54 protein-coding genes and 1 tRNA gene (1 of these 55 running past the window's edge) are annotated in these 56108 nt (G+C 62.4%); 38 read left to right on the forward strand and 17 right to left on the reverse strand.

Annotated features, from left to right (window positions below):
• Positions 1-285 precede the first annotated feature (285 nt).
• The 3 genes from HLH29_RS04830 to HLH29_RS04840 all read left to right on the forward strand — a co-directional run bounded on the left by HLH29_RS04830 (position 286) and on the right by HLH29_RS04840 (position 4842).
• The gene (locus HLH29_RS04830; protein WP_182964896.1) at positions 286-1356 is read left to right on the forward strand and encodes a zinc-binding metallopeptidase family protein; all 1071 of its coding nucleotides are present in this window, start codon (positions 286-288) and stop codon (positions 1354-1356) included.
• A gap of 79 nt (positions 1357-1435) precedes the next feature.
• Positions 1436-3928: a circularly permuted type 2 ATP-grasp protein gene (locus HLH29_RS04835; RefSeq protein WP_246373820.1), complete on the forward strand. Its 2493-nt coding sequence runs from the start codon at positions 1436-1438 to the stop codon at positions 3926-3928.
• Positions 3925-4842, forward strand: coding sequence for a transglutaminase family protein (locus tag HLH29_RS04840; protein WP_182964898.1), 918 nt, complete (start codon positions 3925-3927; stop codon positions 4840-4842). The genes HLH29_RS04835 and HLH29_RS04840 overlap by 4 nt, the downstream gene beginning before the upstream one ends.
• A 7-nt stretch (positions 4843-4849) precedes the next feature.
• Here HLH29_RS04840 and HLH29_RS04845 read toward each other — a convergent pair whose 3' ends face one another.
• Entirely contained in the window at positions 4850-5005 is a 156-nt protein-coding gene (locus HLH29_RS04845; protein WP_182964899.1) for a hypothetical protein, read from the reverse strand.
• A 226-nt stretch (positions 5006-5231) separates the two neighbouring features.
• Here HLH29_RS04845 and panC point away from each other — a divergent pair, with 226 nt between their 5' ends.
• Positions 5232-6113 carry a pantoate--beta-alanine ligase gene (gene panC, locus HLH29_RS04850; RefSeq protein WP_246373822.1) on the forward strand — a complete coding sequence of 294 codons (882 nt, stop codon included), beginning with the start codon at positions 5232-5234 and terminating at the stop codon, positions 6111-6113.
• 127 nt (positions 6114-6240) lie between these two features.
• Here panC and HLH29_RS04855 read toward each other — a convergent pair whose 3' ends face one another.
• From HLH29_RS04855 to HLH29_RS04865, 3 genes are all read right to left on the reverse strand, one after another.
• Positions 6241-6432, reverse strand: a complete 192-nt coding sequence (locus HLH29_RS04855; RefSeq protein WP_114729276.1) for a Trm112 family protein — start codon at positions 6430-6432, stop codon at positions 6241-6243.
• Positions 6433-6498: 66 nt separating this feature from the next.
• On the reverse strand, positions 6499-7167 hold the full coding sequence (locus tag HLH29_RS04860) for an LON peptidase substrate-binding domain-containing protein (protein ID WP_182965042.1): 669 nt from the start codon (positions 7165-7167) through the stop codon (positions 6499-6501).
• A gap of 70 nt (positions 7168-7237) precedes the next feature.
• Positions 7238-8236 carry a tetratricopeptide repeat protein gene (locus tag HLH29_RS04865; RefSeq protein WP_182964900.1) on the reverse strand — a complete coding sequence of 333 codons (999 nt, stop codon included), beginning with the start codon at positions 8234-8236 and terminating at the stop codon, positions 7238-7240.
• A 194-nt stretch (positions 8237-8430) separates the two neighbouring features.
• Here HLH29_RS04865 and HLH29_RS04870 point away from each other — a divergent pair.
• Positions 8431-8505, forward strand: a tRNA-Gly gene (locus HLH29_RS04870).
• 474 nt (positions 8506-8979) lie between these two features.
• The gene (locus tag HLH29_RS04875; RefSeq protein ID WP_182964901.1) at positions 8980-11037 is read left to right on the forward strand and encodes a ParB/RepB/Spo0J family partition protein; all 2058 of its coding nucleotides are present in this window, start codon (positions 8980-8982) and stop codon (positions 11035-11037) included.
• Positions 11038-11221: 184 nt separating this feature from the next.
• Here HLH29_RS04875 and HLH29_RS04880 read toward each other — a convergent pair whose 3' ends face one another.
• Complete coding sequence (locus HLH29_RS04880; protein WP_182964902.1) at positions 11222-12205, reverse strand: NAD(P)H-quinone oxidoreductase; 984 nt, start codon at positions 12203-12205, stop codon at positions 11222-11224.
• Positions 12202-12750, reverse strand: a complete 549-nt coding sequence (locus tag HLH29_RS04885) for a hypothetical protein (protein WP_182964903.1) — start codon at positions 12748-12750, stop codon at positions 12202-12204. The genes HLH29_RS04880 and HLH29_RS04885 overlap by 4 nt, the downstream gene beginning before the upstream one ends.
• A 132-nt stretch (positions 12751-12882) precedes the next feature.
• On the opposite strand from HLH29_RS04885, the gene HLH29_RS04890 reads away from it, so the two are divergent.
• Both HLH29_RS04890 and HLH29_RS04895 read left to right on the forward strand, forming a co-directional pair.
• Positions 12883-13824, forward strand: a complete 942-nt coding sequence (locus tag HLH29_RS04890; RefSeq protein WP_182964904.1) for a LysR family transcriptional regulator — start codon at positions 12883-12885, stop codon at positions 13822-13824.
• A 167-nt stretch (positions 13825-13991) separates the two neighbouring features.
• Complete coding sequence (locus HLH29_RS04895) at positions 13992-14939, forward strand: HNH endonuclease signature motif containing protein (protein ID WP_182964905.1); 948 nt, start codon at positions 13992-13994, stop codon at positions 14937-14939.
• A 356-nt stretch (positions 14940-15295) separates the two neighbouring features.
• On the opposite strand, the gene HLH29_RS04900 is transcribed toward HLH29_RS04895, so the two are convergent.
• The gene (locus tag HLH29_RS04900; RefSeq protein WP_182964906.1) at positions 15296-16291 is read right to left on the reverse strand and encodes a TIR domain-containing protein; all 996 of its coding nucleotides are present in this window, start codon (positions 16289-16291) and stop codon (positions 15296-15298) included.
• Between the two features lie 305 nt (positions 16292-16596).
• Between HLH29_RS04900 and HLH29_RS04905 the strand changes: the two genes are divergently transcribed.
• From HLH29_RS04905 to HLH29_RS04920, 4 genes are all read left to right on the forward strand, one after another.
• Positions 16597-17778 (forward strand): DUF932 domain-containing protein, encoded by a 1182-nt coding sequence (locus HLH29_RS04905; RefSeq protein WP_182964907.1) that lies wholly within the window; start codon positions 16597-16599, stop codon positions 17776-17778.
• 83 nt (positions 17779-17861) lie between these two features.
• On the forward strand, positions 17862-18302 hold the full coding sequence (locus HLH29_RS04910) for a hypothetical protein (protein ID WP_182964908.1): 441 nt from the start codon (positions 17862-17864) through the stop codon (positions 18300-18302).
• Positions 18289-19335, forward strand: a complete 1047-nt coding sequence (locus tag HLH29_RS04915; protein WP_182964909.1) for a DUF7146 domain-containing protein — start codon at positions 18289-18291, stop codon at positions 19333-19335. Before HLH29_RS04910 ends, HLH29_RS04915 begins: the two co-directional genes overlap by 14 nt.
• Before the next feature lie 318 nt (positions 19336-19653).
• Complete coding sequence (locus HLH29_RS04920) at positions 19654-20583, forward strand: DUF2493 domain-containing protein (RefSeq protein ID WP_182964910.1); 930 nt, start codon at positions 19654-19656, stop codon at positions 20581-20583.
• A gap of 9 nt (positions 20584-20592) precedes the next feature.
• On the opposite strand, the gene HLH29_RS04925 is transcribed toward HLH29_RS04920, so the two are convergent.
• Positions 20593-20802: a hypothetical protein gene (locus tag HLH29_RS04925; RefSeq protein ID WP_113596951.1), complete on the reverse strand. Its 210-nt coding sequence runs from the start codon at positions 20800-20802 to the stop codon at positions 20593-20595.
• 164 nt (positions 20803-20966) lie between these two features.
• On the opposite strand from HLH29_RS04925, the gene HLH29_RS04930 reads away from it, so the two are divergent.
• From HLH29_RS04930 to HLH29_RS04955, 7 genes are all read left to right on the forward strand, one after another.
• Complete coding sequence (locus HLH29_RS04930) at positions 20967-21407, forward strand: hypothetical protein (RefSeq protein WP_182964911.1); 441 nt, start codon at positions 20967-20969, stop codon at positions 21405-21407.
• 592 nt (positions 21408-21999) lie between these two features.
• Positions 22000-22326, forward strand: coding sequence for a DUF736 domain-containing protein (locus tag HLH29_RS04935; protein WP_012553539.1), 327 nt, complete (start codon positions 22000-22002; stop codon positions 22324-22326).
• Positions 22327-22672: 346 nt separating this feature from the next.
• Positions 22673-22828, forward strand: coding sequence for a hypothetical protein (locus HLH29_RS04940; RefSeq protein WP_182964912.1), 156 nt, complete (start codon positions 22673-22675; stop codon positions 22826-22828).
• Positions 22829-23000: 172 nt separating this feature from the next.
• Positions 23001-23285 (forward strand): helix-turn-helix domain-containing protein, encoded by a 285-nt coding sequence (locus HLH29_RS04945; RefSeq protein ID WP_182964913.1) that lies wholly within the window; start codon positions 23001-23003, stop codon positions 23283-23285.
• An 11-nt stretch (positions 23286-23296) separates the two neighbouring features.
• On the forward strand, positions 23297-23575 hold the full coding sequence (locus tag HLH29_RS04950) for a DNA -binding domain-containing protein (RefSeq protein ID WP_113596948.1): 279 nt from the start codon (positions 23297-23299) through the stop codon (positions 23573-23575).
• A gap of 132 nt (positions 23576-23707) precedes the next feature.
• Positions 23708-24007 (forward strand): transcriptional regulator domain-containing protein, encoded by a 300-nt coding sequence (locus HLH29_RS19410; RefSeq protein WP_246373824.1) that lies wholly within the window; start codon positions 23708-23710, stop codon positions 24005-24007.
• 49 nt (positions 24008-24056) lie between these two features.
• Positions 24057-24473 carry a DUF2285 domain-containing protein gene (locus tag HLH29_RS04955; RefSeq protein WP_182964914.1) on the forward strand — a complete coding sequence of 139 codons (417 nt, stop codon included), beginning with the start codon at positions 24057-24059 and terminating at the stop codon, positions 24471-24473.
• A 117-nt stretch (positions 24474-24590) separates the two neighbouring features.
• On the opposite strand, the gene HLH29_RS04960 is transcribed toward HLH29_RS04955, so the two are convergent.
• Positions 24591-25001 (reverse strand): winged helix-turn-helix transcriptional regulator, encoded by a 411-nt coding sequence (locus HLH29_RS04960; RefSeq protein ID WP_182964915.1) that lies wholly within the window; start codon positions 24999-25001, stop codon positions 24591-24593.
• An 82-nt stretch (positions 25002-25083) separates the two neighbouring features.
• Here HLH29_RS04960 and HLH29_RS04965 point away from each other — a divergent pair, with 82 nt between their 5' ends.
• Positions 25084-25692, forward strand: a complete 609-nt coding sequence (locus tag HLH29_RS04965; protein ID WP_182964916.1) for an NAD(P)H-dependent oxidoreductase — start codon at positions 25084-25086, stop codon at positions 25690-25692.
• A 102-nt stretch (positions 25693-25794) separates the two neighbouring features.
• On the opposite strand, the gene HLH29_RS04970 is transcribed toward HLH29_RS04965, so the two are convergent.
• On the reverse strand, positions 25795-26136 hold the full coding sequence (locus HLH29_RS04970) for an NAD(P)-dependent oxidoreductase (RefSeq protein WP_220791378.1): 342 nt from the start codon (positions 26134-26136) through the stop codon (positions 25795-25797).
• A 225-nt stretch (positions 26137-26361) separates the two neighbouring features.
• Between HLH29_RS04970 and HLH29_RS04975 the strand changes: the two genes are divergently transcribed.
• Entirely contained in the window at positions 26362-28305 is a 1944-nt protein-coding gene (locus HLH29_RS04975) for a tyrosine-type recombinase/integrase (protein ID WP_057380840.1), read from the forward strand.
• Between the two features lie 36 nt (positions 28306-28341).
• On the opposite strand, the gene HLH29_RS04980 is transcribed toward HLH29_RS04975, so the two are convergent.
• On the reverse strand, positions 28342-29310 hold the full coding sequence (locus tag HLH29_RS04980; protein ID WP_057380841.1) for a Dyp-type peroxidase: 969 nt from the start codon (positions 29308-29310) through the stop codon (positions 28342-28344).
• 118 nt (positions 29311-29428) lie between these two features.
• Positions 29429-30244: a substrate-binding domain-containing protein gene (locus HLH29_RS04985; protein WP_456305427.1), complete on the reverse strand. Its 816-nt coding sequence runs from the start codon at positions 30242-30244 to the stop codon at positions 29429-29431.
• Here HLH29_RS04985 and HLH29_RS04990 point away from each other — a divergent pair.
• Positions 30202-30495, forward strand: coding sequence for a helix-turn-helix domain-containing protein (locus HLH29_RS04990; protein WP_009459591.1), 294 nt, complete (start codon positions 30202-30204; stop codon positions 30493-30495). The genes HLH29_RS04985 and HLH29_RS04990 overlap by 43 nt on opposite strands.
• A 22-nt stretch (positions 30496-30517) precedes the next feature.
• Here the strand turns inward: HLH29_RS04990 and HLH29_RS04995 are convergent, their stop codons facing one another.
• The 3 genes from HLH29_RS04995 to HLH29_RS05005 form a co-directional block, all read right to left on the reverse strand.
• Positions 30518-31408, reverse strand: coding sequence for a LysR family transcriptional regulator (locus HLH29_RS04995; protein WP_057380842.1), 891 nt, complete (start codon positions 31406-31408; stop codon positions 30518-30520).
• A 484-nt stretch (positions 31409-31892) separates the two neighbouring features.
• Complete coding sequence (locus tag HLH29_RS05000; protein WP_057380843.1) at positions 31893-33107, reverse strand: glutathione-independent formaldehyde dehydrogenase; 1215 nt, start codon at positions 33105-33107, stop codon at positions 31893-31895.
• Positions 33108-33574: 467 nt separating this feature from the next.
• On the reverse strand, positions 33575-34516 hold the full coding sequence (locus HLH29_RS05005; protein WP_182964917.1) for a LysR family transcriptional regulator: 942 nt from the start codon (positions 34514-34516) through the stop codon (positions 33575-33577).
• A gap of 491 nt (positions 34517-35007) precedes the next feature.
• Here HLH29_RS05005 and HLH29_RS05010 point away from each other — a divergent pair, with 491 nt between their 5' ends.
• Positions 35008-35439: a DUF488 domain-containing protein gene (locus tag HLH29_RS05010; RefSeq protein ID WP_057380481.1), complete on the forward strand. Its 432-nt coding sequence runs from the start codon at positions 35008-35010 to the stop codon at positions 35437-35439.
• Positions 35440-35813: 374 nt separating this feature from the next.
• A complete protein-coding gene (gene uvrB, locus HLH29_RS05015; protein WP_057380482.1) occupies positions 35814-37790 on the forward strand; it encodes an excinuclease ABC subunit UvrB in 1977 nt (658 codons plus the stop codon).
• 146 nt (positions 37791-37936) lie between these two features.
• Here uvrB and HLH29_RS05020 read toward each other — a convergent pair whose 3' ends face one another.
• Positions 37937-38842, reverse strand: a complete 906-nt coding sequence (locus tag HLH29_RS05020; protein ID WP_023657201.1) for a LysR family transcriptional regulator — start codon at positions 38840-38842, stop codon at positions 37937-37939.
• Positions 38843-38996: 154 nt separating this feature from the next.
• Here HLH29_RS05020 and HLH29_RS05025 point away from each other — a divergent pair, with 154 nt between their 5' ends.
• The 12 genes from HLH29_RS05025 to HLH29_RS05080 all read left to right on the forward strand — a co-directional run bounded on the left by HLH29_RS05025 (position 38997) and on the right by HLH29_RS05080 (position 52770).
• On the forward strand, positions 38997-39404 hold the full coding sequence (locus HLH29_RS05025) for a ketosteroid isomerase-related protein (RefSeq protein WP_017514126.1): 408 nt from the start codon (positions 38997-38999) through the stop codon (positions 39402-39404).
• 1 nt (position 39405) lies between these two features.
• A complete protein-coding gene (locus tag HLH29_RS05030; RefSeq protein WP_057380483.1) occupies positions 39406-40014 on the forward strand; it encodes a GNAT family acetyltransferase in 609 nt (202 codons plus the stop codon).
• Entirely contained in the window at positions 40011-40901 is an 891-nt protein-coding gene (locus HLH29_RS05035) for a carbon-nitrogen hydrolase family protein (protein WP_057380484.1), read from the forward strand. The genes HLH29_RS05030 and HLH29_RS05035 overlap by 4 nt, the downstream gene beginning before the upstream one ends.
• A 282-nt stretch (positions 40902-41183) precedes the next feature.
• Positions 41184-41459 (forward strand): formaldehyde-responsive transcriptional repressor FrmR, encoded by a 276-nt coding sequence (gene frmR / locus HLH29_RS05040; protein ID WP_007182548.1) that lies wholly within the window; start codon positions 41184-41186, stop codon positions 41457-41459.
• A 59-nt stretch (positions 41460-41518) separates the two neighbouring features.
• The gene (locus tag HLH29_RS05045) at positions 41519-42628 is read left to right on the forward strand and encodes an S-(hydroxymethyl)glutathione dehydrogenase/class III alcohol dehydrogenase (protein WP_011871467.1); all 1110 of its coding nucleotides are present in this window, start codon (positions 41519-41521) and stop codon (positions 42626-42628) included.
• A gap of 43 nt (positions 42629-42671) precedes the next feature.
• Positions 42672-43070: a VOC family protein gene (locus HLH29_RS05050; protein ID WP_009459624.1), complete on the forward strand. Its 399-nt coding sequence runs from the start codon at positions 42672-42674 to the stop codon at positions 43068-43070.
• A gap of 182 nt (positions 43071-43252) precedes the next feature.
• Entirely contained in the window at positions 43253-44587 is a 1335-nt protein-coding gene (locus HLH29_RS05055) for a DUF3422 family protein (protein ID WP_057380485.1), read from the forward strand.
• A 58-nt stretch (positions 44588-44645) separates the two neighbouring features.
• Positions 44646-45476, forward strand: coding sequence for an S-formylglutathione hydrolase (gene fghA / locus HLH29_RS05060; RefSeq protein WP_023464790.1), 831 nt, complete (start codon positions 44646-44648; stop codon positions 45474-45476).
• An 18-nt stretch (positions 45477-45494) separates the two neighbouring features.
• Entirely contained in the window at positions 45495-46802 is a 1308-nt protein-coding gene (locus HLH29_RS05065; protein WP_182964918.1) for an NAD(P)/FAD-dependent oxidoreductase, read from the forward strand.
• A gap of 51 nt (positions 46803-46853) precedes the next feature.
• Positions 46854-48167, forward strand: coding sequence for a replication-associated recombination protein A (locus HLH29_RS05070; RefSeq protein WP_182964919.1), 1314 nt, complete (start codon positions 46854-46856; stop codon positions 48165-48167).
• A gap of 60 nt (positions 48168-48227) precedes the next feature.
• Positions 48228-50093, forward strand: coding sequence for a Na+/H+ antiporter NhaA (gene nhaA, locus HLH29_RS05075; protein ID WP_182964920.1), 1866 nt, complete (start codon positions 48228-48230; stop codon positions 50091-50093).
• Between the two features lie 25 nt (positions 50094-50118).
• Complete coding sequence (locus HLH29_RS05080; RefSeq protein WP_057380488.1) at positions 50119-52770, forward strand: excinuclease ABC subunit UvrA; 2652 nt, start codon at positions 50119-50121, stop codon at positions 52768-52770.
• 80 nt (positions 52771-52850) lie between these two features.
• Here HLH29_RS05080 and mobH read toward each other — a convergent pair whose 3' ends face one another.
• Positions 52851-54689 (reverse strand): MobH family relaxase, encoded by a 1839-nt coding sequence (gene mobH / locus HLH29_RS05085; RefSeq protein WP_023093421.1) that lies wholly within the window; start codon positions 54687-54689, stop codon positions 52851-52853.
• A gap of 317 nt (positions 54690-55006) precedes the next feature.
• Here mobH and HLH29_RS05090 point away from each other — a divergent pair, with 317 nt between their 5' ends.
• Together HLH29_RS05090 and HLH29_RS05095 are read left to right on the forward strand one after the other, a co-directional pair.
• On the forward strand, positions 55007-55633 hold the full coding sequence (locus tag HLH29_RS05090) for a hypothetical protein (RefSeq protein WP_023093422.1): 627 nt from the start codon (positions 55007-55009) through the stop codon (positions 55631-55633).
• A 12-nt stretch (positions 55634-55645) separates the two neighbouring features.
• Positions 55646-56108 carry the 5' portion of an RES family NAD+ phosphorylase gene (locus HLH29_RS05095; RefSeq protein ID WP_057380489.1) on the forward strand. The gene runs 170 nt beyond the window's last position, so 463 of the gene's 633 nt are visible here — the first part of the coding sequence; it begins with the start codon at positions 55646-55648; its stop codon lies beyond the right edge, outside the window.

Below are 56108 nucleotides of genomic sequence, written 5' to 3' on the forward strand. Positions count from 1 at the left end.
GCTCCTTGTGTTGGACACAAGCCAGAGTGCGGCGGACCATCAGGTCAGCTTCAAATAAAACACCTGTTTCACGCCGTGGTGACAGACAGCCACGCTACACCATTCCCGCGCTGCGGGTTCGTTCTTCCCGCCATAGCGAACATACATGTGGGTCTTAACCCCAACCCCGGGAGGTGCAGGAGGCAAGCCTCCTGCAGGGGTGTCGGGCAGCGTCCCGACAAAACGGAACGACCGTCCCAATCAATGCGTTGTGCCGGCACCTGAAACGGTCCGGGAGCCCGCATCATGAAGCTGTTCGCCTGCCAGTCCTGCAATCAGGTCCTGTTCTTCGAGAACACGGCCTGCGAGCGGTGCGGTCACAGCCTGGGCTACCTGCCCGAGGAAAATGATCTCAGCGCGCTGGAACCGGTGGCGGGTGAGGACGGCACGTGGCACCCGTTATCGAAGGCCGCGACTGGCTCGTCCTACCGGTTCTGCGCCAATGCCGGGCAGAACGCCTGCAACTGGCTGGTGCCGGCCGGCGGTGATGCCTTCTGCCTGGCCTGCCGCCTGAACCGGACGATCCCCGACCTGACGGAGCAGGAGCATCTGGACCAGTGGCGGAAGCTGGAAACGGCAAAACACCGGCTGGTCTATACCCTGCTGCGCCTGAATTTGCCGATCGTGGACCGGCTGAATGACCCCGAAGGCGGGCTGGCCTTCGATTTCCTGGGCGATCCGCCCGATGGCGGAAAAGTGCTGACCGGCCATCAGGACGGGCTGATCACCATTGCGCTGCGCGAGGCCAACGATGCCCAGCGCGAGGCGATGCGGATCGAGATGGGGGAGCTGTATCGCACCCTGCTGGGCCATTTCCGGCACGAGGTCGGTCATTATTATTGGAACGTGCTGGTGCGCGACGGCGGCCATCTGGACGATTTCCGCGCCCTGTTCGGGGATGACCGCGCCGACTACCAGGCCGCGTTGCAGCATCATTACCAGGTCGGGGCGCCTCCGAACTGGCAGGACAATTTCGTCAGTGATTACGCGACCACGCATCCGTGGGAGGATTTCGCCGAGACCTGGGCGCACTACCTGCACATCGTCTCCACCCTGGAAACCGCACGCGCCTATAGCCTGTCGGTCGATATCCATGTGTCCGACGATCAGGCCCTGCAGACCGAGGTCGCGTTCAACCCCTACGCCCCCGGCCCGTTCCAGCGGATCGCCGACGCGTGGCTGCCGCTGACCTATGCGATCAACAGCCTGAACCGCTCGATGGGCCAGATCGATTTCTACCCGTTCGTCCTGGCGCCCCCGGCGCTGGAAAAGCTGGCCTATGTCCATGACCTGATCCACGGCGCCGCGCCGGGCTGAGGGGGCCGTCCGCGGGCGACCCTTCGCAAGACCGTTTACTGTTGGCGCCGCTTCGCCCATACAACCATGCATCATGGACATGGCGCCCATCCCTGTTGACGAGATGGTTGACGGTCATGGCGGCGTCCGGCCTCACTGGCGGCGCCTGCTCGGCGCGATCAGCGATCTCGGCCATCGTGAACTGCTCGAACGCGGCAGGCAGATGGCGCGCGCCCTGCACGACCAGGCGGGCCCCGTCGAAGGCGCCGCCGCAGGGTGCGACCCGGTCCCGCTGCTGCTGACGGCGCAGGAATTTGCCCGCCTGTCGGAAGGGATGGTGCAGCGCGCCCGCGTGCTGGAGTCCACATTGCGCGACCTCTACGGGCCGCGCACCCTGCTGGCGGATGGCGTGCTGCCGCCGGCGCTGGTCTACCCGGCGCCGAACTTCCTGCGCATGGGCGGCCCGGTTTCGGGTGCGTTCCTCGATTTCTATGCCGTGGACCTGATTCGCGGTCCGGATGGCGCGTGGCACGTGGCCGCCGACCGGGTGGCGCGCGCCAACGGCATCGGCCAGGCGCTGGAAAACCGGCGGCAGATGACCCGGATGCTGCCCGAGCTGTTCGCGGGGCGCGAGGTCCAGCCTCTGTCGCCCTTCTTCGACGCGTGGCAGGACAGCCTGCACCGGCTGGCCGGCCTGCCGGACCGCAACCCCGGCCTGGCGCTGCTGACGCCGGGTCCGCGCGGCACGCTGTGGGCCGAGCATGTGATCCTGGCGCGGGAGCTGGGCTGCGTGCTGGCCGAGGCCGGCGACCTGGCGGTGCGCGATGGCGCGCTGTGGCTCAAGACCGTACGCGGCCTCCGCCCGGTTGATGTGCTCCTGCTGCGCCAGGACGGATGGACGGTCGACCCGCTGGAGCTTGAAGGCGGCGGCACGCCCGGCATTGCCGGCCTGCTGGACGCCGCGCGCGGCGGCGCGGTCCATCTGGTGAACCACCCCGCATCCGGCCTTGTCGAGGCCCCGGGCCTGGCCGCCTTCATGCCTGCACTGGCTCGGCGCCTGATCGGCGAAGACCTGAAACTGCCCGACGTGCCGACCCTCTGGCCGGCGCAATATGGGGTCGATGCCCTGCTGTCCGAAGACCGGAGCCGCTGGTGGCTGCGTGACAGCGCCAGCACCCGTGGCGCCTCCTGCCGCCTCGACCGGGCGAAGGACAGCATGCTGGCGGCCCTGCGCCGCACCCCGGACCGGTTCGTGGCGGTCGAGGCACTTGCACCCTCGGTCATGCCGTCGATCGGGTCTGCCGGGATCGAACCCGGCGGCATCGTCCTGCGCCTGTTCGCGCTGTTCGATGGCGGCGCCTGGCAGGTCATGCCCGGCGGCATGGCGCGCCTGCTGCCCGATTCCGACCTGCCGCCCGGCGGCCCGATGGATCGCGCGCGCGGCGGGCACAGCATCACCAAGGATGTCTGGGTCACCGTCGAGGACAGCCGGAACCTGGTCGGCATCGCGGCCCCTCCCATGCCGGTCCTGGCCATCCGTCGCGGGCAGGGGGATCTGCCCAGCCGGGCGGCCGACGATTTCTTCTGGCTGGGCCGCTATCTGGAACAACTGGAAGATGCCGGGCGCGTCCTGCGCGTGCTGACGCGCCGGGTCGGCCGGATCGACGGCTCCCCCCGCGAGCGGGCGGAACTGGAAACCGTGCTGCGCCTGGCGGTCCATATCGGCCTGCTGCAGGACGAAAGCATGGCCGGCGCGGGCTTCGCCACCCAGGTGCGGGCCCTGGCCGCCGTCACGCTCGATGCCGGCATGCCCCAGCGCCTGCTGTCCGAAATCGCGCGGGTGTCGGCAGGCTTGCGCGACCGGATGACGGTCGAGACGTTCGAGACCATCGTCCAGGGCACCGACGCGCTGCGCAGCCAGTTGCGCGAGGCACGGGTGACGGGCGATGCCGGGCGCACGCTGGAACGGGTGGGCCGCGTCACCGACGGCCTGCTGCGCTATGGCGCGACCATTTCCGGCCTGACGGCGGAAAACATGGTGCGCAGCGGCGGCCGCCAATTCCTGGAACTGGGCCGCCGGGTCGAACGGGCCGGCGCGATCCTGACCTCGATGGCGCTGATCCTGCGCCAGAAGGATGTCGCCCAGCGTGGCCGGATGGAAGGGGCATTGCGGCTGATGCTGGAACTCAGCGACTGCGCCATCACCTATCGGTCGCGCTATTTCGCGGTGTTCCAGCCGGCTCCGGTGCTGGACCTGCTGCTGCTGGACGGCGGCAATCCGCGCGGCGTGGCCAGCCAGATGGCGATGGTCGCCGACGCGCTGGCCGATCTGGAACCCGGCGACGGGACGGGCCTGGCCGGCGCGGCGGCCCAGGTCATGGAACGCCTGCGCGGGGTGGTGAATGACGTGCTGTCGGCACCGCAGCAGGATGTCGCGGCGGCGGCGCTGCCGGAGCGATTGCTCGCCATCCATGCCGGGCTGCGCGACCTGGGGCAGCAGATCGCACGGCGTTATTTCGTCGTGCTGACCTCTCCGCGCGCGGTCGGCGGCCTGCGCACCGTCGATCGTGGCGAGGCAACGGACGAATCATGATCTATCGCGTGCGCCACCTGACCCGTTACGTCTATGGCAGCCCGGTCGACCTGGCGGCCCATATCGTGCATGTCACGCCGCGCGCCCTGCCGGGGCAGGCGGTGCACTGGACGCGGCTGGAAGTCACGCCGTCCCCGGTGCGGCGGGTGAATGGCGTCGATTATTTCGGCAACCTGATCGCCTGGCTGTATCACGAAGCCCCCCATGACAGCTTCGACGTGCTGGCGGAATCGGAGGTCGAGGTCGCCTTCGCCCCGCCGCCGTCCGAAGACGCCACCCTGTCATGGGAGGATGTGGCCGCCCTCGCGCGCGCGGGCGGCGCGCCGGCATGGCAGGCGGCGGAATTCCTGTTCGACAGCCCGATGTGCGCGGCCAACGCGGCGGCGGGCGATTATGCCGCCCTGTCCTTCACCCCCGGCCGGTCGGTCCTGGCGGCGCTGCTGGACCTGAACATGCGGATCTACACCGATTTCCGCTTTCGCGCCGGCGTCACCACGCTCTCCACCCCGATCGAGCAGGTCCTGGCCCGGCGCGAGGGCGTGTGCCAGGATTTCACGCATCTCATGATCAGCGCCCTGCGCTGGATCGGCGTGCCGGCGCGCTACATGTCCGGCTATATCCGCACCCGCCCGCCGCCGGGGCAGGCGCGGCGGCTGGGGTCGGACCAGTCCCACGCCTGGGTCGGGGCATGGCTGGGCCCGGCCTATGGCTGGATCGGTCTGGACCCCACCAATGGCATCGTGATGCGCGACGAGCATGTCGTCCTGGGCTGGGGGCGCGATTACGCCGATATCAGCCCGGTACACGGGCTGATCCTGGGCGGTGGCAATGACAGGCTGAAGGTGGGCGTCGATCTGGTCCCCGCCGAGGAATGGGAAGATTTGCCCGCCGAACCGGTCGACGAGACGCCCTGACGCCGGGTCAGTGCGCGCCGGACGTCTTCAACCCGGCTTCGAAGCCTTGGCTCTGCCAGATTTCCTTCTGGGTCTTCGGGGAATGCTTGTGCTTGCCTCCCCCACAGGCGGCAACCGAGAGAACGAGGGCCGCCAGGCCAATAAACCGCATCGTCTGGAGCAAAGGGGGCCTCCTGCCCGGTCTCCGCCCGGCGGAGACTGGATAAAAAGAATATCCTGGTCGCCTGCCGGTCTCGGAAATTCATGCATGAATTTCGCATGCGGGACACCAGGCCGCAGGCGTTCATAGCAGACATTCCGGCTCACGCGGAAGAGATGGCGCCGGCCTTTCCTTGCCGGGGAAACGGGCCGATATAACCGGGCGCAACCCTCCACGGACGGCAGGACAGATGCTGGAAACGCTTACCACCGACATGCGGACGCTCCATGCCGTCGCCGACCTGCGGCAGGCGGTGCGCGACTGGAAGCGGGACGGGCTGACGGTCGGGCTGGTGCCGACGATGGGCGCGCTGCATGAGGGGCATCTCAGCCTGGTGCGCGCGGCCCTGCGCGCCACCGATCGGGTGATCGTCTCGATCTTCGTCAACCCGACCCAGTTCGATAATCCGGCGGACCTCGAAACCTATCCGCGCGTCATGGAAGCCGATGCGCGCCTGCTGGCGGAAGCCGGCGCGCATGTGCTCTACGCGCCGACGGTGGCCGGGATATATCCGCCCGGCTTCGCCACCACCGTGTCGGTGCGCGGCGTGTCGGACGGCCTGTGCGGTGCCCATCGTCCCGGCCATTTCGACGGGGTGGCGACCGTGGTGTGCAAACTGTTCCTGCAAAGCCAGGCCGACGCGTCCTTCTTTGGCGAGAAGGATTTCCAGCAGGTGCATGTCGTCCGCCGGATGGCCGCCGATCTGGACATCCCGATCCGGGTGGAAACCTGCCTGACCGTGCGCGAGGCCGACGGGCTGGCGATGTCGTCGCGCAATCGTCGCCTGACCGGTCCCGGCGACCGCGACCACGCCCGCGCCCTGCCACAGGCGCTGGAAGACGCGGCTCGCGCGATCGCCGATGGCCAGTCCATGGACATGGTCATGGCGACAACGCGCGACCGCCTGCTGGCGGCCGGGTTCAGCGATGTGGAGTATCTGGAATTGCGGCGCGAAGCCGATCTGGCGCCGTTGGTGCGTTTCGACGGCCAGCCGGCGAGACTGCTGGCGGCCGCGTGGCTGGCCGGCGTCCGGCTGATCGACAACGTGCCGGTTCTGCCCGCGAAGATGTAGGCTCCGTCAGGCCAGGGCTCTGCCCTGGACCCGGCAGGGCCTGAGGCCCTGCACCCCAATCATTTGATAATGAATGGGTTTCCAAAGGGCGACTGCCCTTTGGTGGGTCAAGGGCAACGCCCTTGTCTCAGGCGTCGAGCGAACGGGCCTCATCGGGCAGCATGATGGGAATGCCGTCGCGGATCGGAAAGGCCAGGCCGGCCTGGCGGCTGATCAGTTCCCCGGCCTCGCGGTCATAGATCAGCGGCCCCTTGGTGACGGGGCAGACCAGGATCGACAGCAGGCGCGGGTCCAGGGGGGGCTGGGCGGTTTCGGTCATCGGCTGGTCTCCTGTACGCATGGCCGGTTGCGGAGGCAGCCCATCCGGCGTCGTGTGGATGGGGCCTCACACCGGTGGGTGAGATGCATCGTCGCCGGGCTCATGTCCAGCCAGTTCCAGCAGGGTCTGCAATGTCCGCGCCCGGTCGTTCAGCGAGGCGGATTCGAGCAGCGCCTGTTTTTCGGCGGCGGGGAAGGGGCAGATCATCGGCAGGGTGATCAGCAGCGTCTCGTCATCCATCTGCTCGATCACGTTCCAGCGCGTGCCGAATCCCCGCAGGCTGCAATAGCGCCGCAGCGCCGTCAGCATGCGGCTGCGATCGAAGAACAGGTCCGCACTGTCCGTCAGGTCGCTGGCGAAGGACGACACATCGATTCGCGCCCGACGATAGCCACGGTGCAGGCCGGTTTCGCGCAACAGGCGGAACCGGGCCAGGCCGGTCAGCGTCACGGCATAGGTTCCGTCGGCCCGTTCGGTCAGCGAGGTCACACGCCCGACGGCGCCGATATCGTACAGGGGCGGGAACTGATCCTCGCCGTTCTCGCCATCCTCGTCGTCCATGGCCTCGTCACGCGGCTGGATCATGCCGATCAGCCGGTTCCCCGCCAGTGCGTCCTCAAGCAACGCGACATAGCGCGGCTCGAAGACATTCAGCGGCAGCTTGCCCCGTGGCAGCAGCAGAACCTCGCGGAGCGGGAACAGGCCCAGTTCGGCCGGCATGTCCGCCAGCGTCATGTCCCGCAGGCGCGGGACAGCACGGGGAACGTCGTCGTCGATCAACGCTGGCAGGCCATGGGGGCGCACGTCACGAAAACAGCAGCGAGGACATGCGCCGCCGCGCCTGCAAAGTCGCGGGGTCGTCATGCCCCCAGGCCTCGAACAGCCGGATCAGCTGCAGCCGCGCGGCATCGTCATTCCAGCCGCGATCCTGCCGCATGATGCTCAGCAATTCGTCGGCGGCTTCCTGCCGCAGGCCCGCCGCGTTCAGTGCTGCCGCCAGCTCATAGCGTGCTTCATGGTCGGCCGGGTCGGCGGCCAGGCGCCGGCGCAGATCCTCGGCGGCCTCGGCGGCCTTGCGGCCTTCGCGCTTCAGGTCCAGGGCCGCACGGGCTCCGGTGATCTCGGCATGCTCGGCGATCTTGGCCGGCACGTCGGCCAGGGCGGCCTCGGCGGCGTCCTCGTCCCCCATGGCGATCAGGGCGCGTGTCAGCCCGCCCCAGGCGGCCGGGTTCTCGGGCTCGATTTCGATGGTCTGGGAATAGAGTCCGGCCGCTTCCTCGGCGCTGCCGGCATCCAGTGCGGCGCGGGCGGCGGCAATCAGGTCCGCGGCCGGCATGCTGCCGCCCCCGGCGGCCTGCAACAGGCCCTCGACGAAACGCTTGATCTCGCTTTCCGGCTGCGCGCCCTGGAACAGGTCGAGAATCTGCCCCTGCCAGAAGGCCGCGACCAGCGGAATGGATTGCAGCGGCAGCCCGACCTGCGCCAACTGCTGGGCCAGGGCCCGGTTGGCATCCACGTCGATCTTGACCAGCTTGACTCGGCCACCGGCCGACCGGACGATCTTTTCCAGAACCGGCGTCAGCTGTTTGCAAGGGCCGCACCAAGTGGCCCAGAAATCGACCAGGACCGGCATGGTACGGCTGGCTTCCAGCACGTCCTGCATGAACGTGTCCTGGTTGCCGTCGACGATCATCCCGGCGTCGTTATGCGCTGCGGCGCTTGCCATCGCAGGGGCCCCCGCTTCGTCAATCAGGCCACCCGCCGGGCGCTGAGCTGCTCGGGACTGACCGATGATGTACTCCATGAAAACCGATCCTGCCTGTTTTTATCGTGCTCTACCGCCGGGTATGGCCCGGCCTCATGCTGACCTTAACATTGTCATCGCCAACCTGTCTCACAAGCGGCAAAGCACCCCCGACATAAAAAACCCGGAAGAGCATTTTCCCCCCTTGTCAGCCGATCTGCTTTCCCTTAAACCCCCGTTCACCGACACGGTGAGCGGGCGTAGCTCAGGGGTAGAGCACAACCTTGCCAAGGTTGGGGTCGTGGGTTCGAATCCCATCGCCCGCTCCAGATTTTCCTCGGAAAATCAGTCGGTTAAAGCGGCCCTTCGGGGCCGTTTTTTGCTTCCCCGCCCCCGGCAGACTGACCGGGGAAGCAGGGGGGAAGCAAACGGCGGCGTAATCGCGGCCGCTTGCGGATACTGGCGGCATGAGTCGTCTCCCATGACAGACGTCCGACGAGCGGAGGTTTTCCGCCGTCATGACGGTGTTCCGAACCTATCCCAATCCGCTGGTTGAAGCGATGCGTTTCACAGGCCAGCTTGCCCGAGACAGGGTCTTTCATTCTGTATTGTCGTACAGTCTATCGCGGTTCCTAGGCCGCCACCTGGTCGCGCCGACAGCGGACCATCACGGTTTGGACGTGCGGAATCCCGTTTCCGATTATTCGGTGTGTGACCGGGAAAGAGGCAAAGGGAAGTGGCGGTTTCGTGACGGATTCAGGGGGGAGAGAGGCTTCTGCCCATCCGTCACGGAGTGTCCCGCCATGGCGAGCGCCATCCAGAAAATCGCCCTCAATGCGTCCCGTGATATCCCTTTCAACAAGCTGGTGCTGTCGCAGTCCAACGTACGGCGTGTGAAGGCCGGCCTGTCGATCGAGGAACTGGCCCGCGATATCGAACGTCGTGGGCTGCTCCAGAGCCTGAACGTCCGGCCCGTCCTGAACGGGGAGGGGACGGAGACAGGTTCCTACGAAGTGCCGGCCGGTGGTCGCCGGTTCCGCGCGCTCGAACTGCTGGTGAAGCAGAAGAAGCTGGCCAAGACGGCCCCGGTGCCGTGTGTCGTGCGCGAGGCCGGCTCGGCCATTCTCGCCGAAGATGACTCCCTGGCCGAGAACGTCCAGCGCGTGGCGCTGCATCCGCTGGACCAGTTTCGTGCCTTTCGCGAAATGCTGGAGAAGGGCATGTCCGAAGAAGAGATCGCCGCGGCGTTCTTCGTCGTGCCGACCGTGGTCAAGCAGCGCCTGCGCCTGATGACCGTCTCAGACAAACTGCTCGATATCTACGAGCAGGACGGCATGAAGCTCGACCAGTTGATGGCCTTTTCTATCAGTGATGATCCTGTGCGGCAGGAGCAGGTCTGGGAGATCGTCTCCCAGAGCCATAACCGCGAGCCCTATCTGATCCGCCGCATGCTGACGGAGAAAACCGTGCGCGCCTCGGATCGCCGCGTGCGTTTCGTCGGGCTGGGGGCTTATCAGGCGGCAGGTGGTCACGTCATGCGTGACCTGTTCGAGGCTGACGATGGCGGCTGGCTGCAGGATCCGACCCTGCTCGACCGGTTGGTCATGGAAAAGCTGGCGGCAGCCGCCGAGGCCATCCGTACTGAAGGCTGGAAATGGGTCGAAACGGTGCTGTCCTTCCCCTGGGGGCATACGCGGGACTATGCGGAGATCGAGGGCACGCCTGTTGCGCTTTCGGAGGAAGAAGCCGGCCGTCTGATCGCGCTGCACAGCGAGCAGGAGGACATTGAGGCGGAATACGCGCAGGCCGATGAGTTCCCGGAGGAAATCGACGCGCGCCTTGGCGAGATCGAGCAGGCCATCGAGGCGCTGGAGGAACGCCCGGTATCCTTCGATCCGGCGGACGTGGCTCGCGCTGGTGCCTTCGTCAGCCTGGATACAGACGGTACGCTGCTGGTCGAACGGGGCTTCGTCCGGCCGGAAGATGTGCCGGCGGAGCCCGAGGACGGCCACGATGCACCCGAGGGTGACGATGACGCTGTCGTCCGTCATGACGGGGGAGACGATGTCGAAGGGGACCTGCGGGAAAGCGGTCCCGACGCCGAGCCCGAGGAAGAAGACGGACTGAAGCCGCTTTCCGATCGCCTGCTGACGGAACTGACGGCCTGGCGCACGCTGGCCCTGCGCGATGCGTTTGCTGCCAATCCGCATATCGCGCTGACCGAACTGCTCCACACGCTGGTGCGTGACGTCTACTGGCAGGTCTCGGGCGCGGACTGCCTGGAAGCCTATGTCCGGGAAATCCCGCTGCAGGTCCATTCCCCCGACATGCCGGGCAGCCTGCCGGCTCACGCGCTGCGCCAGCGCAACGAGGGCTGGAAGCACGATTTGCCGGAAGACGAGGATGCACTCTGGCTGTGGCTCGACCGGCTGGACGACACCAGTCGCCTGGCCCTGCTGGCGCATTGCCTGTCCTTCGGGGTCAATGCGCTGCATGAATCGTCCCATGGTCCGTCTCTGGCGCGTAGCATCAGGGAGCGGCTGGCCCGCGCCGACCGGCTTGCGACCGCGCTTCGGCTCGACCTGGTCGAGGCGGGCTGGCAGGCGACGGTGGAGAACTATCTCGGCCGTGTCACCAAGGCGCGCATCCTTGAAGCCGTACGTGAGGCGCGGGGTGACGAGGCTGCTGACCGCATTGCCCATGTGAAGAAGGCCGACATGGCACAGGCAGCCGAGCAGTTGCTCGACGGCTCCGGCTGGCTGCCCGAAGCATTACGCACGAAAGGACTGTCCGCGCAGATGAAAACTGACGAAGCCCCCGATTACTCAGCAGACGGGCCTGCCGCGGTTGCTGCGGAATAGCATTTCCCTGAATGAAAATGGCGGCTTCCGGTCTCCGGGAGCCGCTTTTTTCATGCTGTCATGCTACTCGGCAGTGCTTCTGCTTCCCCCCTTCATGTCGGACATACAACCTTCCAAGCGGGCAGTCCGCTTTCCCACCAAGCCCCTAAAATATCCGCCGCAGGCCTCCCGGGGCAGGTGTCAGCTAGTCGCACGTGAGAACGATCTTCCCGACCCCGCCGCCGGCTTCCATCATGCGGTGGGCTTCGCCGGCGTACTGTAAAGGGACTGTCGCATAGACCACTGGCCTGAGCGCGCCGCTTGTAAAGAGTGGGAGAGCAATCTCCTTGAATCGCTTTATCATGTCGCGTTTTTCTGCGATGGTGCGTGACTTCATCACCGTTCCCAGGAGGCGCAGGTGATTATGCAGGACGAGGTTCAAGGGGATAACCACGTCGGCATCGTCACTGAGTACACCGACCTGCACGAGCGTCCCGCCTTCACGCAAGCTCCGCAGGCTGGGTGCCAGATAACTGCCGCCAACAAAATCTATGACGGCATCGACGCCTCTACCATCCGTTGCCGCCTTGACGCCGGACTCCCACAGTTCAGTCTGGCGATCCAGAACCACGTCCGCACCCAGCCCCTGAACGTCTGGGGCACGCACGGTGCTTGTGGTTGCAATAACACGTGCTCCGAGTGCAGCCGCCAACTGAACGCAGGCAGAACCAATGCCACCAGCCGCCGCATGGATCAGGACCGTCTGACCAGCCGTTATATTCGCCAGATGGTGCAACACCTCGACCGCTGTCACGAAGGATTCCATGATGGCGCCCCCCTCGATCCATGTCAGGGACGCCGGAATCTTGACCGCCATAGCCTGATCCACTCGTGCGTCGTCTGCGTAAGCGCCACCGCCCACGATAGCCATGACTCGGTCGCCCGTCTCGAACCCTGTGACATCACTGCCTACCGCCTTGACCTCTCCCGCAAGTTCGAGACCCAGCAGATGACTGTCTCCAAAATGCTGACCTGCGTAAAAGCCGTTCCGTTGCAGAATATCCGCCCGGTTGACGCCTGCCGCATGAACACGAACGATCAGATCATTCGGCCTCAAAATCGGAAACGGGGCATCCTCGACACGCAATACATCCGCAGGGCCGAAATCGGCATAGTGAACGGCCCTCATTGTGCGCTCTCCTGACGAGACAGGGCGCGGCGCGCAATGCTCTCGGCAAAGAGCGGTGTTTCCCGACGATTATGGTCGCTGCCAGCCGCCTGACGAGCAGCAGCAGCGGTCTCGAATGCAATCCCGTTTGCGTCGATAAACGCCATGAAGTCGTCGGTCGGTCGGGCTGTCACACGGTTCGTGTAGCGGGTCCGGCCGTTTCCGGTGTCTTCCGCGATCAGCTCCCACAGGACGTTGACCCTGGTACGACCGTTGGCCGTAAAGACGTCCGAGATCGAGTTCATGCGGCAGTAGCTGGGCGTTGCTTCATCCGCGACGTAGTGCTGCACGACCAGACCGCTCCCGACCATTTCAACATTGATCGACATCCGCCGACCGTCGTCAGTGGTCGTGATGCCGGCAGCAATATGGTCCGGTTCACAGCAGCGTAGATACTCGGCTTCCGACAACGTGAACAGCCAATCCGCTATGTCGACCTGAGCGAACGGCACATCGATCTCATGCGAGTAGGCAGATTGCGACAGGATTTGATCCAGAATTTTCATGTCCGATTTCCCTTTTACGCGATGCAGCGTCGTGCCGCGTCTGTGTCCAAGGGATGCCTCGACAGAAGTGTTATGATAACGCATAGATTTGAGAGAGCGCTTTTGCCGAATTAGCAAAGATGAGCCTGTTGGATGAGAGACCCCCGCTTCGCCGAACATCTTGGCGTCTTCGTCGATGTGGTCCGCCAAGGGAGTTTCTCTGCTGCCGCGCGGAGGCGCGGGCAGACACCTTCAGCGATCGTCCGCCAGATCGACGCATTGGAATATTCCGTGGGTGTCCCGCTTCTGATCCGGTCCACCCGAGCGCTTGCGCTGACAGATGCGGGTGAGCGCATGCTTGAACGTGCCCAGCCACTGCTGGATCAACTGGCAGACGTCCATGCAGAAGTCGCTGCGTTCGACGGTGTCGTGACGGGAACGGTGCGGATCGCGTGCTTTCCGACCTTCGGCAAGCGCTATGTCATTCCGGCACTGGAAAGTTTGCTGGTGGAGCATCCCGGTCTACACATCGAACTGGATCTGACAGAGCGTCTCGCTGATCCTGTGCTTGAGCGGCTGGACGCGGTTATCCGGATCGGACACTTGGCCGACAGCACCCTGATCGCGACCAAACTGGCCGACCAGAAGCGGCTTCTTGTTGCCAGCCGGCGTTATCTTGATCGCTATGGCGAACCGGCAACTCCGGACCAACTTCGTCAGCACAGGCTGATCGACAAACTTCATGGCAATGATCTGCTAGGCTGGGCAGATATTCTGGGTCAGCGCCTTGTTGACGGGAGCGACATCAAGCCGGTTTTCCGGTGTGACGATTTCGAGGCGATGAGGTTGGCAGCACGTTCAGGCATGGGAATTGCCCTGCTGCCAGATTGGGTGGTCGGGCCGGACGTCAACACGGAGACCCTCACGCGGATTCGCCTGACCGACGACCCGTGGAACACTCATCTTGACGGTATCTGGTTGCTGCGCGCACTGGCTCAGCCGTCGGCTCGTTTACGAGTTGTCATAGCAGCGCTGCGCACGACCATCGGGATACCCCCGACTTGGGAAAGTCGTGAGGTTCAGGCTAGTGAATAAGGGAGTTTCCAGTCGGTTATCGCCTCTTTGCGGACGTCGGAATGGAGCTTGGCCTTTCCGCGAAGTGGACATGGTGACATAAAAGACGAAAATTGGCGTCCGCGAATCCCGTGGCGGTTCACGCTGCGCTCGCGAACGGCCACACCATCGACTGAAGGCCGAATCAAATGACGCGCGTCCGACCGAGCGATAATCAACGCGACCGGCTAAAGGAGACCAATGCCTTTCGCTGCTGCGTCTGCAAGCGGCGAAGCGTTGGGTTTCATCTGCATCACATTGACGGCGACAACGCCAACACGGTCGATGCCAATCTCGCCGTGCTGTGCGTCGAAGACCATGACCGGCACCATCGGTCTGGCGAATATGCGCCGCGACATACTGAGTTGAAGGCCGAGGAGATCCTCCAGTTCAAGACGGACTGGGAAAGTTTCGTCGCCGAGGCCCAACGCCCGGAACCGAAAGTGCTGGCAACGCTTTCCAGTTACGGCACCCAAGAGCTGATCCATTCGCTGCAACTTGTCCTTCAGTGGCCGGATGAGCGCATCGCAATGAAGCAATCCTATCATCTGCTTGACGGCGATCTCGACCGGCTGACGGATGAAGTGGTTGCGGACCTTATTTCGATCGGTCCGAACGTCAAAATGGCGATGATCGACGCGCCGTTGCCGGTTGAGCATTGCCCATGCTGTGGCACCGGCTATAGCCGGACCTTGAAACCGGCTGTGGTCGCCCGTTTAACCGATCCGGATTGGGCGACCAAATCCTCGGCAAGCATTTATATCAATCCGGCCGAGCCAAGGGTCACGATCCTCTTTTCGCTTCGCGACCAGTCGTTGCTTACTGGTAGCCTGCATCTCTGTCAGGGGCAGTTCCTGCATTACCATTGCGAAGGGATCGACGATCGGGTGCCAGTCACGGATCGGCCAAGCGTCCGAACACAGGTCACGAAAATCGTCAAGAACGTGCTGCGCGAGTGGCAGCCGGCATGGGTCTTCATTGGCACCGGCGACCCCGATTTGCCGACCTTGCTTCCCGATCTCAACCTACCGGAACTGTGGGAACAGGCGCGGCGAGGTCTAAAGCCGCGCAAGTCGAAGTCCCAGTCAAGGTGCTAAGCGATGGAGTACGGCTTGGGCGATTTGGTGCTGCAACGCGCTTCTGGAAGGCGAGAGTCCGAAGTGGGTCAAGACCCACCGATGCCACGTTCGTCGGCAACGTCAGCTAACCCCAATCCCAGATCCGGCAGCTGCCAGTCCATTCCCGGCCCAAGGCCGTCAGGCGGCGATGTCCGCTCCCGGCCGACTGAGCCCTCAATACCGGACATGCCGCTTACCCTCCAAGCTTGCTGTCAGCTTTTTCCGTATAATTTACGCCTTCATCTGGGTCGTTTGAAGCGCCTTGCGGCTAGCCAGAAAGCAGACTTTGTCCGAAACCATTTTTCCAGCGATCATCGTAATTCTTAAGTCTAGCGTTACCCTTCGGGCTTCCTAGTATACTGAAGCAAAGATATGTCACCAGCGATATGCTTTACCGTTGCATATACAATCGCCCCATCTGCGTCTTCAAGTTCTAATGATACATTGATTTTGAATGTGACAGGCTGCGTCTGGCCACCATTGATGGAAATATTGGTAGCGTAAAGATAAGTTCTATTTGATGTGTCAAGAATGGGGTTCAGACTTCCCTTGAGTCCTGGAATAGAGCCGGTTCTACGCATCGTAACAGAACCAAGGTTGTCCATTCGGGGCAACGTAATTTCCATAGTTCCATCTGGGTCCACCTTGTCATATATCGCTGCGGGAAAAGTAGGATGCGACACCAGCAGTTTTGTGGATCTCCGGGTCTTTAAATCAAATGTTGCCTCGCCATCATCATTGGTTTTGATATTATTGTAGGTTCCATTGTCGGCCTGCAAAGTAATCTCACAATTTTTTATAGGTGTACCTTCATCATCTGTGACGATCACAGAAAACTTTCTGGCTACGCCGACGTCGTGACGCGCCAGAATGCTAAAATCGCGACGAACCAACTCTGTCGGAATCGATCCGCCCGAGCTAATAAGCTTTTTCGTAATAAGAGAGACTAAGTCTTCGGGAGAACGATTTTTTAGCGAGACATAGCCTACCGTGGGCAATATCCCCGGTATTTCAGTATCATCAAAACGTGCTGGCAATATATACTCTTGAGCAGATTGGAACGCACGAGCCTGAGCCGACTTTCGCTCCTGATTAGTCCAAAGCTTACGAGCATAGGCTTTAGAGATAAACATCACAGTAAATTGGGCTTGTTTGTGATAAACATCAGAGAGATGACTGTAGAGGTCTTTTCCCCATAAATCGGCTTCCTCGAAGAGATCATAAAATACTTTTACGCCACGTTCATTAAGAAGGTTAGCGACACGATCAACGTAATCTCGCTCTTCTCCCGCGAACGATAACGCGATGTCATACTTTCGTTGTTCATTCATGGTTCACCATAGAGATAGAATGATCCTGCGGCTGCGACTGAGGTTGACTTTTTTGAAACGATCAATTCCCCGGTCAATCACCCGTGTTTTTTTAGAAAAAGAGCTTACGCGGATGTCTCCTGGATGAGAATAGCCCCCAATACCGGACATGCTGCTTACCCCACATAGCTGTCGTTCCGGGAGGCTGAGCGGTCCCCCTTGGAGATTGGTCAGGCGCCATTTTCCATACCGGCTTGCCCGGAAAGGAGTGAGAGGTCGGCTCCGCCTCTGATGCCGAATATCCGGCATTTAGAGGAGAGTTTTCCATGAGTGAGGTTCTTGCTTCCGGTCGCGGCGGCTTCCGGATCGATCCGTCGCGCGGCGAACGCAGCGCCCGCGTATCGTCCGAATGGTTTTCGCGTCCCGAGGACGAGCGGTATCTGTCCCTGTCCGACCTGCATGCTGCCATGCTGGCGCGGGCGGATCGGGCCACGGCCCGCACGGTGGAGAGCCGCGCCATCCGTGTCGAGGCGTCCCGCGACAATGCCGAGCGCCTGACGCTCACCGTGCCGGGACAGAATGAGCCGATCGCGCCCACGCACTGGTCGTTTGGCCAGATGTGCAGCCTGGTCGGGGCACCATCGTCGTACCTGCGCAACCTTCCGGCTCCGCTGGCGGCGATCAACCTGCAGCACGGGCTGCTGTCGCACCGGGTCGAGCTGATTAAAACGCTGGAGACCGAAGATGGACGGGTGGAACTGCGCGCCGTGACCGGTCCGGATTACGGCCGCATCTGGGACCACGAACTGGTCGGTGCGGTGCGCAAGATCGCCGGCGACGGTACGGGCGATACCAACTGGAAGGTGCCCGGTGTCATCGACTGGGCGACCATGACCCATAATCCGTACGTGGACATCACGAAGGAAACCACGACGCTGTACGCGTCAGATCGCGATGTGTTCCTGTTCCTTGTGGACGATACACACCCGATCGAGGCCGGACGCCTGCCCAATGGCGATCCCGATCTCTATTTCCGGGGTTTCTACGCCTGGAACTCGGAAGTCGGCAGCAAGAGCCTCGGCATTGCGTCATTCTATCTGCGCGGAGTGTGTCAAAACAGGATGTTGTGGGGCGTGGAAAATTTCCAACAGATCACGATCCGGCATAGCAAGTTTGCCGCCTCGCGTTTCGTGCATCAGGCGACACCGGCCCTGCGGAATTTCGCCACGGCCAGCCCAGCGTCATTCGTCTCCGGCATTCAGGCCTCGCGCAAGACGCTGGTTGCCAGAACCGATGACGATCGGGAAAGTTTCCTGCGCCGTCGCGGGTTCTCGAAGCCGGAAACCGCGAAGATCATCGGAACGGTGCTGCACGAGGAGGGGCGCAAGCCCGAGAGCGTGTTCGATTTCGTGCAGGGGATCACGGCAATGGCCCGCACCAGGGCCAATCAGGACACGCGGCTGGATCTGGAGGAGAAGGCCCGCAGGCTGATGGAGCGTGTGTCCTGAAAGCCGCTTCTCCGTCATTCCGTAAAGACGTTTTTACGAGCCCGGCCATCGTGCCGGGCTTTTTCGTTTCGGGAGTCATTCCGATGGCCGATTTCTTCACGCATTTTTCCTGCGTGCTCGATGTGGGCACGGTGGAAAACGCGGCCAAGGCGCTCGACCTCTACAATGAATTCATGGACGAGCTGGCGGCGGAAGATCCGCCCTCTGACGGCTTTATTCTGTCGATCGTGCCTGAATATGGCGGCATGAAACTCTGGATGCACGATGAGACGACCGGCGATCCGCAGCAGGTGGTGGAATTCGTGCTACGCTGTGCGCGAACATTCCGGTTGCGGGGCCGATGGGGGTTCCAGTGGGCCAATACGGCCTCACGTCCCCGGATTGGCGCCTTCAGCGGTGGTGCGCATCTGCTTGACCTTGGCAGGCGCAAGACGATTTCCTGGATGACCACCGATCGCTGGCTGGCGATCGCCCTCGACGGAGGCGATCCCGACACAGGAGGGCAGGGCGATGACCTTGCATGATGCAGGCGATCTCGCGCGTCGTCTGGCGGAGAACGCGGAGGCGGTGTGCCGGCGGTATCTGTCCGCCGGTCGCCGTCACGGCGATTACTGGCTGGTCGGTGATGTGCGCAACACGCCGGGGCGGTCGCTGTTTGTCCGGCTGCACGACACCGCCAATGGCAGGGCGGGAAAATGGACGGACGCACAGTCGGGCGAGCATGGCGACCTGCTCGACGTGATCCGCGAAAGCCTCGGCCTGGTGGATTTCCGTGACGTGGCGGACGAGGCGCGCGCATTCCTCAGCCTGCCGCATCCCGATCCGGCACCTTCTTCAAGGGATCGTCCCGCGCAGGAACGCGGAGTCGCCAGTTCCTCGGAAGCCGCACGCCGGCTCTGGGCCATGTCCGGGCCGATCGCGGGCACGTCCGTAGAAGCGTATCTCCGTAGACGCGACATGACGCTTTTGCACGGAACCGGAGTCCTGCGCTTCCATCCGCGCTGCTTTTACCGCCCGGACGAGCACAGTCCGACCGAGACCTGGCCGGCCATGATCGCCGCCGTCACCGACCTCGACGGCACTCTGACTGGGGTGCATCGCACCTGGCTGGCGGCGGAGGGGCGCGGCAAGGCGCCGGTCGATCATCCGCGTCGTGCCCTGGGGGGCCTGCTGGGCCACGCCGTACGCTTCGGAGTGGCGTCCGATGTGCTCGCTGCTGGGGAAGGCATCGAGACGGTGCTGTCGCTGCGGCAGGTTCTGCCCGATCTGCCGCTGGCCGCCTGCCTGTCCTCGGCGCATCTCGCTGCCTTGATCTTTCCGCCACTGCTGCGCCGTCTCTACGTCCTGCGCGATGACGATCCGGCCGGGGATCAGGCGCTGGCGACGCTGCACGCCCGCGCGGATGACGCCGGGATCGAGCTGATCGGCCTGTCGCCGCGGCTTGGCGATTTCAACGATGATCTCCGTACCCTCGGACGCGGTGCGTTGCGGGCGATCCTGCATCCGCAACTCGCGCCAGCGGACGTGGCACGCTTTCTGGAGACCGCCGGCACCTGAGTGGGCCGGAAAGAGGGCGGGCGGTTCCCTTCTTCTGTCGGCGGTCCTGTCGTGCCTCCCGTCCGGCAGGTCTGCGCCCCGGCCTTTCAAGTGGGGAGCGGGCGTCAGCCGGGCCGGGCCTTCAATGGCGGGACCGGCTATTTTCCGCCGCGCGCCGAGCGCGCTTTGCACCGCGAAGCAAAATAGCCGGCCCCCTGCCATCCTTCGCTGCGCTGCGGCCGCGCGCGGGCGCGCGGTTCCGGCCCGTCCCTGGTCTGCCGCTATCCGCCCCCGGAAAGGCCGCGAAGGGCGCGGCCGGAGACCTGGGAGGACCGCATCATGACCCGCACAGCCGACGATTTCGAACCGCCACACGCCGCTTCATCCACCGCCCACGTGCTGGCCGAACTTCAGATGTATGGCTACCGTCCCTTCGAGGACGAGCTGGACCCGAGGCCGCTGCCCGAAACGCAGCGTATCGGGGGTGCTGTGGCCGACATCTTCGACGCCATCGCCGCGACGCTGACCGACACACGGCTGGAACCCGACCTCGAAGCGTTGCTCTGGTCCGCCGTGAACATCTTCCATCGCATGGTCGGCCAGGTCGAACGCGAGCTTGACCGCAACGAGCAGGCGCAGAAGCGCAGCCAGCAGGAGCAGGATGGTAGCGAGATCCGGTCGGTGGAACTGGAGCGGCTGATCGCCGAAGGGCTGACCCTGATCGAGCGCCGTAACGCCTACGAGATCTTCCGCGACGAGGCGCAGGAGCAGTTCGAGCGCCTGACCCTGAGCGCGTGGCGGCCGAAGACCGGCTCGCTGGTATCGCGGCGGACCATGACGGCCTCCATGATCGACAGCCGCGACTTCCTCAATGCGCGCCGTAAAGCCGAGGGCGAACTGCTGGTCCCGCCCGGTCCCAAGGTGGTCGTGACCGGCGGCCTCGATTTCGACGACCATATCCTGATCTGGGACCGGCTGGACAAGGTCCGGGCCAAGCATCCCGACATGGTGCTGCTGCACGGCGGTTCGCCCAGAGGTGCGGAGTTCGTCGCGTCTCGCTGGGCCGATCACCGCGAGATCGTGCAGATCGCCTTCAAGCCGGACTGGACGAAGCATGCCAAGGCAGCGCCCTTCCGCCGTAACGATGCGCTGCTCGACACCATGCCGATTGGTGTCATCGTCTTTCCCGGCACCGGTATTCAGGAGAACCTGGCCGACAAGGCGAAGCACCTCGGTATCCCTGTCCTGCGGTTCGGCGGCGGCGCGTGAGCGCCGTCTTTAGTCCGGATTGCCCGTGACCGCGATCCGAGCGGAACGGGCATAAAAGGCCAGTTCGGTATCGCCGGGCACCAGAAGATCGAGCAGGCCCTTCATGTCCTGCATGTCCGAATAGGACTGAAACGGCCCTGGTTGCCGCTCGATCGCCAGCACCGCGATGGCGAGCGCCTTTTTGACCAGATGCAGTTCGCGCCCCGTGATTTCCGCCATGACGTCTTCTCCCTGAGAGACGATAACGATGCACGTCCGCGTGCCGGACGCCAATACGATTCTCGTTCCGTCGACACATCGTTTTCGCTATGATGCGGGTTGCGCCGTGGTGGTGGTGGCAGGCGCGACCGTCAGATCATGTCATCTCTACGGGAGCCGCCACCATGGTGATCTTCGCACCGTTCCTGATCGTCGTCGGCATCGGATTTTTCTGCTGGCTCATGTTCACGCTCGCGGTCTTCGCCTTGCCGTTTGCGGGCGGGCTGTATGCCGGGCTCTGGGCATTTCATACCGGTGCCGGAGTGATCGGCGCCCTTATCGTCGGCGTCATGGCAGGCATAGCGACTTTCATGGTCGGCCAGATCGCACTCGCCTGCGCACCGTGGATCTGGCTGAGAGGGCTGATCGTCCTGCTCTATACGGTGCCCGCCGTCATTGCCGGTTATAGCGCCACCCACGGCCTCGCCCAGATGATGATGCCGTCCGCAATCTGGCAGCTCTTCTTTTCGGTGATCGGCGCCATCGCGGTCGGCATCACCGCGTTCGTCCGCTTTACCGGCATGGCCCCGCCCGAACCGGCTGGCGGGAGCATCGCGCGGGTCTGACCGCCTATGCGGTAGTCGGCGGGCAGGCATGGATCAGGCACCTGCCTGTCTTTCCACGTCATCGAGAGGCGGGGAGCGATGGGCAGCGAAGCGCGGATGCGACGCGCTGTTCCTGATACGGTCTGCCTGTTGAGGCATCCGGACTGGCGCTCTGATTGTCCCGCAGGCCGATCGCAACGGGGAAAGCCGGGCTTGTCCGGCGAGGCGCTTTCCCGGAACGGGCCGTGTGCAGGGGTGGAAAGCAGGCATGACGAAGCCGTCCCCTTCGTAGCCGACACTTGCGTGGCGTGCGGGTCGCCATAGTTCTCCGTGACGTGTGCTCTGTCGGGCCGCGCACGCATGCTGCCTCTCAAGATGGCTGATCTAGCCGGAGGCCGGCTGCGCCTCGATCGGCCATGGCGCAACAGCGGTCCATAATTTTCTTCCCCTGCCGGCTGCGCCGTCATTCCTCGCGAGACAAGAAAATTCCGTCCCGCCGTCCTCCGCTGCGCTTCGGTCCCTGCGGGATGCGCCGCCGCTCGCCTCCGTCTGTCCGATCGCCATCGAGGCCGCAATGGTGCGGGCTCGATAACAGAGATCACGGAGCAGTATCATGGCCACCATCGGCACCTTCAAGAAAGTCGGCAACGGGTATAACGGCGAGATCGTCACCCTCTCGCTCCAGACCCCGAACGTCCGCATCGCCCCCGAGACCACGCGCGCGAACGAGAATGCCCCCAGCCACCGCGTCTTCGTCGGCAGGGTGGAGATCGGAGCGGCCTGGTCCCGGCGCTCCAACGAAGGGCGCGACTATCTGAGCCTCAAGCTCGACGACCCGAGCTTCAACGCCCCGATCTTCGCCAATCTCTTCGATGACGAGGACGGCGAGGGCTACAGCCTGATCTGGTCCCGCCCCAACGGTCGCCGCAACGGCGACTGAGGTGCCAGCGATCCCCCGCCCGGCCGGTCCGGGCGGGGCCTTCGTGGCCGGGCCGGAAGCGGCGTGGGCACTGCCGCGGGCTTATCGGCTTCGATCCGATCGGTCTGTCTTCGGGCGTGGCAGGGGGAACAGGGCTTTCCTCAGCCTTCCCATTGTCCCATGCCCGGCCAAGCCGCGTCACGGACGGCGGTCCCCCCAATTTTGCCCGTGCCGGCCTGACGGCCGTCCCGAACAAAATCGGCTCCCCCGCCCGCCGGCAAGCCGGTCGCCCGCAGGGCGATCCATGACCCGACCTGTCCGGGCATGACGCCAGGTCCTGTCTTCGACAAACAGAAGGAGCAGGACAATGACCAATTTGCACGACACCATCCAGCAGCTGCGCGCCGAACTCACCAGCTACGCCATCAGCCGCCGCGAGCGGGCACAGATCGAGCGCGAACTGAAGCGGGCGATCATGGCACTGGACCGCAAGGATGCCATGGACAGGGAGGCTCCCGCGTAAGGCGGGGGCTTTTTTGCATCCTCCACCGCGCTTGCTGTCGGTCGCCTGCAGAAAATCGCGACGCCGAATCGATCGCGGGTTTCTTTTGAAAGAATTGGCTTGAACTGCCTCTAAGCGACTAATATAGTCGTATTTCTGGTGTGTGCCCGTCTCTTGTCGGATGTGATCGTGGATGATCACTGGCCGACAGGTACGGGCGGCGCGGGCACTCCTGAACTGGACGCAGGAACGGCTCGCCGAAGAAGCCCTTGTAGCATTGACCGCGCTGAAGCGTCTCGAATCCGAGCGCGGTCTCGGTGTCCATGAGGGCACGACCGACCAGGTCCGTCGCGCGCTGGAGGCGGCGGGCATCCTGTTCATCGAGTCCGGACAAGGGCGCGGCGTCATGTTTCTTCACGAGACTTCCGACACCGAAACGCGGCAGGCTAGGGTGCGTCGCGTTCGTTCTCCGACCTGATCGGCCCCACCATGCAGAAGCCCCCGCTCGACCCGCCCGTCGCCGACAGCGCCCCGGAGGCATCGTGTCTCACCGGCTATGACGAACAGCATCTGATTACCTATCTGCGTCTGCTGGACGCCGAGGCCGACGGCGCCGACTGGCGCGAGGTCGCCCGGATCGTCCTGCACCGCGACCCGGCGGCCGATCCCGAGGGCGTCCATCGCTGCTGGCACAGCCATCTGGCGCGGGCGCACTGGATGACTGAGCATGGCTACCAGCATCTCCTGCGCGGCGGCGCACCCCACTGACATCCTCAATTGTTGCGTGATCCGCAAGACCTGTTGCAGGACCGGGGCGTAGCGGGCAGCGGGATGGTCTGGCATACTCTCGCGAGCAAGTGCTTGCCCTGTTTCCACCCGTTACGCATCGGAGACGACGCCATGAGCCGCGCCACCTGGCGGTCGGCGGGCGCGTACGAGGGCCTGCGGTCGCTCGACGCCCCTGCCTTTGCCTTGCAGTTTGTCAGTCGCAATCGGGACTTTATCCGCGAGCGTGCCACCCTTCAGCGCGCCGCGCGCCGGGCCACGCTGTCCGCATCGGACGCCGAAGCCTTCGCCCGGCGCTGGGGGTTGCGATTTCGAGAGTGTCCGCACGGCCCTCGATCCGCGTACCGCCCGCTGGACTGTTGCGGTATCGCCGGCCGTGATTGCGGTTGTCCCCCTGCCAACAGCACTGGCTGACGCGGTGTATCGGCCGCTCTCGCTCGCTCGGGCAGGGCCGCCGCCCGATATGGCGGGAGAAGTGCTGGTCGAGCAGGGGGAGACGATCCTGCGGCTGTACGTCCTGCCGCCTGACGGGGCTCAGGTCGGCGTGCTCCTGCCGCTCGACGCGCTGTTCGAGGCCCGTGTCCAGGCCGCCCTGCGGCTCTGGCGCGTGCTGATGGATCGGCGGCCCGGTCGTGATCCGGCCTGCCTATCATCCGATCGCATCAGCAGGCTGATCCTGGCGCTCCGTACGCTCGACGGTCTGGACGATGGGGTTTCGCAGCGCGAGATCGCCGGTGTCCTGTTCGGCCAGAAGGTCTCCGCGCGGGATTGGCTCTCGCACGATCTGCACTTCCGCATGAAGCGGCTGGTGCATTTCGCGCGGGAGCTGACCGAAGGGGGATACCGGCGTCTGCTGCTGCACCCATTCCGGGAACGATGAGCGAAGGAGAAGGTCTTGCATGGCCGGGTAAACGGACGGGCGGCTCTTGGCCTGTAGATGGCAATAGCTTCCGTCCTTCTCGCGCGAGAGGGCTGAACGGGAAAAAATCGATGCTGATCAGCCTGTCGTATCCCGTCGGTCGAAGTGGACCTGCGCTGCGGCGATCCTGTCATGATTGCTTGCTGCCCAGCGTCCGAGCGCGGTGACCGGCTCGCGCAGGGACATGCCCAGTTCGGTAAGTTCATAGTCAACACGAGGCGGAATTGATGGCGTGATGGTGCGAGAGATGAGGCCGTCGCGTTCCAGCCCACGGAGCGTCAACGTCAGCATGCGCTGCGAGATGCTGCCGATAGCTCGGCGAAGCTCGCTGAACCGGCGTGACCCCTCGCCGAGTTGCATGATCACAAGCACCGACCATTTGTCGCCAATGCGGGCAAGGACGTTGCCGACCGTGCGGCACCTGTCCGGCGCGAGCGCTTCGTGGCCGGGGGGTGGAAATGCGGGAACAGAAAAGCGCCCTGGTTTCATGAATGTGCCTCCTTGTGGGCCCTGGCCGATTACTTAATGTGCGCAGATATCGAATGATTACCAGCCAAGGAAGGCCGATCCCGTGAAACTCCTGCACATCGATACCAGCATCCTCGGCGATGCCAGTGCCAGCCGTACCCTCTCTCGCGCGGTCGTCGACCAGGTCACCGGCCGGACACCAGGCATCGACGTGACCTATCGCGATCTTGCCGCCTACCCCATTTCACATCTCTCCGGCGCCGCTCTCGCGGGCGGAAATGCCGATGGAAAGCATGACCAGGCGCTACAGGAGGATCTCGCGTTGGGTGGCCGGGCGCTTGAGGAGTTCCTGTCCGCCGACATGGTCGTGATCGGCGTCGGCTTCTATAATTTCGGCATTCCCAGCCAGCTCAAGGCTTGGATCGACCGCATCGCGGTCGCGGGAAAGACGTTCCGCTACACAGACAAGGGGCCTGAAGGGCTGGCGGCGGATAAGCGGATCATCCTCACAATTGCGCGGGGCGGTTTTTACGGGCCCGATTCCGGCCGTCAGTCCTACGAGCATGCCGAGAGCTACCTGCGGGCACTCTTCAGTTTTCTGGGTGTCACACAACTGGACGTTATCGCGGCAGAGGGTATGAAGGTCAGCGCCGAGCAGCGCGAACGCGCACTCTCAGCCGCGTATGACCAGATCGCCGCGCTCGCGGCCTGAGCCTCTCTTGCCGTCATCTCCTTATTTCCTCAGACGACGGCGGGCATGTCCTGCATTCCAGTTGGACATGCCTTACTTTTAATAGATGACCCGGAACGAATTCTACCAGGTAATCAGCGGCGCTTTGCGCAGCCAGGTATCCGCCGTGAGTTGCTGCACGACGAAATCGGCGACATCGGCGCGCGCGATCGTCCCACCATGAACGCCCGATAGATCGGTCAATGCCCGGATGCGGCCGCGCGCCGGCTTGTCGTTGAGCACCGCCGGCCGGACGATCGTCCAGTCGAGCGCGTTGGCCCAGATTGTCTCTTCCTGGCGATCCTTATCTTCGTAGAGCCGCGCATAGAGCGGTGAGGCCTTGGGATGAGCAGCATCCTGACCCTGAAGATACATTTCGGCGAGAGCCAGGAGAACGCCGCGTGTGAAGATCGGATCCCGCTCCAAATTATGATCTACAGACTTCCACTGACGTCTGTAAGTCGTTGAAAAAAGGAGCTTCGGCTCCTTTTTTCATTCCAGCGAGTGCCACGGAAATCCACCCACAGCTACCGTTTTTGAGTGACCAAATAAGGCACAAGAATACGGGTGGGTCGGCTACCGGATAGTTGCTGGGGCTGAGCGGGAACCATGACGAGCATAGGGCCTAAGTCATTACTTAGGAGTCTCGAAATGGCGCTCTCTGATCTGACCGTCCGGCAGGCGAAGACCACCGGAAAACGCTACACCCTCTCCGACAACGACTGCCTGGGCCTGATGGTCTCAGCCGCAGGCGGCAAGTCATGGATATTCCGCTACTACTGGCTGGGCAAGCAGAAGCGCATGTCCTTGGGCGGCTATCCCGCCCTCAGCCTGCGCGAGGCTCGTGCCGAGCGAGACAAGGCCCAGGCCCTGCTCGCAAGGGGGATCGATCCCCAGGTCGAACGCGACCAGAAACGTCACGCAGCCAAGCTGGCGGGCGAATACACCTTCAAGACCGTCTTCGACGCCTGGGTCGAACATCGCCGCAAGGAACTCAAGGAAGGCCGTCAGAGCACGCTTTCCCAGATCCTGCGCATCTTCAACAAGGACGTGCTGCCCACTCTGGGGAAGATGTCGATCTACGACATTCGCCGCCCTCAGCTCCTGGGCGTCTTGGCGGCGATCGAGAAGCGCAAGGCGTTCACTACTGCAGAAAAGGTCCGCACCTGGTTCAACCAGATGTTCCGTTATGCCCTGGTCATCGCCGAGGGGCTGGAAGTCAACCCGGCCGCAGACCTGGACGTCGTGGCCGAACCCAAGCCTCCGGTGGCCCACAACCCCTACCTGCGCCTACCCAAACTGCCCGAGTTTCTTCAGAAGCTCCGGCTCTACAACCCCCGTGGCTGGCAGACCCAGCTTGGCGTCCGGCTACTATTCCTGACCGGGGTGCGCACCGGCGAATTGCGGTTGGCAGAACCTGAACAGTTCGACCTCGACAGGGGTTTGTGGATCATCCCGCCGCAGATCGTCAAGCAGCTCCAGGACGAAATGCGCAAGGCCGGGAAGCGGCCGCAGGACGTGCCCCCCTATATCGTGCCGCTATCCCTGCAGGCCATCGAGATCGTCCGCTACCTCTTGAGCGCAATGCGGCCGGCGCAAAAATACCTGCTGTCGCACCGTAGCGAACTCAAGAAGCGTATCAGCGAGAACACCCTCAACAAAGCTCTGCAGCTCATGGGCTATGAGGGACGGCTGACCGGCCACGGCATCCGCGGCACCATTTCGACGGCACTCAACGAGATCGGCTACCCCAAGATTTGGGTGGATGCGCAGCTTTCGCACTCGGACCCGAATACGGTGAGTTCGGCCTACAACCACGCCAAGTACGTGGAGCCGCGTCGTCGGATGATGCAGGACTGGGCTGACCGCCTCGACCTGCTCGAACAGGGCGAAGTGGAGGCCGCGAGCACGCACCTGACCATCCGTATCGACGGGGTGCCGGCGATGGCGGAATTGGAGGGAGTTGTAGATGCGTCCCCCATGATGGCCGAGCCTGCGTTCCCTGGCGTCCCGCCGGTGGTGGCCACGCCCATTGTCGTGACCCCGGACAACGGCGGGATCACCTTCCAGCGTCTGTCGCAGGTGCCGCCACCTCCTACCCATGCCCCTGAGCCGGAAGTCTCCGCAATCCAACGGGAGCGCGAGGAAATGCTGGCCATGTACGAGTCACCGAACAACCTGCCGGTCCCGCTGTTCGGCAAGCTGGCCGGAAAATCCAAGGACCAGATCAACCGCGAGCTGAAAGCCGGCAAGTTACTGTCCATCAGCCTGGGCAATCGGGGACAGCGGGTTCCCGACTGGCAACTGGTGCCGCTCAAGCACCGGCTGGCTCAGGTGCTCATGAACCAGTGCCCACACGCGGATTCGTGGGACCTGTACCGCATGCTGACCCAGCCGCACCCGGACCTGGGTGATCGCGCGGCCATTGATGCGGTCACGCCGACCAACGTGCCCGCGATCACCCGGGTCCTCATGGGCGACTACCAGCACCATGCGGATGTGTCCGAGGTCGTTGCACCGCGCCAGGTCCCTGACGATGTGCGGCAAAGCGTTCGCCGACTGGTGGATAGCGCAGTAGTTCTAGACGGAGCATAGGCTCCCAAACCTTGCAGGGGCCTTGCGGCCCCTGCACTACGCTTGGACCGCCTCCACGAGTTCGCTCAGCGTGCGCGGTGCGGGAGCGAAGAACACGGCGCCGGTGTGCGCTGTCGAGAAATCGAGCAGGCGGTCGTGCATGCCTGGCGGATCGCCGAGGAACATGCGCTCCAGCATCTTCTGCGTCACCCACAGATGCCTGGAGTAGCCGATGAAGTAGGTGCCATATTCGCCCTGGCCGGGGCGGCCGAAGGGCATGTTGTCGCGCAGGATGTCGTGCTCGGTGCCGTCGTCGTCCACGATCGTGGCGAGGGTCTTGTGCGATTTCTGACCGCTCGTCGCGTCGGGCAATTCGACATTGCTGACGATTTCCCGGCCGATGATCCGCTCTTGCTCGTCCTTGGCGAGCCGAGCCCACGGCTGCATTTGGTGCAGATACTTCTGCACCACCAAGTAGCTGCCGCCGGCGAATGCTTGATCTTCACTGCCGACCAGCGTCGAGGCGCCGATGTCGTGCCCGGTCGGGTTAGCCGTGCCATCGACAAAGCCAAGCAGGTCGCGGGAGTCGAAGTAGCGAAAACCGATCACCTCGTCGGCCACCGTTACGCTGCTGCCCAGTTGGTCCAGCAGCAGGCGCTCGAATTCAAAACAGAGGTCCTCGCGTTCGGCACGGATGTGAAAGAACAGGTCGCCGGGCGTGGCCGGCGCGGTGTGCTTGGCACCCTCGATGGGCGCGAAAGGCCGCAGTTCCTTCGGGCGCTTCCCGGTCTGGAAACGGTCCCATAGCGCCGATCCCAGCGCAGTGATGCACGATAGCCGGCCGTTGAGATCGCGGAAGCCCACCGTTTTGATCAGGTCGTCCAGCCCGTCCAAGACGCCGGCGACTGCCTGAAGGGCCTCGTGGTCCTCGGCGACCGTCAACGTGAGAAACACCGCCGCGCGCGACAGCGGCGCATCGATGCTTTGCGAGTCAATTGGTACTCGATCCCAACCACTTCCAACCATTCGTGCCTCCCAAGACCATGTTAATTCATCATATTGCCAGAGATGGAATCGCTATCACTGGCGCGCTAACAGGCGCGTGCCGCTGTAATTACCCGCGCGCAGCCTCGGCGAGAGCGGGCTATGGGTTATTCGAGCAAGCCACCCTGTCCCTGGCAACCAGCATTGCCCTGTGCTCGAACCGCTCAGAAACAGCATTGGCTTGTCCGTGGGGCCGCTGCAGGTATGTCACGATCTCGTAGGGGCCGTCTGAAAGCGGTCGCATAGTGATCCCCCACGCATGGGCACGCTCAATGCGCGATTGCGCGGAGAGCCCCACTCCGTAGCCAGCGGCCACCCAGAGCGCCATCATCTCGAACGAAGTCACATGCTGAATGCTCTGCTGGCTCAACGGAAGAAACGACAGTCGCTGATCCAGCAGTAGGCAAGCCTCCGCCGGCCAGCGAAACACCGGATAGTCCAGAAGCTCGGCAAGCGTGATCTTCGCCTGGGCAACTAAGGGGGACCCCAGCGGCACTGCAATAGCCACGTTCTCCACCCAGAGCGGTTGGCTTTTCACGGCCGGAGCACCAGCGTTCCGAAGCGACATGCCGGCGTCGTAGCGGCCTTCCTCAAGGCCCGTCAACAGATCATCGGCTGAGGTCTCAAAGAACGTGATGGTGACTTCTGGTTCCTCCGCGCGCTGTAGGGCAAGAAGCTTAGTGAGGCAAGAGGATGGCACTCCGGGCGCGATAGCAAGCCTGAAATGGGAAAACTGGCTGGTGGCGTCATGCATGAGGGCCCCCAATAAGCGATCTGTCCAGAAAGGCAAACCAGCGTTGCAGGAAAGAGTGAAGTTTAACGTCGTTATCTTTAACGTGGTTAATTGTGGCAGATTGTTTGACGCTTCTGCTAATGCAGAAATCAACAATTCAGCCAGGCCGTCCTTCTGGCACATCGACGTATGAATCCGAGTCGGCGTTAGCCTTCGGACAGGCCGTGCGCGCTGCGCGCGTCGCTCAAGGAGTCGCGCAAGACGAGTTCGCATCTCGGGCAAGCATTTCGCGTTCTCACATGGGTAAGATCGAGCGTGGTGAGCACGTGCCCACGCTTCCGCTCATACTGAAAATTTCTACGGCACTTGGAATAAGCGCGGCTGACCTGATGACGGCGACCGAACGCAATCTGCGTGCCGACACTGATCCCTGAGTGTCTAGCCTGCCAGGCTCCGTCAACCGTCCGAAGAGTCGCGAAGGCGAACGATAAATCGCTCCACCGAAGCCGATAAATTGCCGCCGTCGGGCCGAAGCAGGTAGGTGGTGATCACGGCAGAAGCCATCGCCAAGGGGCGGATCACCACATCCGGCCGTTGGGAGATGGGAATCTTGGTCGCCGTCATGAAGCCGATGCCGTAGCCGGCGCCGACCAACGTGAGCATCATGTCCAGCGAGGACACTTCCTCGACAACATTCAGCTTGTGCTCCAACGTGTTGAGCAGCCGCTTGAGTTCGCGGCAATAACCCTCGCATACCTGCGGGTCGCACAGGACAAGTGGATGGCCTTGAAGTTCTTGAAGTGGCACCTCCTTGTAGGTGAGCAATGAGTGACGAGCTGGCACCGCAATCACCAGCGGGTCGTGCCAGATTGGTTCGGCAGCGATACCGTCGCCGACATCGGCCGTGTGCGCGAACCCGATCATGAAGTCGCCCGAACGCAAGCCACGTACTTGCTCTGCCAGAGGCACTTCTGACAAGCGTATTTCGATCTCCGGCTCCTCGGCGCGGCAACGAGCCAGAAATGCCGATAGCCGTGGATCGATAGCCCCATCTGATACAGCGATGCGCAGGCTACCGCGCAAGCCCGATGCCACAGCCTTGGCATTTTCACGAGCCTGTTCCAGCACTGTGAATAGACGGCGAACATCTTGCAAGAAGACCGCGCCCGCCGCCGTTAGAACTGTTCCTCGACGGTTTCGGTCGAAGAGCACTACGCCCAACTCGTCCTCAAGTTCCTTGATGGCTCGTGATAGCGGTGGTTGTTCGATATGCAGGCGCTCAGCCGCCCGCGTGAAATGTAGCTCCTCAGCAAGAACTACGAAGCAGCGAAGATGGCGCAGCTCCATAGGCCACCCTCCCGTTCCGACTTATCCAACACTGTGCTATCTCCCTATAGAAGTGACTGCCATTCTGGCGGCGGCGAGTTCGGCCACGTCTTTGGAAACTTCTGGCTGAATGAGCCAGGGCTGGGTTGACCGTGCGATGGCCCGAGGCCGGCACAACACCAGGCGAGCCTGATCAAGTCCGAGGGGTGGTAAGGATCAGACGAAGGCTATCTCCAGCCACGCACGTCAATGGATGCCGTGCATCGTCCCCGTCTGATCCTTGGCCGATTGCGAACCAAGCGCTCGAACACGCTTGCGGTTGATCATCACCTGCGGATTGCTGAGGCTCTGCTCCTGGCCCGAGCCAAGGCAAGCACCCTGGGGCAGACGGCAAATGCCGGCGAAAATATTCGCCGGCTCTAGTTGCTGGCCGGAGGCTGGCGGGACCAGGATGCCTCTCACCAGTAAGTGTGAGGCATCCTGATGCTTAGCCCGCGCCGGATGCTTAATGCCGCACTGAACCATGCGGGTCGATGACGTACTTGTATGCAGAACCCGCGTCGAACTCTTTGTACGCGGCGGGCGCGTCTTCGAGCTTGATGAACTTGGTGTTCATCATCGGCGAAAGGTAAGGCATGCGATCGTTCAGTATCGCCCGCATTAACGCATGGTTGTAATTGGCCGTCGGAGATTGACCAGCCGACATTCGCGGCGACTTGATCCAGGCGTTGGACCATTCCAGGTCCATATGGCCTTTCTTGGCTTTCGGGTCTTTCGAGATCGGGTTTGCGCAGTACACGCCGACCGTGCTGGTCATTCCGCCGAAGCGGACATATTTGAGCATTGCGTTGGTAACAGCGCTCTCCACGATCTTGTCAGCTTCCGCGCCAAACCCGCGGCAGTCCACACCAACATAGTCGATGACGCGGTCCACCTGCCTGTGCCCGGTAATGCGTTCGAGATGGTCCTCGATCGGCACGCCGTCGGAAAGGTTGATGGTTTCCACGCCGTGTGGCTTGAGAAGGTCCAGCCGCTCTTGAATGTAATCGGCAACGATAATGGCGCCTGCACCCAGAAGTCTGGCGCAGGCGGCACCCGCTCTGCCGACAGGCCCGGCACCGAAGATCAGGATGTTTTCGCCGACGACGTAGGCCGGTGCGGCTGGCCAGTCAGGACCAGCGAACCCATGGAAAGCTGTGGGTAGTACGTCAGAGAGAAGGGTCAGGTCGCGGATTTTTTCCATAGCGGCATCCTTGTCAGGGAAGCGCAGGAGATTGAAATCCGCATAAGGTACGAAGAGATAATCACCTTGGCCCCCCGTCCAGCCGCCGAGGTTGAACCCGTAGGCTCCGCAGTCGATTTCCGGGTTGGTGTTCTCGCATACATCAGACCGCATATGCTTGCAGTTGTAGCAACGCCCACAACCCACATTGAAGGGAACGGAAACGATGTCGCCCTTCTTCACGACTTCGACGTCTGATCCCACTTCGATCACTTCGCCGGTCATTTCATGGCCCATGGTCATTCCCTTGGGAACAGCAAACGAACCGCGATAAATATGAAGGTCGCTGCCACAGATATTCGTGGTAACTATTTTGAGGATGGCGCCGTGGGGTGCGCTTTTCCCTTGAGGGGTTATCAGCTCTGGAAATTTGAAGGTGTTGACCTTCATTTCCAAGGGCTTCTCGAAAGTCACGATTCGGTTGCCGGTCGGAGTCATTTCGTCACCTCTGTGCGTTAATGTTTCCATCTTCTAAATCGAAGTGGGAAACGAGACTTACCGCTGTCAAGAAGAACGATGGTGGTACTGCCTAGCCGTTGGCCGCGTCTCCTTCTGCGGTCTTGACAGCATCGGATCAAGCTCAGAAGTGGTCAAACTGGAATAATCTATGTGCAGATAGGCACGATCTATCTACGCTGGCTCGTCGAGCCGTGTTCGTCTCTTCGCTGGGAGAGGACAACGATCATCAGTACATCGCGCCTCGTAGCTTGATCCAGGAACAGTCAGCTCGACCCAGCGAGACATGTGGAGGCCGCATACCGCAGGTCCTCCTGTTCCCCGTGTTGTCCCTGGCCCCTTGTGGCCTTCGATGGGTTGCTCAGCACGTGGCGCCTGTTAGCGGCGCACACGGCATGCCTGCAATCTTCGCTTGGTTGAAGCAATACAGAGTTGCTCTTCAAGACTCGCTATTTCAGGGGGCTTTGGGATGAGTCTGCTTTGGGCTGGAACCGACGATGGATGGATATAACGGATTGAAGAGTGGCGGCCAGTTCGGGAGTGTGCACCATTTCGAGCAATGTGCGCGATGACGGTGCCTCGAACGCATTTTTTCCAGCAACGAATCCGACATTTGAGTGTGACATTGGTCCATTGATCGCAATTGCGTGGAGATTTGGAATGTGCGCGAGTCGGCCGGCCAGAGATTGCGGAAGAACTGCCGAGTATTTCCCTGTCGCTATATGTGCTGATAGCACGTCAATTGAATCAGTGCGAATAGTCTGCGCGGTGCACTGCGTCAGCCTATCTTGAATCGGCTCAGGTACTGCCGAGTTCAGCAGGCAGAGTTGTTTATTAAGAACATGCTCCCATGTTGTGCTTCGGGGTTGCTGTGTTCTAGCGGCGTGAAAAAGGAAAATGCGTTCACGGTACAGAAGGTGAGTGTCGAAGTCTTCCCCTGGGATATCCTCCAAATGCATGAGTGCCATATCCAAATTGTTTTCTCGAATCGCCTGCAGCAGAGAGGAAGCGCCGGAGACTAGAACTGATTGTTGAAGTAAAGGTGTTTTTTCAGCAAGGGCGATGCTTAATGTGGGCGCTACACCGGCAGTTCCTGGGAGTATCCCTAGACGGAATTGCCCCTCTATACCTCGCCGTAGTGCGGAGAGTTCTCGCTCCAGCCCTTTGCAGTCGTCATACATCTGCTGGGCCCAGGACAGTACGCGCATCCCTTCAGAAGTGAGCCCGTCATAGCGTCGGCCATGACGCACGATCTCGACACCCATGTCTTCCTCCAGTTGCTTGATGCCTGCGGAGAGTGTCGGCTGAGAAACATTGCAGCTTTTGGCCGCGTTGCCAAAATGGCCTTCGCGGTGCAAGGCAAGCAAGTATTCAAAGTTCCTTACGATCATAAATTTTCTTCTGATAAAGTTGATGACATTTTATACTTTTGCGAAAAATCCGCTGCACGCTTCGACCCGCGTCCGATCCTGGTCACGTGGCTGGCACGCATGAGAAGCTGTTGCGCGCAGTGCCCATGCAATAGGCCCGATTCGTCATTGACGGTCAACACCACCACGCACGGGACAGCCAACAGCGCGAATACAGGTGGTTCGCGCTGTAGGGCGATCATCCTCGCTGTAGCTTAGCAGTTGGCGCGTTCTGGAAGGAACGAACGGGAGTAGTGAGGCCCGCAGCCGCAAAAGGCGATGCTAAGCTCTTGAGCTGTTCGGCTCATGGCCGCGAGTGGTTGAAGCGGCGAGAGAATGGAGCTTGCCGGGCCCGCTGTGGAGTAGCCAGTACACCATGGCCCCAGCGTTTCCTTGGCTGCGATTGGTGGGCGTACCTGGCGGTGTCTCAATAGCAGCCATTTATGGATAAAGGAACAAGGGGAATAAGGTAGATGAAAATATTCACGATTGGATTCACCAAGACCTCCGCACGATCCTTCTTCACCAAGTTAAGCGCTTCTGGTGCCGAGCGCCTTGTCGATGTACGCCTGAATAATGTTTCGCAATTGGCGGGTTTCGCAAAACGCGAGGATCTTCGGTATTTCTCCGAGGCATTGTGTGGGATGGAATATGAGCATCTGACAGCACTTGCTCCAACCAAAGAAATGTTCGATGAATATAAAATAAAAGGTGGGGATTGGGATATCTACGCCAGTAAATTTCTGGATTTAATGTCGTCCCGAAAGATCGAGTCAATCGATAAAGAGAAGATTGATAACAGTTGCCTGCTTTGTAGCGAAGACAAGCCCCATCACTGCCATCGGAGGCTAGTGGCCGAGTACCTCGCAGGCAAATGGCCGAATGTCGAGATCGTGCATCTTTAGAGGGGCGACGTAGCTCCGCGCCTCCAGCACCTCGTCTTGAGCGCTGAGAGCGACAAAGGCACGTATCGACGGGAGCCAGCGCTACACATTTGGCCTACAGGGCAAGCTCACCTGCCACGGCTCGATGTCGGTGCTCAACAAGGCAAGTGCTTCAGGTGCATTGGCAGACGGGCCGCTGGCTGGCGTCGTGGTGCTTGGCGGATATGTACCGGGAAGCCCGCCCGTGTGTTGGGCTATCATGTTGGCGACGCCTACGCCCAGGTGGGGCGCGGCAGGATCGCAGTCATTTACACCCCAGTTTGGTACTGCTATAGGTCTTCTGAAATAGCCGATACATCAGGACAAATTGAAGTAGCTCAATTAGGAGATATCTAATGTCAACCGGTATGTTTATTCTGCACTCCAACTATACGCCGGCGGGGGACCAGCCAGAGGCGATAGCGCGCCTGCTGTCGGACATAGAAGAAGGTGCGACGCACCAGACGCTGAAAGGTATCACCGGCTCAGGTAAGACCTTCACCATGGCCAATGTGATTCATCGTCTGAAGCGGCCTACGTTGATCTTGGCTCCTAACAAGACGTTGACCGCGCAGCTTTATGGTGAAATGAAGCACTTCTTTCCCGAGAACGCGGTCGAGTACTTCGTTTCCTACTACGATTATTTTCAGCCCGAGATCTATATGCCGGGCACCGATCGGTTCATTCCAAAGGACTCGGCCATCAATGACCACCTTGAGCGCCTGCGCCTGTCCACGACCAAATCCTTGATTGAGCGCCGCGATGTGATCGTCGTCGCTTCGGTGTCCTCAATCTACGGCCTGGGTGATCCAGATGCGTACCGAGCGCTACAGATCGCTCTGTCCCCTGGGGTCAAACTAAACCAGAGAGAGCTAATTCGTCGCTTGGCTCTGCTGCAATATGATCGCACTGAGCGCACCCTCAAGCGTGCAACATTCCGCGTCCAAGGCGATGTGATTGATATTTTCCCCGCTGATTCCGAGTACAGGGCGGTTCGGGTGGAGCTGCTGGATGACACTGTTGCGTCTGTCCAATGGATGGACCCTGTTACCGGCAAGACGTTGGGAGAGATAGACCATTATTTGGTTTCGCCAAAAACGCTTTTCGCACCGCCCACGAATAAAATAGATTCCGCATCCAAAAAAATACTCGCTGATATGGAAGAGCGGGTTGCCGAGCTGAACAGAAATAATCGCTTGGTCGAGGCAAACAGGCTGTACGAGCGGATTACGCATGACGTGGAGATGATGCGCGAGGTCGGCTATTGCTCGGGGATGGAGAATTATTCCTGCTACTTCAGCGACCGAGATGCAGCTTCTCCTCCGATCACGTTGCTGGATTATTTGCCGAAAGACGGGCTGCTGTTCGTCGATGAATCTCATGTCATGGTGCCACAGATATCCGCAATGTACCGGGGGGATCAGGCGCGCAAGGACACGCTGATCGATTACGGGTTCCGTTTGCCTTCATCGAAGAACAACCGACCATTGAACTTTGACGAGTTCGAGAAGGTCAAGCCGCAGACCGTCTTTGTTTCCGCTACTCCGGGCGACTACGAGCTGAGGGTGTCGAAAGGCAGGGTTGTCGAACAGGTTATCAGGCCAACGGGACTGCTTGACCCCAAGGTTGAAGTGCGGAAAGCGGACGGATACATAGATGACCTGCTTGCCGAAATATCGAAGTGCGTGAAGAGAAAGAATCGAGTGCTTGTGACTACGCTGACGAAGGTCAGTGCAGAAGAGCTAACGGATTTCTTGACGGACAACGGGATTCGAGCGCGCTACATGCATTCGGACATTAAAGCGGAGGATCGTGTTGAGATCATCAATGGCCTGCGTGCAGGAGAGTTCGATGTTTTGATTGGGATTAGCCTTTTGCGGGAAGGGCTGGATATTCCAGAGGCATCATTGGTTGCCATTCTCGATGCAGACCGTGCAGGGTTCTTGCGTTCGGCCCATGCGCTCATTCAGATGATCGGTCGAGTCGCTCGGAATGAAAACGGCAAGGCGATCTTGTACGCCGACGCGGTGACGCCGGCGATGAAACAGGCGATCGATGAGACCAATAGGCGCAGGCAGCTTCAAATTGCCTTTAACGAGGAAAATGGGATTTCTCCGGCCTCGTCTGTGCGAAAACTAGCAGGAGAAGAGACGAGTACGGAGGAACCTACCGTTCATTCCGAGGCTTTCTGCGAGAACTTGTCCGACCTTTGCGATCAGATCACTGCCAAGGAACAGCAGCTACTCGAATTTACCGATACCGGTGACGAGCAGCGCGTCGAAGACATTCGTCGTCAGTTGGATGGGTTGTACCGGCAATTCATTTACATCTAATCGTTCGCCAGCATTGGATTGCATGGCCGGCCGATCTGCATCTGGCGCAAGCGGGCAGACGGTCGGCTCATCATTCAACCGGTGGGGGCGCCGAGGCTCAGTGCCCCGCTTTCCAAGGCGTGTGCCCTACAGCGTCTTGCGACGTGTCAGCGCAAAGCTGGCAACGATCCAACGGCGACCAGCATTTCATCAAATACCGCTCGAACCCTTCCCGGAATGGGGCCACGCTGAGGCCGATAGACGTACAGCCCCCATGCCGGAGGTTCTTCGTTCTCCAGCACTCGCACGAGCTTCCCGCTGGCAATGTAGGGGGCGGCCATGTAGTCCGCCAGTTGCGCGAACGCGATGCCGGCCAGCGCCGCTCCCATTTCCATGTCGGCATTGTCGGCGACGAGAGTGGGTGCGGTAGGTGTCCACTGGCGTCCCGCCTTGAAGTGCCAAGGCCAGGGACGGCCGGTATTGATATCCAAGGCCACGGTAACTGGCAGGCTGCTTAGCGCATCGATGTTTTCAGGTACGCCCACTTTCTTGATCAGGCGCGGGGCGGCAACGATGGGGAGCCTCATGTCGGCCGCCTTGCGTGCGACGAAGCGGCTATCGCGCATGAATCCGACCCTGATCCCGACGTCAATCCCTTCGTCAACCGTATTGCTGATGCGATCGGACAGGCGCACATCCAGCGTGATGCCGGGATGACGCGCGGCCACGCGCTCCAGTGCCGGCAGCACCGCTCTGGTGCCCAAGCTGTGCGGTGCGGTGATGCGAACCGTACCGGACAGGGATGCCTGCTGGTCGGAGCCAGGCGTTCGCCACAGATCCTCGAACCGCTCCAATGCCGGGCGCACCTGGTCCAACAGCCCTTCGCCGAAGGCGGTGATGCGCACCTGGCGCGTGCTTCGATGAAACAACACCTCGCCGTAGTGTTGCTCCAGTTGCTGGACGGCGCGGGTGACGCCTTGCGGGGAAGTTCCCAGCCGGACGGCCGCATCGCGGAAGCTGCTGCTTTCGGCCGCCACCCGAAAGATGCGCAGCAGTTCCATTTCCTTGTTCATGACGCACGCCTCATGGCCGGTTTCGCTGCTCGTTAATTGTTCCAGATTGTGGAATTATAAAATCGCAACAATTCCATATACAAGGGAGGCGCGGTTGCCCAGACTGGCAACACCCCGGAATGCTCCGCTCCGAACAACACAACAAGGAACGCGAATGAACGCTGCGACTCTCATCACTGCCTACTACGACGCCTTCAACCGCGGTGACCGCGAGGCCATGCTGTCCATGTTGACCGATGACGTCGCGCACGACTTGAACCAGGGCGCTCGTGAGGTCGGTCGCGAAGCCTTCCGCGCCTTCCTGCAGCGCATGGACCGCTGCTATGGCGAGCAACTGCGCGGGATCGTGGTGATGGTCAGCGCCGACGGCCTGCGCGCAGGCGCGGAGTACGTGGTGCATGGCGAATACAAGGTGACGGACGACGGGCTGCCGGAAGCTCAGGGCCAGCGCTACGTGCTGCCGGGCGGCGCGTTCTTCGAGATCCGCGATGGCAAGATCGCTCGTGTCACCAACTACTACAACCTCGGCGACTGGATCGCACAGGTCGGAGGGGACGCCTGAAATGACCAGCAACGTGCAGGTGCTGGTTCGTCGTGGGCCGGACATTGCCGAATGGTTCGACACCGTGGCACATCTGCGGGCGAAGGTCTTCCGCAGCTTTCCATACCTGTACGAGGGCGACATCGAATACGAGAAGCACTACCTTTCCATGTACGCCCGTTCGGCAGACAGCCTGCTGGTGCTCGCGCTCGCTGATGACGTGGTCGTCGGTGCGTCCACGGGGTTGCCGCTCGGCGATGCGGAGCCGGCCTTCCAGGTGCCGTTCGCCGATCGAGGAATCCCGATGGAGGCAGTGTTTTACTGCGGCGAATCAGTGCTGCTCCCGGCCTTTCGGGGTCTTGGCCTGGGTCACCGCTTCTTTGACGAACGCGAAGCGCATGCCCGTTCGTTGGGCGGCATGCAGTGGACATCATTCGCGTCGGTGGATCGAGCAGACGACGATCCCCGGCGTCCTTCCAACTACCGCAGTAATGATCCTTTCTGGACCCGTCGTGGCTACGTGCGGCAGCCGGACATGAAGGTTGCGCTGCCCTGGAAGCAGGTGGGCGAACCGAGCGAAACCGAGCAGATGCTCACGATGTGGCTGCACGCCCTGGAGAACGCGAAATGAAAGTGGCAGTGGCGAAATACGCGGTGGGGCAGCCCACGGGCTTCGAGGCATTCGCAGCGCGGCAGCGGCGGGTTCTGGAGGAGGCGTGCCGTGCCGGAGCGGAATTGGCCGTGTTGCCCGAATATCTGTCCCTCGAACTGGCTGCGATGTTCGGGCCTGGCATCCGGCAGGATTTCAACGCCTCGCTGGCCGCGCTGCAGGCCTTGCAGCCTGCGTGGCTGGCACTGTACGCCGACCTGTCGCGCGAGCTGCGCATGACCATTCAGGCCGGTACGTTCTTGACCCGGGTTGGACCTGATCGCTATCGCAACCGGGCGTGGTGGTTTGCGCCGGACGGCACGCGTGACTACCAGGACAAATTGCAGTTGACGGGGTTCGAGAAAGACACCGGCGTCATCGAGGGTGGCGACGAACTGAAGGTGTTCGACCTGAATGGCGTGCGTGCCGGCATCGCTGTCTGCTACGACAGCGAGTTTCCATTGCCCGTGCGAGCCCAGCGAGAGGCGGGAGTGCGCCTGCTGCTGGTCCCGAGCTGTACCGACACCCAAGCCGGTGCAACCCGGGTCCGTGTGGGCTGCATGGCGCGGGCACTGGAGAACCGAATGTTCATCGCGCAGGCCGTGACGACCGGAGCCGCCGACTGGAGTCCGGCGCTGGACACGAACACTGGCGAGGCAACGATCTACGCACCCATGGATCGCGGATTCCCTGAGGACGGCATTCTCGCGACGACGTGCGGCACGCAGGCATGGGCAATCGCAGATCTTGACGTCGATGCGCTCGAACGAAACCAGGAACAGGCCCAGGTTGCCGTCGATCGTGACTGGGACGGCCAGATGTTGCCTGCACTGCGGAAGGCTCGGTACTCGGGTCGTCAGGTCGCCTAGCCGGTCTCATCTTGATAGCTTCAGCTCGATGAGTCGGTTTAGATAGGCCATGTCTATCTGAGCATAGATTTTTCCAGTTTGACCAGTTTTGAACTTGCCCCGATGCTGTCGGTACATGCAAGAAATATTCATTGATTTGAATATTTTGCGCTCCTTGGGAACAAACCTGTACTAGCCTGTAAGAGTGCTCGAAGAGCACAGAATTTGTGGCGAAGTTCGGCCGCATATACTATGGGGGAGTATTGTATAATGCGGCGGTGTACCCAAGTTGAGAGGTGTTCGATGCCACATAGCCCGGAAGAAAAGAAGCAAGCCCTGACGCGCATCCGGCGCATCAAAGGTCAGGTCGCGACTCTTGAGCAAGCGCTCGATGCAGGTGCGGAATGCCCTGCAATTCTTCAGCAGCTTGCGGCCGTTCGTGGGGCAGTCAACGGATTGATGGCGACCGTTCTGGAGAGCTATCTGCGGGAAGAGTTTCCCAGTAGCGAAATCAGGAGCGATTCGCAGAACAAGTCCATTGACGAGACCATCTCTATCGTCCGCTCCTATCTGCGGTAGAGGCACCAGGGTGCCCTCGATGAGGGCAAATTTAGTTAGCTAGTAAAGGAAGCGACATCATGAAATCACGTGCAGCAGTTGCCTTCGGGCCAGGAAAGCCGCTGGAAATCGTCGAGATCGACGTCGAGCCGCCGCGCAAGGGCGAGGTGCTCATCAAGATCACGAACACCGGCGTTTGCCATACCGACGCCTTCACTCTGTCGGGCGACGACCCCGAAGGTCTCTTCCCGGTCGTGCTGGGGCATGAAGGTGCGGGCATCGTCGTGGAGGTGGGTGAAGGTGTGACCAGCGTGAAGCCTGGCGATCACGTCATTCCGCTCTATACCGCCGAGTGCGGCGAGTGCCTGTTCTGCAAGTCCGGCAAGACCAACCTGTGTGTCGCGGTTCGCGCAACCCAGGGTAAGGGGCTGATGCCCGATGGTACGACTCGCTTCTCGTACAACGGTCAGCCGCTTTACCACTACATGGGCTGCTCGACCTTCAGCGAATACACGGTCGTCGCCGAAGTCTCGCTGGCCAAGATCAATCCGGACGCCAATCCCGAACACGTCTGCCTGCTGGGCTGCGGCGTGACCACCGGCATCGGCGCCGTGCACAACACGGCCAAGGTACAGCCCGGCGATTCGGTGGCCATCTTCGGCCTCGGCGGCATCGGTCTCGCTGCGATTCAGGGTGCGCGCCAGGCCAAAGCGGGCCGCATCATCGCCATCGATACCAATCCGGCGAAGTTCGAGCTGGCTCGTACCTTCGGCGCGACCGAATGCCTCAACCCGAAGGACTTCGACAAGCCGATTCACGAGGTTCTGATCGAGATGACCGGCTGGGGTGTCGATCACACCTTCGAGTGCATCGGCAACGTCAACGTCATGCGTTCGGCTCTGGAAGCTGCCCACCGTGGCTGGGGCCAGTCGATCGTCATCGGTGTCGCCGGTGCCGGCAAGGAAATCTCGACCCGTCCGTTCCAGTTGGTCACCGGCCGGACTTGGAAGGGCTCTGCTTTCGGCGGGGTCAAGGGGCGTACCCAACTTCCGGGCATGGTGGAAGACGCAATGAAAGGCGAGATCGATCTCGCCCCGTTCGTCACCCACACCATGGGTCTCGACGAGATCAACCACGCCTTCGACCTGATGCATGAAGGCAAGTCGATTCGCACGGTGATCCACTACTGATCACCCACTATCCATTCAACACCAACTATCAAGGAAACTAACCATGTCCACTCCTGTCATTTCCGGCGACGGCATCTTCTCGCACGTCTTCATCGGCGCCGCCGACGTCCAGAAGTCGGCCGCGTTCTACGACGCCGCTCTGGGTGCTCTCGGCATCAAGAACCTCGGTCCTTTCGGCAACGGATGGGTGCTTTTCGGTCGCGAAAAGCCGGCTTTCATCATTGCCCGTCCGGGCAATGGTGAAGCGCCTTCGAGCAACGGCGTGACGGTCGGCTTTGCGGCCGCCACTCCCGCCGAAGTGGATGCCTTCCACGCCGCCGGCCTTGCCGCAGGCGGCACCGACGAGGGCCAGCCTGGCCCGCGTGGCCACCTGCCGGGTGCCTATGCGGCCTACCTGCGTGATCCGGCGGGCAACAAGGTTTGCTCGTACACCTTCGTCTGAAAGCTAGGAAGCTGAGGGCGTTCTGAAAGGGCCAGCACAAGCCTCTACACGGCGAGCCTATTAGACGGACCGTGTAGAGCGGTGCCTGCTCATGAAGATCGGCCCGCAGCCATGTGCGAAACGCATGGCTGCGGGCATTTGCTTTGAAGCGTGTTTTCCAACCAAGAAGAAATGAGGTCGTTATGAAAGAGCCGGCCAACATCAATACGACGACCGTACAACCCACCCCGACCGCCACCGTGTACGGCATGCCGGCCTATACCGATCGTGCTGCCGCCGTGGGTGAAGTGCATGCGCGCCCGCATCTGTTGATTCAGGCCCCCCGCGGCATATTGCAGCTCGCTTTCATGACCGAAGGCGACGTGGCCAAGGATCAGGTGGCGATGAGCGAGTTGTCTCATCGCTTCGGCGTTGCCGAACCCGACCATGCTACGCCGCTTCACGGCGTGACATGGGACGAAGGAGACCTGCACTGCGAAAAACACACCGAGTTCTCGACGTATCTCTGGTGCGCTTCGCTGGATTCCGAGACGGGAGAGCCGTGCGGCGAAAATCCTTTCAAGCATGGATTTGTTCCTCCCGGCCCGGTCGTATCCGGCATCCGTTTGAGACTTCTTCCGTGGACGCCGGAAACGGAGAAGGAGGCCTATCGCTTCGATCCTGCCAGCCTGTGCTACTCGCTGGTGGAGAACGGCTCTGCCGCCATCCTGACCGACTTCCGACAGGATGAGGATGGCCTGACGCAGATCCTCGTCCTGGCCCGTGATTTGACCCCGGCGCGGGCGGGTGCGCTGGCTCAACGTCTGCTGGAGATCGAGACTTACCGCACCTTGGCGTTGCTGTCCCTGCCGTTGACACGATCGATGACGTCGGAGCTGCGACGCATGGAGTCGCGCCTTGCGGCGATCACCGACGAGATGTGTACGAGCTTGGTGGAACGGCGCGACAGCGACGTGCTGCTGTCCGAATTGACCGGCCTGGCTGCCGAGCTGGAAGCTGGCGTTGCGGCGAATCTCTATCGCTTCGGCGCCAGCCGTGCCTACTACGAGATCGTCGAGGAAAGGCTGGCAGCGCTTTCGGAAGAGGCCGTATCCGGGTACTGCACCTGGGCGGATTTCCTGCAGCGTCGCATCGCTCCCGCCATGCGGACATGCCAATCCGTAAAGGAGCGTCAGGCCAAGCTCTCCGACAAGCTGACCCGGGCCATCGCGTTGCTGCGTTCCTGGATCGACGTCGAGCTTGAACGCCAGAACCGCGATCTGCTTGCGTCGATGAACAACCGGGCCAAGATGCAGTTGCGCCTTCAGCAAACCGTCGAAGGCCTGTCGGTCGCGGCAATTTCTTATTACGTCGTGAGTCTTCTCGGCTATTTGCTCAAGGGCATTCCGATGGTTCACGACAGCGTGGCGCCGGTGATGGCGGTTCTGGTGCCTGCGGTGATGCTCACGATCTGGTGGATCGTGCGCAGGATCAGACACGCCCACGGCGACACGGCAGCGGAAGAAAAATCTTCCTGACGAGCTGCCGTCCTGGCGCGCGAGAGCTGCGCCGTTCCTTTGAACATAGGAGAACTACATGGAACGCATCGAACATCACGCCAGCTTTGATGGTTGGCAGGACGTTTATCAGCATGAATCCACGACGCTCGGTTGCACGATGAAAGTCGGCGTCTATCTGCCTCCGCAGGCACAACACGGCAAGGTGCCGGTGCTGTACTGGCTTTCAGGCCTCACCTGCACCGAGCAGAACTTCATCACCAAGTCCGCCGTCCAGCGCTACGCCGCCGAGCATGGCATTGCCGTCGTCGCGCCCGATAGCAGCGCTCGCGGCGAAGGCGTTGCCGACGATCCCGCCTATGACCTCGGACAGGGGGCGGGTTTCTACGTCAATGCAACACAGGAACCCTGGGCTGCGAATCATCGGATGTATGACTACGTCGTGCAGGAACTACCGGCGCTGATCGAGGCCCACTTTCCCGTGACAGCGGAGCGGAGCATCAGTGGCCATTCCATGGGGGGGCACGGTGCTCTGGTCATCGCCCTGCGCAACCCGGGCCGTTATCGAAGCGTCTCGGCCTTCTCGCCCATCGTCGCCCCCACCCAGGTTCCCTGGGGACACAAGGCCTTCGAGGCGTACCTGGGCAGCGACCGGGAGGCGTGGAAGCAGTACGACACCGTGGAGCTGATTCGCACCGTGCAGGAGCGTTTGCCGTTGCTGGTGGACCAGGGTTTGGGCGACGAGTTCCTGGAGAGTCAGCTTCAGCCCGATCTGCTGCGCAAGGCCTGCGACGAGACGGGGCACCCGCTCACGTTGAATCTGCGCCCAGGCTACGACCACAGCTACTACTTCATTGCCAGTTTCATTGGCGAGCATATGGCACACCACGCATCGGCGCTGAAACGCTGAGAGAGAGGAGATCAGGTCATGACAAAGACCTCCAAAAACCGACATCACGTCGTCATTATCGGAGCGGGCTTCGGCGGGATCGAGGTTGCCAACCAGCTTGCTGGTGCCGAGGTCGATGTGACGATCATCGATCGGCGCAATCATCACCTGTTCCAACCCTTGCTTTACCAGGTTGCAGGTGCGTCACTTTCGACATCCGAGATCGCCTGGCCTATTCGCTATCTATTCCGAAATCGCCCGGAAGTGAACACCTTGATGGCGGAAGTGGAAGGTATCGACCAGGACGCGCGTCAGGTCATTCTCAACAATGGCTCGCGCCAAACCTATGACACGCTCGTACTCGCGACAGGTGCTACCCATGCCTATTTCGGACACGACGAATGGGGGACTTTCGCGCCGGGGTTGAAGACGCTGGAAGATGCTACGACCATTCGAGGCCGAATCCTCGCGGCTTTCGAGGAGGCCGAGCGCACGAGCGATCCTCAGCAGCGTGCCGCGCTGCAGACGTTCGTCATCATCGGTGGTGGTCCCACCGGGGTTGAATTGGCCGGGACCATCGCCGAGCTTGCACGAGACACGCTGGCGCGTGACTTCCGCTCGATCGACCCGAGCACGTCCCGGGTTGTACTGATCGAGGCGGGCCCGCGTCTGTTGTCCGTCTTTCCAGAGGATCTTTCGGCCTATACGCGCCAGGCACTCGAAAAGCTCGGGGTCGAGGTCGTGCTGGGTACGCCGGTCACCGAATGCTCGGCCGACGGCGTGGTGTATGGCGGCAAGCATCTTTCGGCCAAGACCATCGTTTGGGCCGCCGGCGTCCAGGCGTCTCCCGCGGCTCGCTGGTTGGGTGCTGCGTCTGATCGTGCGGGTCGAGTGGTCGTTGGTCCCGACCTGACGGTGGCCGGTCGCCCGGAGGTCTTCGCCATCGGCGATACCGCCTCGTGCACCATGGCCGATGGGAAGCCCGTACCGGGCATCGCCCCCGCCGCCAAACAGCAAGGTAAGTACGTCGCCAACCTCATTGAACGGCGTTTGAAAGACAAGCCCGCTGACGGGCCTTTCAAATACCGGCATCAGGGGAACCTGGCCACCATCGGCCGCAGCCTGGCCGTAATTGACATGGGGCGGGTTAAGCTGCGTGGAGCCTTTGCGTGGTGGATCTGGAAGCTCGCGCATATCTACTTTCTGATCGGTACGCGAAATCGTCTCAGCGTCGCGTTGAGCTGGGTATGGAACCATAGCATCGGCTACCGCGGCTCTCGCATCATCATGCATGCGATTAGCGACAAAGAGCCCACGGCGTTGGATAAATCCGGCTCTCTGGATTGAGGTGCCCACCTTATCGGAACGTCAACTATCAGAAATGCCAGGGAGAGGAACTTGACCGATCTATTCACGACAAAGCCCAAGCCTCCCTTGGCCGAACTCCTGCGGCCCAAGACGCTGGATGAATTCGTCGGGCAACGGCACTTGCTCGGCCCCGGCAAGCCGCTTCGTCTCGCGTTCGAGGCGGGCAAGTTGCACTCGTTCATCCTCTGGGGGCCGCCAGGCGTGGGCAAGACCACCTTGGGGCGCCTGGCCGCCAGTGCGACCGACAGCCGATTCATCGCCATCTCGGCCGTGCTTGCCGGGGTGAAGGACATCCGGCAAGCCATCGACGAGGCCCAGGCAGAACTGGACAACCATGGTCGATCGACGGTGCTTTTCGTCGATGAGATCCATCGCTTCAACAAGGCGCAGCAGGATGCCCTGCTGCCCCATGTCGAGTCGGGGCTCCTGACCCTGGTGGGGGGGACGACCGAGCATCCGGGGCTGGCGGTCAATTCCGCTCTGCTCTCGCGCGCACAGGTCTATACCCTCGAACCGCTGTCCGGCGACGACCTGAACCAGCTCTACGAACGCGCACTGCCGCATCTCCAGGGCGTCGCGTTGGACGCGGACGCGCTGGATCTGCTCAAGGGCTTTGCCGATGGCGATGGCAGGCGCTTCCTCAATCTGCTTGAGCAGGTGACGAATGCTGCGTCGGGCGCTGGCAAGACCGTGGTCGATGGCGAGTTCGCCAGGCTGTCCACCAGTCCATCGCTGCGCAGGTTCGACAAGGGCGGCGACGAGTTCTACTGGCAGCTCTCAGCCTTCCACAAATCGCTACGGGGCTCCGACCCTGATGCGGCCCTGTATTGGCTGGCCCGCATCCTCGACGGTAGCGGCGACGTCAGCCAGGTGACCCGCCGCATGGTGGTAGTGGCCAGCGAAGACATCGGCAATGCCGACCCGCAGGCGCTGCAACTGGCGCTCAATGCCGCGCTGGCTTATGAGAGGCTGGGTTCCCCCGAAGGCGAAATACCGATTGCCCACGCGGCGACCTACCTTGCTGCCGCCCCCAAGTCGAACGCTGCCTATGCCGCCTGGAACAAGGCGAAGGCCTTCGTCAAGAACAGCGGCTCCCTGCCTGTGCCTCTCCATCTTCGCAATGCGCCGACGAAGCTGATGCAGCAGATGGGGTATCACGAAGGCTACCGCTACGCCCATGACGAGCCCAACGGCTATGCCGCTGGGCAAAGCTACTTTCCCGAGGGCGTGGCGCGGCCGGGCTGGTATCAGCCAACGGACAGAGGTGTTGAGCGCAGGCTGGGAGAAAGGCTTACTTGGCTGCGCTCGCTGGATGATGGGACGCTGCCAGAGGCGGACGCCTGACCGGTCGCCTCCGAAACCGGCTCATCGCGCCTTCACGAACTACAGGAACAGGATAAGAACATGTCAGCCACTTCTTTCGGTGCATCCTCGGCGAATATCAGCCGGGGACGCGTTGCCCGCTATCTGCGCACGGAGTCTGGTGCTGCGGTGCTGCTGGTGATCGTCACGGTCGTGGCGCTGGCGTGGGCGAACTCGCCGCTATCCGATGCCTATTTCGCGTTGTGGCACCTGGACGTCGGGTTTGACTTCGGGCCGCTGGGCCTGCACATGGATCTGCATCACTGGGTCAACGACGGCCTGATGGTGGTCTTCTTCTTCCTGATCGGCCTGGAGGTGCGTCAGGAGTTCGCCCACGGATCGCTCAGGGACCGCAGCCGTGCCCGTCTCGCTCTGATCGCGGGTGTCGCAGGTGTCGTGCTTCCCGCGCTGGTGTATGTCCTGATCGTGGGGCTGGCCGGAAGTGAGGGCCTGCACGGGTGGGGGGCGGTGGTCGGCACCGATACGGCATTCATGCTGGGCACCCTGGCGATCGTCGGCCCGCGGCTATCTGGTCAGTTGCGCGTGTTCCTGCTCACCCTGACCGTGGTCGATGACTTCCTCGCCGTGTCCATCATCGGCATCGTCTATAGCGAGGAGATTCGGATCGTCCCGTTGTTGATCGCCCTCGCCAGTCTCGTTGCGTTGTGGTGGCTAGGGCGCACCCGCCAGTGGCGGGCAATGCCGTATGTGCTGATCGTGATCGTGCTGTGGCTCGCAACCGTGTACTCCGGCATCCATGCCTCTCTCGCCGGGATGGCCGCGGGGCTGCTGATCCCCGCCTACGCGACGCAACGTCACAAGGTCGTCGCGGCAAAACAACTGTTCCGCGACTTCTGGCAGTCTCCGAGTGCCGCATCGGCCCGCGCGGTGGACTGCGGGCTGTCCCGGGGTATCTCGGTGAACGAGCGATTGCACGAGTTCCTGCGGCTGCCGACGGCGCTGCTGATCGTGCCGGTGTTCGCCTTGGCGAACGCCGGAGTGGACGTGCGTGGCGGGCTGCTCGCCGAGGCCTTCGGCTCGCCAGTCACGTGGGGCGTCATCGCAGGGCTCGTGCTCGGCAAGCTCCTGGGCATCGGGCTCATCACTCTCGTCGCCGTCCGTCTCGGCCTGGGCCGGCTGCCCGAGGGCGTCGGGGTGGGGAGCGTGTTCGGTGGTGCGGCACTGTCCGGGATCGGCTTCACCGTGTCGCTGCTGATCATCGGGCTCGCGTTCGGCACGACCTCCGACCTGGGCCGCCAGGCGACGGTCGGCGTGCTCGTGTCGATGGTGTTCGCCACGTTGCTCGGGTGGCTGATCTTCAAGGTCGCCGCCAAGCGGTGGGGTGAGAAGACCGCTGACCTGCCGATGGTGCTTGAGCCACCGGTCGATCCGGAGATCGATCACATCCGCGGGCCGGAGGACGCCCAGCTCACACTCGTCGAGTACGTGGACTTCGAGTGCGCGTACTGTGCGCACGCGACCGGTTCTTGGGACGATCTGCGTGCCCACTTCGGGGACGACCTGCGGTATGTGGTGCGCCATCTGCCGCACCACCCGCACGGGCCGATCGCCGCGCGGGCGTCCGAGGCAGCGGCGAACCAGGGGATGTTCTGGCCGTGGCTGGACTTCGTGTTCACCCGTCAGCATGCGCTGGAGCGCGAGCATCTGATCGGCTACGCCGCCGGGCTTGGGCTCGACGTCGAACGGTTCATCGCGGATCTCGACAGCACCGCGGTGATCGAGCGTGTCGAGCGCGACCTCGCCAGTGCGGTCGCCAGCGGTGCGCACGCCACGCCGACGTTCTTCGTCGAGGGTCGTCGTCTGCGCGGCAGCTACGACGCCCGCACTGTCACCGCGGCGCTCGAAGCCAGTCGCCGCGGCCCACGAACTCAGGAAGTCCCGTCCTGAGCGGGACGAACTACAGGATAAGAACATGCCAAACAATTCTTTCGGTGAATCCTCTTGTACCGCTGCGGCCAGCGGCCTCGTGCAGGTGCGCGGGGCGCGCGAGAACAACCTCAAAGAGGTGGACGTTTCTATCCCGCGTAACGCGCTCGTGGTGTTCTCGGGAGTCTCCGGCTCCGGGAAGTCCTCGCTGGCCTTCGGCACCATCTATGCCGAGGCTCAGCGACGTTACTTCGAGTCGGTGGCCCCCTATGCGCGGCGATTGATCGACCAGGCCGGCGTGCCCGACGTCGATGCGATCGACGGCCTGCCGCCGGCGGTGGCGCTGCAGCAGCAGCGTGGCTCCAGCAACGCGCGTTCCTCCGTGGGCAGTGTGACCACCCTGTCCAGCCTGGTGCGGATGATGTATTCGCGCGCCGGCGCCTATCCGGCCAACCAGCCGATGCTGTACGCCGAGGATTTTTCGCCCAACACGCCGCAGGGAGCGTGCCCGACCTGCCACGGCCTGGGCCATGTGTACGAGGTGACCGAGGCCATCATGGTGCCCGATCCCTCCCTGAGCATCCGCGAGCGGGCGATCGCCTCCTGGCCACCCGCCTGGCAAGGCCAGAACCTGCGCGACATCCTGGTCAGCATGGGCTACGACGTTGACCGACCGTGGAAGGACCTGCCGAAGAAGGACCGCGACTGGATTCTGTTCACCGAGGAAACACCGACGGTGCCGGTGTACGCGGGCTTCACGCCGGCCGAAACCCGCGCCGCGCTCAAGCGCAAGATGGAGCCGAGCTACATGGGCACCTTCACCGGCGCCCGGCGATATGTGCTGCATACCTTCGCCAACACCCAGAGCGCGCTGATGAGAAAGCGCGTGTCCCGGTTCATGGAGGGCAAGCCGTGCCCAACCTGCCACGGCAAGCGGCTCAAGCCCGAGGCGCTGTCGGTCACCTTCGCCGGCGTGGACATCGGCGCGTTCATGCAGATGCCGCTGGACCAGTTGGCGGCCTTGCTCGAACCCATTGCCCAGGGCGATTTCCGCGCCCATGCAGCGGGGGCTGCTACGGACAAGGAAGCGACCCGGCGCGACCGTGCCGAACGCGCGGCCTCCGGCCGTGCCGTCCATGCGGTATCGCCCGACGTGCGCCGCACCTCAGCACTGTCGGAAGAAAAGCGCCTCGCCGCGCAGCGCCTGGCCGGTGGCGTGATGGCACGCCTGCGCCAACTGCGCGGGCTGGGCCTGGGCTACCTGACGCTGGATCGGGCCACGCCGACGCTGTCGGCCGGGGAGCTGCAGCGCCTGCGGCTGGCCACGCAATTGAGTTCCCTGCTGTTCGGCGTCGTGTATGTGCTCGACGAGCCCTCGGCGGGGCTGCACCCCTCCGACAGCCAGGCGCTGTACGACGCGCTCGACCGGCTGCGTGACGCCGGCAACTCGGTGTTCGTGGTCGAGCACGACCTGGACCTGATGCGCCGCGCGCAATGGCTGGTGGATGTGGGGCCGGATGCCGGGGAGCGTGGCGGCCGCGTGCTCTACAGCGGCGAGCCGGACGGCCTGCGCAAGATTGCCGAATCGCGCACCGCCCGCTATCTGTTCGACGAAATCGCCGCGCCGGGAAGCCGGGCACGCGAAGCGACCGGCTGGCTGGAGCTTCAGGGCATCCATCGTCACAACCTACATGGCGTGGACGCACGCATTCCGCTGGGCGTGCTGACGGCCGTCACCGGCATCTCCGGCTCGGGCAAGTCCAGCCTCGTCGCGCAGGCCCTGCCGGAACTGGTGCTGCTGCACCTGGGCCACGAGCCTGAAGACGATGCGGCCGAAAGCGCCACCAGCGAAGGGCCGGCAGTGATCGAAGCAACCGGCGGTCATCTGGCCGGCGACGTGGATGCCATACAGCGCTTGGTGCAGGTGGATCAGAAGCCGATCGGGCGCACGCCGCGGTCAAACCTGGCCACCTACACCGGCCTGTTCGACCATGTGCGCAAGCTGTTCGCCGCCACGCCCGATGCGCGACGCCGCCGCTATGACGCCGGACGGTTCTCGTTCAACGTCGCCAAGGGGCGCTGCGAGACTTGCGAGGGCGAGGGTTTCGTCAGCGTGGAACTGCTGTTCATGCCCAGCGTGTACGCGCCGTGCCCGACGTGCCATGGCGCACGCTACAACGAGGCCACGCTGAAGGTGCAGTGGAACGGGCGCAACATCGCCGAGGTGCTGCAGATGACCGTGGACGAGGCCAGCGAATTCTTCGCGGGTGAAGACGCTGTGGCAAGGCCTTTACAACTGCTGCGCGATATTGGACTGGGCTATCTGCGCCTGGGACAGCCGGCGACCGAGCTTTCTGGTGGCGAGGCGCAGCGCATCAAGCTGGCGACCGAACTTCAGCGCAGTCAGCGCGGACGCAGCCTGTACGTGCTCGACGAGCCGACCACCGGGCTGCATGCGTCGGATGCCGACCGGCTGCTGGTGCAGTTGCAGCGCCTGGTCGATGCCGGCAACACCGTGGTGATGATCGAGCACGACATGCGCGCGGTGGCTCAGGCCGACTGGGTGATCGACGTGGGGCCCGGCGCGGGCAATGCCGGCGGCAGCATCGTGGTGGCGGGTTCCCCTCAGCAGGTGGCCCGAACGTCTGGCAGCAGAACCGGTCCGTTCCTTGCCCAAGAGCTGGCGCGGGCCGAGTAGCTCAGTTCGCCAAATGTTGCCAGCTTTCGCGGGGTATTGATCGTCGCCAAACGACGGTGGCGATCAATGCCCGAATCGCGTCATCCTTCCTGAGTCAGAGCAAGATAGGGATTGTTGGGCGGTATTTCGGGGAACGCCAAGGACCCATCTTCAAGGAGGTAGCCATGCAGTCGGCGGGACTTCCTCGGGCCCGTGACTTCACAGGTCCAAATGTTCAGGCCATTGGGGTGCTTGCGATGTAGCTGCAGCTTCTCGAAGCGCTTCTGCACCCACTGCCAATCCTGTTGATTCTCCTGCTTGGCGAGCGCGGCCACTTCGGGATGCTCCTGCGCATAGCGTTGGAACACACCCGGGCTGACCAGGTAGGCCGTGTCATTCACCGTATGCACGAGCGCCTTCGCGTCGTTGATGATGAGCCGTCGTGAGGTGATTCCCTGCTTCAGCCAAACCATGAACTGTTCCGCGGATGGCTTCGTTGCCGATGACCCAGGCGTAGGCGCGGGTACAGGTGATGGAATGGACGTCGCGGCTGTTGCTGGCGCGGGAGGGTGGAGGAACTCTTCGGCATCCTGACCAACGCCGGCCGACTCACCCAAGCCCACCATCGCGAGCAAGTCCTCCATGACGTCGGGCACGGGCTGGGCCGCGGGCGGTGAAACGATGGTGGTGCTGTCGTCCTCCCAAATTGGAGGCTCTTGACCTCCCTGCGCTGGGTTCACCGAGACGGTTGGCGCGGGAGCCGACATGCTGGCGTCGTTTTCCGCCGGCGTCGCGTCGATCTCTACCGTGCCTGCGAAAGGTGCTGGTCGCTCGCCAGACTCCCAGATCAGCGCGGGAGCGAGACGCAACAGGGTGAACGAATGGGACCAGCCGGTCGTGCTGGTGACGGTCGCGCGCCAGACCGCTTTGCCGTCCGAGGTGGGCTGGAGCATGCCGTGGTCTTGCAGCACGTTGAACACGGCGGTGTTGTTCGCAGGAATGCCATCGATCCCCTGAGACAGGAGGTGTGCGCGCAGTTTGTCCGAGACTGTCTTGCTCACCAGCCACAAACCATCCTCGGTGAGCCAGCCATCGGAGGCTTCCGGCTGGTTCAGCTTCAACTGTTCCTTGAGCAGGTAGCGCAACCCGTCCAGCAGCTTGCGTTGCAGTGCGTGCTTGGGCGCGGCCATGGCGCGCGCCGGATCGCCGCCCAGCTCCTGGGCCACCGACGCCCGGTCTGCTTGCACGACGAGTTCCCCCAGTACACCGGCATGTTCGTACTGACCGGCCAGCACATAGAGCAGCGGTGCCCAGAGAGCCGGATAGTCGCTGAGCCAGTCCAGGACGTGGCGGTCGAGCAGTTGGCGATAGAGCAAGCCTGTTGCGGCGCTGTGCAGGCGGTATTCGCGGTCGTCACGGTAGCGAAATCGGTACGCCTGGTGCAGCGGGCCATGCCACGGATGCCAAGTACTGCCGTCGGCCAGTTCGACGTGTAGATCGACGGCGATCTTGCCAATATCGTGGAGCAGCGCAGCATAGGCGACGGCGGCGGTCCAGGCTTCGGACTGCGCCGCCTGGTCTTCGGGACTGGCACCGATGGGCAGCAGATGGGACTGCCGCAGTTTCAGGCTGTAGGCCACGATCTCCAGGCCGTGGTCGAGCATGCCGCCCGGATAGGCATGGTGATGCGCCTCGGAGGCCGGAAAGGCTTGGACCAGTTCGGCGTAGCGTTCCAGGGGCGTGCGGTACAGGGTGGCGAATTGCCGGTGTGAGAGCGACGTGCGCTGCCAGATGTGCTCCAGCAGCTTCTGCCGGCGTGGGGTGGCCAGCAGCGATGCGGCCGACTCAGGACGCAGCAGCCCTTTCGGGAGGTCGGTGACGGGTGGTGGCGTCGGTGCGGCAGCGACCGGGGGCCGTTTTCGCTGGAACAGGGAGAGCATGTGAGGTGTCCTAATGACGGGCCGACCGGGAGGCCTTTTGGCCTTTTCGAGGTAGGGCCTTTCCCCTTGCACCCCATTCCCTTGCCATTTCGACCCTTTGGCCTTTAACCGTTTCGGTATAGCGGGGCCTGGACTGCGGCTCCACCGTCAATGTGGAACCCGCTCGAATGCATTGGACGGCGACCAGGCGCTGGCCTCGGTCTATGCTGCGAAGGCGCTGCTTCCGCCGGGTAGGTTGCTCTCTAGGCGTCAAAGTTGACAAACGCGACAAAGGCGACTAGAGTGGAGCCTGTCTCAAACCTACTCGGGAGATGACCATGCCCACTGCCATTGAATTCATTGCCGACCGTCTGCCGCGCGTCACGGTGGAAGATGTACGCCGCTTCGCGGATACCGTCGAAATCCGGGATGCCACGGCTTTCGCGGCCGAGTTGCAGGCGTTCGTCCACGAGCGCGTGGAAGCGGTGACACTGCCCGCCAACTTGCAGGGGGAGACCGTTGGGCAGGCCCTTGCACGCAAGGCGGCCGCGCTGCGCGCCGACACGCGCTGGGCACCGAATGAAACCGACGTCCAGCGAGGCCGCGCCGTGCTGCTGGAAACCTTCAACCAGCCGCACAACCTGCCGCCCGCGGAGTTCGCCAAGCTGGCGGACAAGTCGCGCCAGCAGATCTACAAGGACATCCTCGCGCGTCGGCTGCTGGCGCTGAACGTGGGGCCGCGCGGTCAGAAGCTGCCCGACTGGCAGCTCGACCCGGTGAAACAGCAGTTGACCCAAACCGTGCTTCAGGAGGTCGAGGGTATCGATCACTGGACGATCTACCGCGCACTGTCCGAACCGCTCGAAGGCTTGGGCGGTCGCTCGCCGGTGGATGCGGTGACGCATGGCACGATCGACGACGTAGCCGAGGCCGTGTTCAACGTGCTGGGCGTTCAGGTGCATTGAAGCGAGACTGCCATGAGCCACGAGCTGCCTTCGTTCCTGATCGATGCCGGTGAACTGCTCCAGCATGTGAGCCGCGTCGTCTATCGGGGCAGCCCGCTGTACTATGGCCGCAGCAGCACCAATCGCTACGACGACCCTGCCCGGACCTACGGCGTGCTCTACCTGGGGCGCGACCTGCCCACGGCGCTGATGGAGTCGGTGTTTCACAAGCATCAGTGGCTTGATGACGCGAAGCGCTCGATCGCATTGAAAGAAGTCCAGGGCAGGATGGTGCGCGCCGTAGGGGTGATGGCCGACGTGCTTCTGGCCGATCTCACGGCACCAGGCGTCATGGCGGGCTACTTTGGCCTGAACCTGGAGCAGTTGGCCAGCCGTGGCTACACGCACACGCAGCAGGTGTCCGCTCATGTGCATGCGATGGTCGGCGACGACGGCCAACCTCTGTTTGACGGGGTACTCTATCCGTCGCGCAACA

The organism is Gluconacetobacter tumulicola, assembly GCF_014174215.1.
Classification (GTDB): Bacteria; Pseudomonadota; Alphaproteobacteria; order Acetobacterales; family Acetobacteraceae; genus Gluconacetobacter; species Gluconacetobacter tumulicola.

Bases quoted from the DNA above. Each gene is read 5' to 3' on its own strand.
- HLH29_RS04830 (WP_182964896.1), top strand. From the start codon at position 286: ATGAAGCTGTTCGCCTGCCAGTCCTGCAATCAGGTCCTGTTCTTCGAG.
- HLH29_RS04835 (WP_246373820.1), top strand. From the start codon at position 1,436: ATGGCGCCCATCCCTGTTGACGAGATGGTTGACGGTCATGGCGGCGTC.
- HLH29_RS04840 (WP_182964898.1), top strand. From the start codon at position 3,925: ATGATCTATCGCGTGCGCCACCTGACCCGTTACGTCTATGGCAGCCCG.
- panC (WP_246373822.1), top strand. From the start codon at position 5,232: ATGCTGGAAACGCTTACCACCGACATGCGGACGCTCCATGCCGTCGCC.
- HLH29_RS04855 (WP_114729276.1), bottom strand. From the start codon at position 6,432: ATGACCGAAACCGCCCAGCCCCCCCTGGACCCGCGCCTGCTGTCGATC.
- HLH29_RS04860 (WP_182965042.1), bottom strand. From the start codon at position 7,167: ATGACGCTGGCGGACATGCCGGCCGAACTGGGCCTGTTCCCGCTCCGC.
- HLH29_RS04865 (WP_182964900.1), bottom strand. From the start codon at position 8,236: ATGGAGTACATCATCGGTCAGTCCCGAGCAGCTCAGCGCCCGGCGGGT.
- HLH29_RS04875 (WP_182964901.1), top strand. From the start codon at position 8,980: ATGGCGAGCGCCATCCAGAAAATCGCCCTCAATGCGTCCCGTGATATC.
- HLH29_RS04880 (WP_182964902.1), bottom strand. From the start codon at position 12,205: ATGAGGGCCGTTCACTATGCCGATTTCGGCCCTGCGGATGTATTGCGT.
- HLH29_RS04885 (WP_182964903.1), bottom strand. From the start codon at position 12,750: ATGAAAATTCTGGATCAAATCCTGTCGCAATCTGCCTACTCGCATGAG.
- HLH29_RS04890 (WP_182964904.1), top strand. From the start codon at position 12,883: ATGAGAGACCCCCGCTTCGCCGAACATCTTGGCGTCTTCGTCGATGTG.
- HLH29_RS04895 (WP_182964905.1), top strand. From the start codon at position 13,992: ATGACGCGCGTCCGACCGAGCGATAATCAACGCGACCGGCTAAAGGAG.
- HLH29_RS04900 (WP_182964906.1), bottom strand. From the start codon at position 16,291: ATGAATGAACAACGAAAGTATGACATCGCGTTATCGTTCGCGGGAGAA.
- HLH29_RS04905 (WP_182964907.1), top strand. From the start codon at position 16,597: ATGAGTGAGGTTCTTGCTTCCGGTCGCGGCGGCTTCCGGATCGATCCG.
- HLH29_RS04910 (WP_182964908.1), top strand. From the start codon at position 17,862: ATGGCCGATTTCTTCACGCATTTTTCCTGCGTGCTCGATGTGGGCACG.
- HLH29_RS04915 (WP_182964909.1), top strand. From the start codon at position 18,289: ATGACCTTGCATGATGCAGGCGATCTCGCGCGTCGTCTGGCGGAGAAC.
- HLH29_RS04920 (WP_182964910.1), top strand. From the start codon at position 19,654: ATGACCCGCACAGCCGACGATTTCGAACCGCCACACGCCGCTTCATCC.
- HLH29_RS04925 (WP_113596951.1), bottom strand. From the start codon at position 20,802: ATGGCGGAAATCACGGGGCGCGAACTGCATCTGGTCAAAAAGGCGCTC.
- HLH29_RS04930 (WP_182964911.1), top strand. From the start codon at position 20,967: ATGGTGATCTTCGCACCGTTCCTGATCGTCGTCGGCATCGGATTTTTC.
- HLH29_RS04935 (WP_012553539.1), top strand. From the start codon at position 22,000: ATGGCCACCATCGGCACCTTCAAGAAAGTCGGCAACGGGTATAACGGC.
- HLH29_RS04940 (WP_182964912.1), top strand. From the start codon at position 22,673: ATGACCAATTTGCACGACACCATCCAGCAGCTGCGCGCCGAACTCACC.
- HLH29_RS04945 (WP_182964913.1), top strand. From the start codon at position 23,001: ATGATCACTGGCCGACAGGTACGGGCGGCGCGGGCACTCCTGAACTGG.
- HLH29_RS04950 (WP_113596948.1), top strand. From the start codon at position 23,297: ATGCAGAAGCCCCCGCTCGACCCGCCCGTCGCCGACAGCGCCCCGGAG.
- HLH29_RS19410 (WP_246373824.1), top strand. From the start codon at position 23,708: ATGAGCCGCGCCACCTGGCGGTCGGCGGGCGCGTACGAGGGCCTGCGG.
- HLH29_RS04955 (WP_182964914.1), top strand. From the start codon at position 24,057: ATGGCGGGAGAAGTGCTGGTCGAGCAGGGGGAGACGATCCTGCGGCTG.
- HLH29_RS04960 (WP_182964915.1), bottom strand. From the start codon at position 25,001: ATGAAACCAGGGCGCTTTTCTGTTCCCGCATTTCCACCCCCCGGCCAC.
- HLH29_RS04975 (WP_057380840.1), top strand. From the start codon at position 26,362: ATGGCGCTCTCTGATCTGACCGTCCGGCAGGCGAAGACCACCGGAAAA.
- HLH29_RS04980 (WP_057380841.1), bottom strand. From the start codon at position 29,310: ATGGTTGGAAGTGGTTGGGATCGAGTACCAATTGACTCGCAAAGCATC.
- HLH29_RS04990 (WP_009459591.1), top strand. From the start codon at position 30,202: ATGCAGAAATCAACAATTCAGCCAGGCCGTCCTTCTGGCACATCGACG.
- HLH29_RS04985 (WP_456305427.1), bottom strand. From the start codon at position 30,244: ATGTGCCAGAAGGACGGCCTGGCTGAATTGTTGATTTCTGCATTAGCA.
- HLH29_RS04995 (WP_057380842.1), bottom strand. From the start codon at position 31,408: ATGGAGCTGCGCCATCTTCGCTGCTTCGTAGTTCTTGCTGAGGAGCTA.
- HLH29_RS05000 (WP_057380843.1), bottom strand. From the start codon at position 33,107: ATGACTCCGACCGGCAACCGAATCGTGACTTTCGAGAAGCCCTTGGAA.
- HLH29_RS05005 (WP_182964917.1), bottom strand. From the start codon at position 34,516: ATGATCGTAAGGAACTTTGAATACTTGCTTGCCTTGCACCGCGAAGGC.
- HLH29_RS05010 (WP_057380481.1), top strand. From the start codon at position 35,008: ATGAAAATATTCACGATTGGATTCACCAAGACCTCCGCACGATCCTTC.
- uvrB (WP_057380482.1), top strand. From the start codon at position 35,814: ATGTCAACCGGTATGTTTATTCTGCACTCCAACTATACGCCGGCGGGG.
- HLH29_RS05020 (WP_023657201.1), bottom strand. From the start codon at position 38,842: ATGAACAAGGAAATGGAACTGCTGCGCATCTTTCGGGTGGCGGCCGAA.
- HLH29_RS05025 (WP_017514126.1), top strand. From the start codon at position 38,997: ATGAACGCTGCGACTCTCATCACTGCCTACTACGACGCCTTCAACCGC.
- HLH29_RS05030 (WP_057380483.1), top strand. From the start codon at position 39,406: ATGACCAGCAACGTGCAGGTGCTGGTTCGTCGTGGGCCGGACATTGCC.
- HLH29_RS05035 (WP_057380484.1), top strand. From the start codon at position 40,011: ATGAAAGTGGCAGTGGCGAAATACGCGGTGGGGCAGCCCACGGGCTTC.
- frmR (WP_007182548.1), top strand. From the start codon at position 41,184: ATGCCACATAGCCCGGAAGAAAAGAAGCAAGCCCTGACGCGCATCCGG.
- HLH29_RS05045 (WP_011871467.1), top strand. From the start codon at position 41,519: ATGAAATCACGTGCAGCAGTTGCCTTCGGGCCAGGAAAGCCGCTGGAA.
- HLH29_RS05050 (WP_009459624.1), top strand. From the start codon at position 42,672: ATGTCCACTCCTGTCATTTCCGGCGACGGCATCTTCTCGCACGTCTTC.
- HLH29_RS05055 (WP_057380485.1), top strand. From the start codon at position 43,253: ATGAAAGAGCCGGCCAACATCAATACGACGACCGTACAACCCACCCCG.
- fghA (WP_023464790.1), top strand. From the start codon at position 44,646: ATGGAACGCATCGAACATCACGCCAGCTTTGATGGTTGGCAGGACGTT.
- HLH29_RS05065 (WP_182964918.1), top strand. From the start codon at position 45,495: ATGACAAAGACCTCCAAAAACCGACATCACGTCGTCATTATCGGAGCG.
- nhaA (WP_182964920.1), top strand. From the start codon at position 48,228: ATGTCAGCCACTTCTTTCGGTGCATCCTCGGCGAATATCAGCCGGGGA.
- HLH29_RS05080 (WP_057380488.1), top strand. From the start codon at position 50,119: ATGCCAAACAATTCTTTCGGTGAATCCTCTTGTACCGCTGCGGCCAGC.
- mobH (WP_023093421.1), bottom strand. From the start codon at position 54,689: ATGCTCTCCCTGTTCCAGCGAAAACGGCCCCCGGTCGCTGCCGCACCG.
- HLH29_RS05090 (WP_023093422.1), top strand. From the start codon at position 55,007: ATGCCCACTGCCATTGAATTCATTGCCGACCGTCTGCCGCGCGTCACG.